Source organism: Lutibacter oricola, assembly GCF_900106565.1.
Lineage (GTDB): Bacteria > Bacteroidota > Bacteroidia > Flavobacteriales > Flavobacteriaceae > Lutibacter > Lutibacter oricola.
The window spans coordinates 288,357-346,027 of record NZ_FNNJ01000003.1; the positions used below are offsets into that span (position 1 = coordinate 288,357).

At 31.3% G+C, this 57,671-nt stretch carries 49 protein-coding genes and 5 tRNA genes (2 of these 54 cut by a window edge); 41 read left to right on the top strand and 13 right to left on the bottom strand.

Annotation, left to right across the window (positions count from 1 at the left end):
* Positions 1-464, bottom strand: the start of a protein-coding gene (gene uvrA / locus BLU40_RS09030; RefSeq protein ID WP_090122587.1) for an excinuclease ABC subunit UvrA. Its footprint begins 2,362 nt before the window's first position; only the first 464 of its 2,826 coding nucleotides appear in the window; the start codon lies at positions 462-464; the stop codon falls past the left edge of the window.
* 223 nt (positions 465-687) lie between these two features.
* On the opposite strand from uvrA, the gene BLU40_RS09035 reads away from it, so the two are divergent.
* From BLU40_RS09035 to BLU40_RS09150, 24 genes are all read left to right on the top strand, one after another.
* A complete protein-coding gene (locus BLU40_RS09035) occupies positions 688-915 on the top strand; it encodes a PspC family transcriptional regulator (protein ID WP_090122591.1) in 228 nt (75 codons plus the stop codon).
* A complete protein-coding gene (locus BLU40_RS09040; protein WP_090122593.1) occupies positions 916-1,917 on the top strand; it encodes a potassium channel family protein in 1,002 nt (333 codons plus the stop codon).
* Between the two features lie 126 nt (positions 1,918-2,043).
* Entirely contained in the window at positions 2,044-3,648 is a 1,605-nt protein-coding gene (locus BLU40_RS09045) for an alanine/glycine:cation symporter family protein (protein WP_090122597.1), read from the top strand.
* Between the two features lie 15 nt (positions 3,649-3,663).
* On the top strand, positions 3,664-4,539 hold the full coding sequence (locus BLU40_RS09050; protein ID WP_090122599.1) for a ComEA family DNA-binding protein: 876 nt from the start codon (positions 3,664-3,666) through the stop codon (positions 4,537-4,539).
* 38 nt (positions 4,540-4,577) lie between these two features.
* A complete protein-coding gene (locus BLU40_RS09055) occupies positions 4,578-5,738 on the top strand; it encodes an acyl-CoA dehydrogenase family protein (protein WP_090122601.1) in 1,161 nt (386 codons plus the stop codon).
* A gap of 91 nt (positions 5,739-5,829) precedes the next feature.
* Positions 5,830-6,027, top strand: coding sequence for a 30S ribosomal protein S21 (gene rpsU / locus BLU40_RS09060; RefSeq protein WP_090122605.1), 198 nt, complete (start codon positions 5,830-5,832; stop codon positions 6,025-6,027).
* Between the two features lie 73 nt (positions 6,028-6,100).
* Positions 6,101-6,988, top strand: coding sequence for a tyrosine-type recombinase/integrase (locus BLU40_RS09065; RefSeq protein WP_090122607.1), 888 nt, complete (start codon positions 6,101-6,103; stop codon positions 6,986-6,988).
* 7 nt (positions 6,989-6,995) lie between these two features.
* Positions 6,996-7,295, top strand: a complete 300-nt coding sequence (hpf, locus tag BLU40_RS09070) for a ribosome hibernation-promoting factor, HPF/YfiA family (RefSeq protein WP_090122609.1) — start codon at positions 6,996-6,998, stop codon at positions 7,293-7,295.
* A 96-nt stretch (positions 7,296-7,391) separates the two neighbouring features.
* Positions 7,392-7,465, top strand: a tRNA-Thr gene (locus BLU40_RS09075).
* A gap of 35 nt (positions 7,466-7,500) precedes the next feature.
* Positions 7,501-7,581 (top strand) — tRNA-Tyr (locus tag BLU40_RS09080).
* A 50-nt stretch (positions 7,582-7,631) separates the two neighbouring features.
* A tRNA-Gly gene (locus BLU40_RS09085) sits at positions 7,632-7,704 on the top strand.
* Positions 7,705-7,717: 13 nt separating this feature from the next.
* A tRNA-Thr gene (locus tag BLU40_RS09090) sits at positions 7,718-7,789 on the top strand.
* A gap of 56 nt (positions 7,790-7,845) precedes the next feature.
* Positions 7,846-9,033 (top strand): elongation factor Tu, encoded by a 1,188-nt coding sequence (gene tuf / locus BLU40_RS09095; RefSeq protein ID WP_090122611.1) that lies wholly within the window; start codon positions 7,846-7,848, stop codon positions 9,031-9,033.
* A gap of 60 nt (positions 9,034-9,093) precedes the next feature.
* Positions 9,094-9,166, top strand: a tRNA-Trp gene (locus BLU40_RS09100).
* A gap of 14 nt (positions 9,167-9,180) precedes the next feature.
* Entirely contained in the window at positions 9,181-9,369 is a 189-nt protein-coding gene (secE, locus tag BLU40_RS09105) for a preprotein translocase subunit SecE (RefSeq protein ID WP_090122613.1), read from the top strand.
* A 13-nt stretch (positions 9,370-9,382) separates the two neighbouring features.
* Positions 9,383-9,934, top strand: a complete 552-nt coding sequence (gene nusG, locus BLU40_RS09110) for a transcription termination/antitermination protein NusG (protein ID WP_090122615.1) — start codon at positions 9,383-9,385, stop codon at positions 9,932-9,934.
* A gap of 72 nt (positions 9,935-10,006) precedes the next feature.
* Complete coding sequence (rplK, locus tag BLU40_RS09115; protein ID WP_090122618.1) at positions 10,007-10,450, top strand: 50S ribosomal protein L11; 444 nt, start codon at positions 10,007-10,009, stop codon at positions 10,448-10,450.
* A 15-nt stretch (positions 10,451-10,465) separates the two neighbouring features.
* Entirely contained in the window at positions 10,466-11,155 is a 690-nt protein-coding gene (rplA, locus tag BLU40_RS09120) for a 50S ribosomal protein L1 (RefSeq protein WP_090122620.1), read from the top strand.
* Positions 11,156-11,175: 20 nt separating this feature from the next.
* A complete protein-coding gene (gene rplJ, locus BLU40_RS09125; protein ID WP_090122622.1) occupies positions 11,176-11,691 on the top strand; it encodes a 50S ribosomal protein L10 in 516 nt (171 codons plus the stop codon).
* 47 nt (positions 11,692-11,738) lie between these two features.
* Entirely contained in the window at positions 11,739-12,113 is a 375-nt protein-coding gene (gene rplL, locus BLU40_RS09130) for a 50S ribosomal protein L7/L12 (RefSeq protein WP_090122624.1), read from the top strand.
* Between the two features lie 119 nt (positions 12,114-12,232).
* Positions 12,233-16,048 carry a DNA-directed RNA polymerase subunit beta gene (rpoB, locus tag BLU40_RS09135; protein WP_090122626.1) on the top strand — a complete coding sequence of 1,272 codons (3,816 nt, stop codon included), beginning with the start codon at positions 12,233-12,235 and terminating at the stop codon, positions 16,046-16,048.
* Positions 16,049-16,126: 78 nt separating this feature from the next.
* Positions 16,127-20,401 (top strand): DNA-directed RNA polymerase subunit beta', encoded by a 4,275-nt coding sequence (gene rpoC, locus BLU40_RS09140; protein WP_090122628.1) that lies wholly within the window; start codon positions 16,127-16,129, stop codon positions 20,399-20,401.
* Between the two features lie 2 nt (positions 20,402-20,403).
* Positions 20,404-20,718: a DUF3467 domain-containing protein gene (locus BLU40_RS09145; RefSeq protein WP_090122630.1), complete on the top strand. Its 315-nt coding sequence runs from the start codon at positions 20,404-20,406 to the stop codon at positions 20,716-20,718.
* A 104-nt stretch (positions 20,719-20,822) separates the two neighbouring features.
* Positions 20,823-22,625, top strand: a complete 1,803-nt coding sequence (locus tag BLU40_RS09150; protein WP_090122632.1) for a TonB-dependent receptor plug domain-containing protein — start codon at positions 20,823-20,825, stop codon at positions 22,623-22,625.
* A gap of 55 nt (positions 22,626-22,680) precedes the next feature.
* On the opposite strand, the gene BLU40_RS09155 is transcribed toward BLU40_RS09150, so the two are convergent.
* Positions 22,681-23,163 carry a YciI family protein gene (locus BLU40_RS09155; RefSeq protein ID WP_090122634.1) on the bottom strand — a complete coding sequence of 161 codons (483 nt, stop codon included), beginning with the start codon at positions 23,161-23,163 and terminating at the stop codon, positions 22,681-22,683.
* 486 nt (positions 23,164-23,649) lie between these two features.
* Between BLU40_RS09155 and BLU40_RS09160 the strand changes: the two genes are divergently transcribed.
* Genes BLU40_RS09160 through BLU40_RS09175 form a run of 4 tightly spaced genes read left to right on the top strand, consistent with a single transcriptional unit; the run spans position 23,650 to position 28,278 of the window.
* On the top strand, positions 23,650-24,522 hold the full coding sequence (locus BLU40_RS09160; protein WP_090122636.1) for a family 16 glycosylhydrolase: 873 nt from the start codon (positions 23,650-23,652) through the stop codon (positions 24,520-24,522).
* Between the two features lie 7 nt (positions 24,523-24,529).
* Positions 24,530-25,615, top strand: a complete 1,086-nt coding sequence (locus BLU40_RS09165) for an SGNH/GDSL hydrolase family protein (RefSeq protein WP_090122638.1) — start codon at positions 24,530-24,532, stop codon at positions 25,613-25,615.
* A gap of 21 nt (positions 25,616-25,636) precedes the next feature.
* On the top strand, positions 25,637-26,425 hold the full coding sequence (locus tag BLU40_RS09170; RefSeq protein WP_090122640.1) for a hypothetical protein: 789 nt from the start codon (positions 25,637-25,639) through the stop codon (positions 26,423-26,425).
* Between the two features lie 32 nt (positions 26,426-26,457).
* Complete coding sequence (locus BLU40_RS09175; protein ID WP_090122641.1) at positions 26,458-28,278, top strand: arylsulfatase; 1,821 nt, start codon at positions 26,458-26,460, stop codon at positions 28,276-28,278.
* A gap of 56 nt (positions 28,279-28,334) precedes the next feature.
* On the opposite strand, the gene BLU40_RS09180 is transcribed toward BLU40_RS09175, so the two are convergent.
* The 5 genes from BLU40_RS09180 to BLU40_RS09200 form a co-directional block, all read right to left on the bottom strand.
* A complete protein-coding gene (locus BLU40_RS09180) occupies positions 28,335-29,648 on the bottom strand; it encodes a family 43 glycosylhydrolase (protein ID WP_090122643.1) in 1,314 nt (437 codons plus the stop codon).
* Positions 29,649-29,654: 6 nt separating this feature from the next.
* Entirely contained in the window at positions 29,655-31,658 is a 2,004-nt protein-coding gene (locus tag BLU40_RS09185; protein WP_175454763.1) for a glycoside hydrolase family 3 N-terminal domain-containing protein, read from the bottom strand.
* Between the two features lie 132 nt (positions 31,659-31,790).
* Positions 31,791-32,027: a hypothetical protein gene (locus tag BLU40_RS17895; protein ID WP_090122646.1), complete on the bottom strand. Its 237-nt coding sequence runs from the start codon at positions 32,025-32,027 to the stop codon at positions 31,791-31,793.
* Between the two features lie 70 nt (positions 32,028-32,097).
* Positions 32,098-34,149, bottom strand: coding sequence for a glycoside hydrolase family 2 TIM barrel-domain containing protein (locus BLU40_RS09195; RefSeq protein ID WP_090122648.1), 2,052 nt, complete (start codon positions 34,147-34,149; stop codon positions 32,098-32,100).
* Positions 34,150-34,264: 115 nt separating this feature from the next.
* The gene (locus BLU40_RS09200) at positions 34,265-35,593 is read right to left on the bottom strand and encodes a family 43 glycosylhydrolase (protein ID WP_090122650.1); all 1,329 of its coding nucleotides are present in this window, start codon (positions 35,591-35,593) and stop codon (positions 34,265-34,267) included.
* Between the two features lie 321 nt (positions 35,594-35,914).
* Here BLU40_RS09200 and BLU40_RS09205 point away from each other — a divergent pair, with 321 nt between their 5' ends.
* From BLU40_RS09205 to BLU40_RS09215, 3 genes are all read left to right on the top strand, one after another.
* On the top strand, positions 35,915-37,027 hold the full coding sequence (locus BLU40_RS09205; RefSeq protein ID WP_090122652.1) for a glycoside hydrolase family 88/105 protein: 1,113 nt from the start codon (positions 35,915-35,917) through the stop codon (positions 37,025-37,027).
* Positions 37,028-37,217: 190 nt separating this feature from the next.
* A complete protein-coding gene (locus BLU40_RS09210) occupies positions 37,218-39,761 on the top strand; it encodes a glycoside hydrolase family 2 TIM barrel-domain containing protein (RefSeq protein WP_090122654.1) in 2,544 nt (847 codons plus the stop codon).
* Positions 39,762-39,778: 17 nt separating this feature from the next.
* Entirely contained in the window at positions 39,779-40,951 is a 1,173-nt protein-coding gene (locus BLU40_RS09215) for a DUF6786 family protein (protein WP_090122656.1), read from the top strand.
* On the opposite strand, the gene BLU40_RS09220 is transcribed toward BLU40_RS09215, so the two are convergent.
* Positions 40,946-41,797 (bottom strand): AraC family transcriptional regulator, encoded by an 852-nt coding sequence (locus BLU40_RS09220; protein WP_090122657.1) that lies wholly within the window; start codon positions 41,795-41,797, stop codon positions 40,946-40,948. The genes BLU40_RS09215 and BLU40_RS09220 overlap by 6 nt on opposite strands.
* A gap of 164 nt (positions 41,798-41,961) precedes the next feature.
* Between BLU40_RS09220 and BLU40_RS09225 the strand changes: the two genes are divergently transcribed.
* The 10 genes from BLU40_RS09225 to BLU40_RS09270 all read left to right on the top strand — a co-directional run bounded on the left by BLU40_RS09225 (position 41,962) and on the right by BLU40_RS09270 (position 51,634).
* On the top strand, positions 41,962-42,981 hold the full coding sequence (locus BLU40_RS09225; RefSeq protein WP_090122659.1) for a uroporphyrinogen decarboxylase family protein: 1,020 nt from the start codon (positions 41,962-41,964) through the stop codon (positions 42,979-42,981).
* Entirely contained in the window at positions 42,981-43,655 is a 675-nt protein-coding gene (locus BLU40_RS09230; protein WP_090122661.1) for a cobalamin B12-binding domain-containing protein, read from the top strand. Before BLU40_RS09225 ends, BLU40_RS09230 begins: the two co-directional genes overlap by 1 nt.
* The gene (locus BLU40_RS09235) at positions 43,655-45,028 is read left to right on the top strand and encodes a uroporphyrinogen decarboxylase family protein (RefSeq protein ID WP_090122662.1); all 1,374 of its coding nucleotides are present in this window, start codon (positions 43,655-43,657) and stop codon (positions 45,026-45,028) included. The genes BLU40_RS09230 and BLU40_RS09235 overlap by 1 nt, the downstream gene beginning before the upstream one ends.
* Positions 45,029-45,162: 134 nt before the next feature.
* Complete coding sequence (locus BLU40_RS09240) at positions 45,163-46,053, top strand: GTP-binding protein (RefSeq protein WP_090122664.1); 891 nt, start codon at positions 45,163-45,165, stop codon at positions 46,051-46,053.
* A gap of 5 nt (positions 46,054-46,058) precedes the next feature.
* On the top strand, positions 46,059-46,763 hold the full coding sequence (locus BLU40_RS09245) for a vitamin B12 dependent-methionine synthase activation domain-containing protein (RefSeq protein ID WP_090122666.1): 705 nt from the start codon (positions 46,059-46,061) through the stop codon (positions 46,761-46,763).
* Positions 46,764-46,960: 197 nt separating this feature from the next.
* Entirely contained in the window at positions 46,961-48,112 is a 1,152-nt protein-coding gene (locus tag BLU40_RS09250) for a cytochrome P450 (protein ID WP_090122668.1), read from the top strand.
* A 40-nt stretch (positions 48,113-48,152) separates the two neighbouring features.
* Entirely contained in the window at positions 48,153-48,461 is a 309-nt protein-coding gene (locus tag BLU40_RS09255) for a 2Fe-2S iron-sulfur cluster-binding protein (protein ID WP_090122670.1), read from the top strand.
* Positions 48,461-49,699, top strand: coding sequence for an NAD(P)/FAD-dependent oxidoreductase (locus tag BLU40_RS09260; RefSeq protein WP_090122672.1), 1,239 nt, complete (start codon positions 48,461-48,463; stop codon positions 49,697-49,699). The genes BLU40_RS09255 and BLU40_RS09260 overlap by 1 nt, the downstream gene beginning before the upstream one ends.
* Positions 49,700-49,716: 17 nt before the next feature.
* Entirely contained in the window at positions 49,717-50,835 is a 1,119-nt protein-coding gene (locus tag BLU40_RS09265; RefSeq protein ID WP_090122674.1) for a Zn-dependent alcohol dehydrogenase, read from the top strand.
* A 1-nt stretch (position 50,836) separates the two neighbouring features.
* Complete coding sequence (locus BLU40_RS09270) at positions 50,837-51,634, top strand: alpha/beta hydrolase (RefSeq protein ID WP_090122676.1); 798 nt, start codon at positions 50,837-50,839, stop codon at positions 51,632-51,634.
* Positions 51,635-51,815: 181 nt separating this feature from the next.
* On the opposite strand, the gene BLU40_RS17565 is transcribed toward BLU40_RS09270, so the two are convergent.
* The 5 genes from BLU40_RS17565 to BLU40_RS09290 form a co-directional block, all read right to left on the bottom strand.
* Complete coding sequence (locus tag BLU40_RS17565) at positions 51,816-51,959, bottom strand: hypothetical protein (protein WP_175454764.1); 144 nt, start codon at positions 51,957-51,959, stop codon at positions 51,816-51,818.
* A 9-nt stretch (positions 51,960-51,968) separates the two neighbouring features.
* Positions 51,969-53,426, bottom strand: coding sequence for an aldehyde dehydrogenase family protein (locus BLU40_RS09275; RefSeq protein ID WP_090122677.1), 1,458 nt, complete (start codon positions 53,424-53,426; stop codon positions 51,969-51,971).
* A gap of 131 nt (positions 53,427-53,557) precedes the next feature.
* On the bottom strand, positions 53,558-54,322 hold the full coding sequence (locus tag BLU40_RS09280; RefSeq protein WP_090122679.1) for an enoyl-CoA hydratase/isomerase family protein: 765 nt from the start codon (positions 54,320-54,322) through the stop codon (positions 53,558-53,560).
* Between the two features lie 3 nt (positions 54,323-54,325).
* Entirely contained in the window at positions 54,326-56,812 is a 2,487-nt protein-coding gene (locus BLU40_RS09285) for a glycoside hydrolase family 2 protein (RefSeq protein ID WP_090122681.1), read from the bottom strand.
* Between the two features lie 21 nt (positions 56,813-56,833).
* Positions 56,834-57,671 carry the 3' portion of an Ig-like domain-containing protein gene (locus BLU40_RS09290; protein ID WP_139170937.1) on the bottom strand. The gene runs 440 nt beyond the window's last position, so only the last 838 of its 1,278 coding nucleotides appear in the window; its start codon lies off the right edge, out of view; it ends in the stop codon at positions 56,834-56,836.

Consider the following 57,671-nt stretch of genomic DNA (forward strand, 5'->3'; position numbering starts at 1 on the left):
AGAATAACTATTTTTTTTCCTTCATACTCTTTTAAAATAAGCTCTTTAATTTGCTCATCGCTATAACTTACCATTTTTTTATTGGTGTTATACGAGTAAGCATCAGCAGCTCTGGCGAAAAGTAATCTTAAAAAGTCATAAATTTCTGTAATAGTACCCACGGTAGATCTAGGACTCTTGTTAGTAGTTTTTTGTTCAATAGAAATCACTGGCGAAAGACCATCAATTTTATCAACATCAGGGCGCTCTAAACCTCCTAAAAACTGACGAGCATATGCAGAAAAGGTTTCAATATAGCGTCGTTGTCCTTCAGCATAAATAGTATCAAATGCTAAGGAAGATTTTCCACTTCCGCTTAAACCAGTTATTACAACTAGTTTCTCTCTAGGTATACGAACGTCAATATTTTTTAAATTATGAACTCTTGCGCCTAAAACCTCTATGTATTCTTGCTTATTTGACATATATTTATTTGAAAAATGCAAATATAATTAAAAGCAGCTAAAATTAATCATTAGTTCGAGTTAACCTGTTTGAAGTGTTTTTGTTAAATTGTTAGATAGAAAGGTTAAAAAGGATTGAAGTTAATTCTAATTTTTGTTATATTTTAGTGCTGAAAGATTGTTTTAAAAAACAATAAACCATAAACTTGTAAAAATTGCTATATTGCATTAAAATAGTAAGCTTGTGAAGTTAATAGACTCATTACGACATTTTTTTGAAAGACATGGTTTTGCCGTGTCATCTAGATTTGCGGATAGGTTAGGGATAAGCGCAGCAAATGTGCGATTATTTTTTATTTACATTTCTTTTGTTACGTTGGGTTTTTCTTTTGGAATATACTTAACACTTGCTTTTTTATTGCGTTTAAAAGATTTGTTATACACTAAAAGAAAATCTGTATTTGATTTATAAATGAATTTATATTTACCATCAAAATTATATAGAGCAGGAGCATTACTAGTATTGGTAATGGGTATTGGAGTTACAGGTTATATTCTTATATCTGGAGATTCATTTGTAGATGCTTTGTATATGACAATTATTACCATGACCACAGTAGGTTTTGGTGAATTACATCCACTAAATAATACAGAGAAGTTGTTTACAATTTTTCTTATATTAATAAGTATATCAACCTACGGTTATGCAGTTTCTATATTAACAGAATATTTAGCAAACGGACGTTTTTTTGAAAGATTAAAAATGAAAAAAGTGCAAGATCAAATTAAATTATTACATAATCATACAATAGTTTGTGGTTATGGTAGAAATGGAAAACAGGCAGTTAATAAATTAAAACAATTTAACCAGCCCTGTGTAGTTATTGAAAAAAGAAAAGATGAACTTGCAGATTTAGAGCGTGATGGGGTTTTGTATATTGAAGGAGATGCTACTATTGATGATGATTTAATTTTAACAGGAATAGAAAATGCGAAGAGTTTAATTACCGCATTACCATCCGACGCAGATAATTTATTTGTGGTTTTAACTGCTCGTCAGTATAATAAAGATTGTATTATTATAAGTAGAGCTTCTAATGAATCTTCATATGGTAAATTGAAATTTGCTGGGGCAAGTAATGTAATAATGCCAGATAAATTGGGAGGCGCACATATGGCTTCGTTGGTTGTTACTCCAGATATTGTTGAGTTTGTAGATAGGCTAACCATTGCAGGAGATATAGACGCTAACTTAGAAGAAATTTCTGTAAATGAACTACCTATTGATTATCTTCAAAAAACAATATTAGATTTAGATTTGCGCAGACAAACAGGTTGTACCGTTATAGGTTACAAAACAATAGAGAATGATTATATAATTAATCCTGAGGCAACTATAAAATTGGAAAAGGATACACACTTAATTGTACTAGGAAACAAAGAGCAAATTAAAAAGCTTAGAGAAATTTATTAAGTTGTTTTATTACATTGTTAAATGATTATTTAGAATAGTAATAGATTTACGTTTTATCTGTTAAAAACTTGCAGTAACTTCATTTTTTTACCATATTGCAGCAATATTTTAAATATTACAATTTCTATGAAACGTAAATTCGTATCGTTACTATTACTTATTTTCCCTTTATTAACATTTTCACAAGAACTTTCTATTGATGAAAAAATAGAAGAAAAGTTTAAGCCATTTGCTGATGCAGTGAGTTCTGTTGTTTTTTATCCTATTACAATTGTTGGTATTGATGTTCCGATAGTTATAATTATATTATTACTTGGTGCATTATTTTTTACATTGTATTTTAAATTTGCCAATATTACATTGTTAGGTGTTGCTATTAGAGCAGCAAAAGGAAAATATGACGATGTTGATCACCACTCAGTAGATGAAGTTGCGGGAGACCCAACTCCTGGAGGTGATGTTTTTGAGAGTGTACAAGCAGAAGGTGTAGTTGGTGAAGTAACACATTTTCAGGCTTTAACAGCGGCGTTATCTGCAACGGTGGGTTTAGGAAATATTGCAGGTGTAGCTGTAGCCATTGCAATTGGAGGCCCTGGAGCTACAATTTGGATGATTTTAGCTGGTTTTTTAGGAATGTCTACAAAATTAGTTGAAGCCACTTTAGGTGTAAAATATAGAGAAGTTGGTGAAGATGGAAAAATATATGGTGGTCCAATGTATTACCTTAGAAAAGGATTAAAAGAAAATAATTTAGCTGGCGTTGGTAAAGTGCTAGCAGTATTATATGCTGTTTTTGTAATTGGAGGTTCTTTTGGAGGAGGAAATATGTTTCAAGCCAACCAAGCAACTTCGCAATTTAAATTACTATTTGGATTAGAATCAGGTTTTATTTTTGGACTTTTAATGGCCGTACTAGTTGGTATAGTTATTATTGGTGGTATAAAAAGAATTGGTCAGGTAACTGAAAAAATAGTTCCTTTTATGGGAATTATGTTTGTTGGAGCCTCATTAGTAATTATAGTAATGAATTATAACATTATTCCAGATGCTTTAATGCAAGTGTGGAATGGTGCATTTAGCGAAACATCTGTTGTTGGTGGGGTAATTGGAGTGATGATTGTTGGTTTTCAAAGAGCGGCCTTTTCAAATGAGGCAGGTGTTGGTTCAGCATCTATTGCACATGCAGCAGTTAAAACAAAATTTCCGGCTAGTGAAGGTATTGTGGCTTCTATAGGTCCATTTGTAGATACGGTAATAATTTGTACTATGACGGCTTTGGTAATTGTAGTAACTAATTTAAAAAGTGGTTTATTTGAGTATTCAAATTTAGATTCAAATAATAATGTAATAATGAATGGTACAGGAAAACATTTGGGAGGTGTAGATTTAACATCTGTAGCTTTTGATTCTGCAATTCCTGGTTTTTCAATATTGCTAACTATTGCAGTTATTCTTTTTGCTTTTTCAACAATGTTATCTTGGTCTTATTACGGTATTCAAGGGTGGAAATATTTGTTTGGAAAAAGTAAAATTGCTGATATTTCATACAAAGCATTATTTTTAATATTTATTGTTATAGGAGCATCATCTAGTTTAGGTTCGGTAATTGAATTTTCTGATGCTATGATTTTTGCAATGGTATTTCCTAACGTTATTGGTTTGTTAATATTAGCTCCAAAGGTTAAAGGAGAATTATCTAGATATCTAAAAGCAATTGGTCGTAAAGATTAAGGTAAAAATACATAAATGAAAAATATTAAATCCTATTTTAGTTACAACAAACGTCAACGAAATGGGATTTTCTTTTTGCTGTTTGCAATAGTTGTATTACAGGCTTTTTTCTTTTTGTTTGAATTTCCTCAGAATGATAAGTCAGTTATCTCTAAAAATGAGTTTATTGCTTTTGAACAAGAATTCGATTCGTTAAAAGCTATTTCGTTAAAAAATAAAGCAAAACTTAAAATATTTCCTTTCAACCCTAATTTCATAACAGATTATAAAGGTTATCAGTTAGGAATGAATGTTTCAGAAATAGATAAGCTCCTAGAGTATAGAAAAACAGGTAAATATGTAAATTCTGCAAAAGAGTTTAAAAAAATTACAGGAGTTACAGACAGTTTACTTCAAACAATTTCACCTTTCTTTAAATTTCCTAAATGGGTTACTTCAAAAAAGGATAATAATGTAAAGTCTAAGAAGAAAAATGTTAATACTGTAATTTCTGTTGAAGATATTAATGAAGCTACTGCAGAAGATTTTAAACGTATTAATGGAGTAGGAGATAAATTAGCTACAAGAATTGTTAGTTATCGAAAAAAATTACAAGGTTTTAGTTTTAACAATCAATTAAATGAAGTTTGGGGATTAAAAACTGAAGTGGTTATCGAATTGCTTAAAAATTTTCAAGTTCAAACAAAACCAGAGATAATTAAATTAAATGTAAATACGGCTACATTTAAAGAAGTTTTGGCTCTTAATTATTTAGATTACGAGCTAACTAAAAAAATATTTAACTATAGAGATATGGTGGCGGAAATTCAATCAATTGAAGAGTTAAAGAAAATTGATGGGTTTCCTTTGGAAAAATTCGATAGAATAGCCTTATATTTGGCAGCTGAATAAATTTTTAAATTAACAATCGGTTAGCCTTAATTAAGAGTATGTATTTTACAGAAGAGCACGACGCATTTAGACAAAGTTTTCAAGATTTTTTACAAAAAGAAGTTGTTCCTAATATTAATGAGTGGGAAGAAAAGGGTTTTGTAGATAAAAACATTTACAAAAAATTTGGTGAAATGGGATATTTTGGATTGAATTATCCAGAAGATCAAGGCGGACTAAATTTAGATCTTTTTTACATGGTTGTTTTTCTAGAGGAACTGCAAAAAGTTAATTCAGGAGGTTTTGCTGCAGCAATGTGGGCACATACGTATTTAGCAATGACTCATTTAAATGCTGAAGGAAGTGATTTTATTAAAGAAAAATACTTAACACCAAGTATTGAAGGTGATATGGTTGGTTGTTTATGTGTAACAGAGCCTTTTGGAGGGTCAGATGTAGCAGGTATGAGAACTACTGCTGTTAAAAAAGGAGATAAGTATATTATAAATGGGTCAAAAACATTTATTACTAATGGTGTTTATTCAGATTATTTAGTGGTTGCTGCAAAAACGCAACCAGAACTTGGTAATAAAGGAATGAGTATATTTGTGGTAGATAGAGAGTCTGTTGGTTTATCATCTACAGCTTTGGTAAAATTGGGTTGGAAAGCTTCAGATACTGCTGAGATTGCATTTGATAATGTTGAAGTGCCAGCAGAAAATTTATTAGGTGAAGAAGGAAAAGGATTTGGATATATAATGCAGCATTTTGCATCTGAGAGAGTAATTATGGGAGTAAATGCACACGCAAGAGCTGAATTTGCTTTGGAATATGCTATTCAATACATGTCAGAAAGAACTGCGTTTGGAAAAACTATAGATAGCTTTCAGGCGTTGAGACATAAGGTGGCTGAAATGGCAAGTGAAATCGAAATGTGTAAAGAATTTAACTATTCTATTATAAATAGGTTAGATAAAGGAAGATATGTGGTAAAAGAGGCGAGTATGTCTAAATTAATGTCTACTAAAATTGCAGATGGTGTTATTTATGAATGTTTGCAGTTATTAGGAGGTTATGGTTATATGGAAGATTATCCTATGGCAAGGTTATTGAGAGATAGTAGGTTGGGGCCTATTGGAGGAGGAACTTCAGAAATATTAAGAGAAATTATTGCTAAAATGATTATTGATAAAAAAGAGTATAAGCCAAGTACTAAATAAATTTTTTAGTTATTTGTTGTTTGTATTTAAAAAAGTAATACATTTGCAATCCAAAAATAAAAGAGATCATTTTGAAAGGAGGTGCTAAAATATGTTAATTATACCAGTTAAAGACGGAGAAAATATCGATAGAGCGTTAAAACGTTACAAGAGAAAATTTGATAGAACGAAAACAATGAAAACTTTACGTAACAGAAAGCAATTCAACAAGCCTTCAGTAACAAAAAGAGCTCAAAACATTAAAGCTAAATACGTACAAAGAATTAGAACTGCAGAAGAGCAAGGATAAATTTTTTAAGTATTCAAATTATACAGCCGTTAGTATTGCAAAATTATTAAATTTGTAAACTAACGGTTTTTTTATGCCTATACTTTCCTTTTTAAATTATTTAGCTTTAGAAAAAAAATATTCTAAGCATACTGTTACAGCTTATAAGAATGATATAAATGTATTTCAACAGTTTTGTCTAGATAATTATAATACATCAAATTTAATTGAAGTTAATTACGCTCAAATTAGAAGTTGGATTGTTAGTTTAGTTAATAACAATATATCTAATAGAAGTATTAACAGAAAAGTCTCTTCATTAAAATCATTCTATAAATTTCTTCAAAGAACAAAACAAATAGAGCAAAGTCCATTAAATAAGCATAAACCACTAAAAGTCGCAAAAAAGGTTCAAGTGCCATTTTCAGAAAAAGAAATAAAAGAGGTTTTTAATGTAATTGATGAAGATGAAACTTTTGAAGGGCTAAGAGCCAAGTTAATTGTTGAATTATTGTATTCTACTGGAATGCGAAGAGCTGAATTAATTAATTTAGAATTGTCAAATGTTGATATTGTTAACGAAACTGTTAAAGTCCTAGGGAAAAGAAATAAGGAAAGGTATATTCCGTTATTAAAGTCAGTTCAAAAAACTATTAAAAAATATTTAGAATTTAGGAGTGATATAAATACTAATTCATCTTATTTACTTGTAACAAAAAAAGGTAAAAAAGTATACGATACACTTGTTTATAGGGTTATAAATAGTTATTTTAGTAGTGTGTCATCAAAAGTTAAAAAGAGCCCACATGTAATAAGGCATTCTTTTGCGACGCATTTGTTAGATGAAGGCGCTGATTTAAACTCAGTTAAGGAATTACTTGGGCATTCTAGTTTGGCGTCTACACAAGTTTACACCCATAGTAGTTTGGGAAAATTGAAAGAAGTTTATAATCAAGCTCACCCAAGGAGCGATAAAACCTAAAAAATATATGAAAGTATTTGTACAGTCAGTTAATTTTAATGCAGATAGTGATTTAATAACGTTTGTTGAAAAAAAAATAAATGGATTAGAAAAGTATTATGATAAAATTGTAGATTCTGAGGTGTATTTAAAAGTGCAACAAACAAGTGAAAAAGAAAATAAAATGGTTGATGTTAAATTGAATATACCAGGAAATGACTTTGTTGTAAAAAAACAATGTAAAACCTTTGAAGAAGGTATAACATTAGCTACAGATTCTTTAAAAAGACAGCTTAGAAAACGTAAAGAAAAAATAAGAGCAAAATAAATTTAAAAATTTAGTTCAAAAGTTTTGTTTACAAATAAAAACTTTAATACATTTGCAGTCCGTTAGAAATAGCGGGCTTCTTTTATGGAGTAAAAAGCCGATGTAGCTCAGCTGGCTAGAGCAGCTGATTTGTAATCAGCAGGTCGTGGGTTCGAGTCCCTCCATCGGCTCAAAAGAGAATAGATCTTTGAAAGAATAAAAAAATGGTGAGATACTCAAGTGGCCAACGAGGGCAGACTGTAAATCTGCTGCGCAAGCTTCGAAGGTTCGAATCCTTCTCTCACCACATTTTTTTATAGATTTGTATACCAATACGAATTTGAAATTAAAAATATTGCGAGAGTAGCTCAGTTGGTAGAGCTTCAGCCTTCCAAGCTGACTGTCGCCGGTTCGAGCCCGGTCTCTCGCTCTTTTTTTTAATAGCCGGTGTAGCTCAGAGGTAGAGCGTTTCCTTGGTAAGGAAGAGGTCACGGGTTCAAGTCCCGTCATTGGCTCAAGTAAAGAATTGAATTTAACACTATATATAACTAAGATTTAAAAATTAATAATTATGGCTAAAGAAACCTTTGATCGTTCGAAACCACACTTAAACATTGGTACTATTGGACACGTTGATCACGGTAAAACAACCTTAACAGCTGCTATTACTGTTGTATTAGCAGATAAAGGACTTTCTGAAGTAAAAGATTTCGATCAAATCGATAATGCTCCTGAGGAAAAAGAGAGAGGTATTACAATTAATACTGCTCACGTTGAATATCAAACTGCTAATCGTCACTATGCTCACGTTGACTGTCCAGGTCACGCGGATTACGTAAAGAACATGGTAACAGGTGCTGCTCAAATGGATGGTGCAATTATTGTTGTAGCTGCTACAGATGGACCAATGCCTCAAACTAGAGAGCACATCTTATTAGGTCGTCAGGTAGGTATTCCTAGATTAGTTGTATTCATGAATAAAGTGGATATGGTTGATGATGAAGAACTATTAGAGTTAGTAGAGATGGAAATCAGAGATTTATTATCTTTCTACGAATATGATGGTGATAACACTCCAATTATTGCAGGTTCTGCTTTAGGTGGATTGAATGGTGAGCCAAAATGGGCTGACAAAATTATGGAATTAATGGACGCTGTAGATACTTGGATTGAGTTACCTAAGCGTGATGTTGATAAAGATTTCTTAATGCCAATCGAGGATGTATTCTCAATTACAGGTCGTGGTACTGTTGCAACTGGTCGTATTGAAACTGGTGTAGCTAACACTGGAGATGCTGTTGATATTATTGGTATGGGAGCTGAAAAATTAACTTCTACTGTAACTGGAGTTGAAATGTTCCGTAAAATATTAGATAGAGGTGAAGCTGGAGATAACGTAGGTATCTTATTAAGAGGTATTAACAAAGAGGATATTAAAAGAGGTATGGTAATTTGTAAGCCAGGTTCTGTAACTCCTCACTCTAACTTTAAAGCTGAGGTTTATATCCTTAAAAAAGAAGAAGGTGGACGTCACACTCCATTCCATAACAACTACCGTCCACAGTTTTACGTACGTACAACTGATGTAACAGGTACTATTAACTTACCTGATGGAGTTGAAATGGTAATGCCAGGAGATAACTTAACTATTACAGTTGAATTACACCAACCAATCGCATTAAACGTAGGTTTACGTTTTGCAATCCGTGAAGGTGGTAGAACAGTAGGTGCAGGTCAGGTAACAGAAATGTTAGACTAATCTAATCTGAAATAATAAAATTTTAAGGTGCTTCTGTTATAATGAAGAAGCACCTTTCTTACGGGCGTAGCTCAGTTGGTAGAGCACTGGTCTCCAAAACCAGGTGTCGGGAGTTCGAGCCTCTCCGCCCGTGCAAAATAATAGAAAATGAATTTAGTAAAATATATAAAAGACTCATTTGAAGAGTTACGTAATAAAGTATCATGGATTCCTTGGGATGAGGCTCAAAAATCTACGGTAGTTGTTGCAATTTTTACTGTAGTATTTGCTTTGGCAGTATTTGTAGTAGATAAATTCTTCCAAACAGGTTTAACAGAATATTTTAAATTATTTTAATTAAGAGTTTGTTATGGCTGAATCTGTGAAGAAATGGTACGTTATTAGGGCTATTGGCGGACAAGAGAATAAAGTGAAATCTTATATTGAAAATGAAATTTCACGTTTAGGAATGAACGACTATGTTGAAACTGTTCTAGTACCTACAGAAAAAGTAATTCAAGTACGTAACGGAAAGAAAATAAACAAAGAAAGAGTTTATTTTCCTGGATATGTTATGATTGAAGCAAACTTAAGTGGTGAATTACCTCATATTATTAAAGCTATTCCAGGTGTAATTGGTTTTTTAGGTGAAGTAAAAGGTGGTGAGCCAGTACCAATGAGAAAATCTGAAATTAACCGTATGTTAGGTAAAGTTGATGAACTATCTGTTACAACAGATAATGTTGCGATACCTTATGTAATTGGCGAGACAGTTAAAGTAATTGACGGTCCTTTTAATGGTTTTGATGGTATCATTGAAAAAGTTAATGAAGAAAAACGTAAGCTTGAAGTAATGGTGAAAATATTTGGAAGAAAGACACCATTAGAATTAAGCTATATGCAAGTAGATAAAATTTCATAATTGTTACATATAATTTTGATAAGGTATTACAGCTTCCAATCTTAATACACTATCACAACTTAAAATTTAGAAATGGCAAAAGAAGTAAGTAAAGTAGTAAAATTACAAGTTCGTGGAGGTGCGGCTAATCCGTCACCACCAGTTGGACCTGCTTTGGGTGCTGCCGGAGTTAACATTATGGAGTTCTGTAAGCAATTTAATGCTAGAACTCAAGATAAACAAGGAAAAGTTTTACCAGTTGCAATTACTGTATACAAGGATAAATCTTTTGACTTTGTTATTAAAACTCCACCAGCAGCTGTTCAAATATTAGAAGCAGCCAAAGTGAAAAAAGGTTCTGGTGAACCTAACCGTAATAAAGTAGCTACAGTTACTTGGGATCAATTGAAAGTTATTGCTGAAGATAAAATGCCTGATTTAAACGCATTTACAATAGAATCTGCGATGTTAATGATGGCAGGAACAGCACGTTCAATGGGTATTAAAGTAAAAGGAGAAGCTCCTGTAAAACAATAAAACAGTTATTTAAAAATGGCAAAATTAACAAAAAAGCAAAAAGAAGCAGTAGCTAAGGTTGATGGAAATCAGACTTATTCTATAAAAGATGCTTCGGCTTTAGTAAAAGATATTACTAATGTAAATTTTGATGCATCTATTGATTTAGCTGTTAGATTAGGAGTAGATCCTCGTAAAGCAAATCAAATGGTTAGAGGGGTAGTAACATTACCTCACGGAACTGGTAAAGATGTTAAAGTATTAGCATTAGTAACTCCAGATAAAGAATCAGACGCTAAAGAAGCAGGTGCTGATTATGTTGGGTTAGATGAATACCTTCAGAAAATTAAAGGAGGTTGGACAGATGTTGACGTTATTATTACTATGCCAAGTGTAATGGGTAAATTAGGTCCTTTAGGTCGTGTTTTAGGACCAAGAGGTTTAATGCCAAACCCAAAGACTGGTACAGTAACTATGGATATAGCAAAGGCTGTTAAAGATGTGAAAGCTGGTAAAATTGACTTTAAAGTTGATAAAACTGGAATTATTCACGCTGCAATAGGTAAAGCTTCATTCGACGCTGACAAGATTGCTGAAAATGCAAATGAGTTGATTCAAACTATAATAAAGTTAAAACCAACTGCTGCAAAAGGAACTTATATTAAAAGCATTTATATGTCAAGTACTATGAGTCCAAGTGTAAGTGTTGATTCTAAATCAATATAACAGAGTTAAATCTTATAATTATGACGAGAGAAGAAAAATCACAAGTAATAGAAGCTTTAACATCACAGTTATCTGAAGGAAATATCATTTATTTAGCTGATATTTCAGGATTAAACGCTTCGCAAACATCTAATTTACGTAGAGCTTGTTTTAAAGCAAACGTTAAATTATCAGTAGTAAAAAATACATTGCTTGAAAAAGCAATGGAAAAATCTGATAAAGATTTTGGTGAATTACCATCAATGTTAAAAGGAAATACATCTATGATGTTATCTGAAACAGGTAATGCTCCAGCAAAATTAATAAAAGAATTTAGAAAAAAATCTGATAAGCCTCTTTTAAAAGGTGCTTATGTTGAAGAAGCTATTTATGTTGGTGATGACCAATTAGATGCTTTAGTTAACATTAAGTCTAAAGAAGAAGTTATTGGAGATATCATCGGATTGTTACAATCACCAGCTAAGAATGTTGTTTCAGCATTACAATCTGGAGGAAGTAAATTATCTGGAATTCTGAAAACTTTATCAGAGAAATAAATAAGTGCACTAATAAACTAGAATAAATAAAATTTAAACAAAGAGAAATGGCAGATTTAAAAGATTTCGCAGAACAACTTGTTAACTTAACAGTAAAAGAAGTAAATGAGTTAGCTGATATTTTAAAAGACGAATACGGAATTGAACCAGCAGCAGCTGCAGTAGCAGTAGCAGGTCCAGCAGCAGGTGGAGACGCAGCAGCTGAAGAAAAGACTGAGTTTGACGTAATTTTAAAAGCAGCAGGAGGATCTAAATTAGCAGTAGTAAAATTAGTTAAGGAATTAACTGGTTTAGGATTAAAAGAAGCTAAAGGTATCGTAGATAGCGCTCCAGCGCCAATTAAAGAAGGTGTTTCTAAAGATGAAGCTGAAGGATTAAAAGCGTCATTAGAAGAAGCAGGTGCTGAGGTTGAGCTTAAGTAAGCTCTCTAAAGCAAAAACAATTTAAGGTTTAGGTCTGGGGTTGCCCTTGGACCTAAACCATTTTGCGTATATATTTGTTCTTATATTTAATAGTTTTTTTAACTTAAAGTTTTTGTCCATTGGCAACCAAAAAATTCACCGAAAGAATAAACTTTGCATCAGCAAAATTAGTTTTAGAATATCCAGATTTTTTAGATATTCAGGTTAAATCCTTCCAGGATTTTTTCCAACTTAAAACTAAAGCTGACGAGCGAAGTACTGAAGGTTTGTATAAAACTTTCTTGGATAACTTCCCTATTACCGATACTCGTAATAACTTTGTATTAGAGTTCTTGGATTATTTTGTTGATCCACCTCGTTACAGCATTCAAGAGTGTATCGAAAGAGGTTTAACTTATAGCGTCCCTCTAAAAGCACGCTTAAAATTGTACTGTACAGATCCAGAACACGAAGATTTCGAAACAATCGTGCAAGATGTGTATTTAGGTACAATTCCATATATGACTCATAGTGGAACCTTCGTAATTAACGGAGCGGAAAGAGTTGTAGTTTCTCAATTACACCGTTCTCCTGGTGTATTCTTTGGGCAATCATTCCACGCAAATGGTACTAAATTATATTCTGCAAGAGTAATTCCTTTCAAAGGTTCTTGGATAGAGTTTGCTACCGATATCAATAGTGTTATGTATGCATATATTGATAGAAAGAAAAAATTACCTGTAACTACATTGTTTAGAGCAATTGGTTATGAAAGAGATAAGGATATTCTTGAAATATTTAACTTAGCTGAAGAAATTAAAGTTTCTAAAAGTGGAGTTAAAAAAGTTTTAGGAAGAAAGCTTGCAGCTCGTGTGTTAAAAACTTGGTTTGAAGATTTTGTAGATGAAGACACTGGAGAGGTTGTATCTATTGAAAGAAATGAAATTGTATTAGATAGAGATACAATTTTAGAGAAAGAACATATTGAAGAAATTGTTGAATCTGGTTCAAAAACTATTCTTTTACATAAAGAAGATAATGAATCTGCAGATTATGCAATAATTCATAATACATTACAAAAAGATCCAACAAACTCTGAAAAAGAGGCTGTTGAACATATTTATAGACAATTACGTAATGCAGAACCGCCAGATTTTGAAACTGCGAAAGGTATTATTGATAAATTGTTTTTCTCTGAACAACGTTACAATTTAGGTGAAGTTGGACGTTACAGAATGAATAAAAAATTAGGTCTAAATGAAGATATGGACCAAAAAGTTTTAACTAAGTTAGATATTATTACAATTATCAAAAACTTAATAAAACTTGTTAATTCAAAAGCTGAAGTAGATGATATTGACCACTTATCTAACCGTCGTGTAAGAACTGTTGGTGAACAATTAGCTAGTCAGTTTGGTGTAGGTTTATCTCGTATGGCTCGTACAATTCGTGAAAGAATGAATGTACGTGATAATGAGGTGTTTACTCCAATTGATTTAATTAATGCTAAAACATTATCTTCTGTAATTAACTCATTCTTTGGAACTAACCAGTTATCTCAATTTATGGATCAAACCAATCCGTTAGCTGAGATTACACACAAACGTAGATTATCTGCATTAGGACCTGGTGGTTTATCAAGAGAAAGAGCAGGTTTTGAAGTTCGAGATGTACACTATACTCACTATGGTCGTTTATGTCCTATTGAAACTCCTGAGGGACCAAATATTGGTTTGATTTCATCTTTAGCAGTTTTTGCTAAAGTGAACAACTTAGGATTTATTGAAACTCCTTATAGAGAAATTACTGAAGGTAAAGTTAATATTACTGATGAACCTAGGTACTTAAGTGCTGAAGAGGAAGAAGGAATGAAGTTTGCACAATCTAACCTACCTTTAGAAGAGGATGGTAAATTTGTAAATGATAAAGTAATTGCTCGTGAAGAGGCAGATTATCCAGTAGTTGAACCAACAGCGGTTAACTTTATGGATGTTGCACCTAATCAAATTGCATCAATTTCTGCATCGTTAATTCCATTTTTAGAACATGATGATGCCAACCGTGCATTAATGGGATCAAATATGATGCGTCAGGCAGTACCTTTATTACGCCCAGAATCTCCTATTGTAGGGACAGGTTTAGAGCGTAGAGTTGCAAAAGATTCACGTATTTTAATTAATGCAGAAGGATCTGGAGTTGTTGAATATGTTGATGCTAACCATATTGAAATTAAATACGATAGAACAGATGAAGATCGTATGGTAAGTTTCGATGGTGATTCAAAATCATATAACTTAATTAAATTTAGAAAAACCAATCAGGGTACTTCAATTAACTTAAAACCAATTGTAGAAAAAGGTGATAGAGTTGAAGAAGGACAAGTACTTTGTGAAGGATATGCAACTCAACAAGGAGAACTTGGTTTAGGTAGAAATATGAAAGTAGCCTTTATGCCTTGGAAAGGGTATAACTTTGAGGATGCGATTGTAATTTCTGAAAAAGTAGTACGAGAAGATATATTTACATCTATTCATATTGATGAATATTCTATGGATGTAAGAGATACTAAATTAGGTGCTGAAGAGTTAACTAATGATATTCCTAACGTTTCTGAAGAGGCTACAAAAGACCTTGATGAAAATGGTATGATTAGAATTGGTGCAGAAGTAAAACCTGGAGATATTCTTATTGGAAAAATTACTCCAAAAGGTGAATCTGACCCAACACCTGAAGAAAAATTATTACGTGCTATTTTTGGTGATAAAGCAGGTGACGTAAAAGATGCATCATTAAAAGCTTCTCCATCATTAAGAGGTGTGGTGATTAATAAAAAATTATTTGAACGTGCAGTAAAAGATAAATCTAAAAGAGCTAAGGATAAAGTTGATATAGCTAATTTAGAAAGTAAATACACTGCTAAATTAGAAGAGTTAAGATCTTTATTAATTGAAAAGTTATTCCACTTAATTAGCGGAAAAACATCTCAAGGAGTTCAAAATGATTTAGAAGAAGAAGTACTTCAAAAAGGTAAAAAGTTCACATTAAAAATGTTAAACGCTGTAACTGATTATACGCATTTAACAAAAGGAGTTTGGACTACAGATTCACATATTAATGAGTTAGTTGCTGAATTAGTTCACAACTATAAAATTAAAGTGAATGATTTACAAGGTGCTTTAAGAAGAGAGAAGTTTACTATTTCTGTTGGGGATGAATTACCAGCTGGAATATTAAAATTAGCTAAAATTTACATTGCTAAAAAGCGTAAATTAAAAGTTGGAGATAAAATGGCGGGTCGTCACGGTAACAAAGGTATTGTTGCGCGTATTGTTCGTCAAGAAGATATGCCATTCTTAGAAGATGGAACTCCAGTTGATATTGTATTAAATCCGTTAGGTGTACCATCTCGTATGAACATTGGTCAGATTTATGAAACAGTATTAGGTTGGGCTGGTCAAAAAATTGATAGAAAATTTGCAACACCAATTTTTGATGGTGCAACAATAGATCAAATTAATGAGTTGACTGACGGAGCAGGTATTCCAAGATATGGACATACTTATCTTTATGATGGTGGAACAGGTCAGCGTTTTGATCAACCAGCAACTGTTGGGGTTATTTATATGATTAAGTTAGGTCATATGATTGATGATAAAATGCACGCACGTTCTATTGGACCATACTCGTTAATTACACAACAGCCATTAGGTGGTAAAGCACAATTTGGAGGTCAACGTTTTGGAGAGATGGAGGTATGGGCACTTGAAGCATATGGTGCATCAAGTACTCTACGTGAAATTTTAACTGTAAAATCGGATGATGTTTTAGGAAGAGCTAAAACTTACGAGGCTATTGTTAAAGGTGATCCAATGCCAGAGCCAGGTTTACCAGAATCATTTAACGTATTAATGCACGAGCTTAGAGGTCTTGGGTTAGACGTTAGATTAGAGGAATAATAATTTTTATAGTAGTTAGAAGTTAATGCTTCTAACTACTTAATATTTTTACATATAAAATTCGATACCATCAGTATTATGGCAAGAAAAAACGATAAATACACTGTAAAAAAGTTTAACAAAATTTCTATAGGTTTATCTTCTCCAGAAGCGATTTTAGAAAAATCGAAAGGTGAAGTTTTAAAACCAGAAACAATAAATTACCGTACGCACAAACCAGAAAGAGATGGGTTGTTTTGTGAGCGAATTTTTGGTCCTATTAAGGATTATGAATGTGCCTGCGGAAAATACAAAAGAATACGTTACAAAGGAATTGTTTGTGACAGATGTGGTGTTGAAGTTACTGAGAAAAAAGTTCGTAGAGATAGAGTAGGACACATTAATTTAGTGGTTCCTGTTGCTCATATCTGGTATTTTAAATCATTACCTAACAAAATGGGTTACCTTTTAGGTTTACCTTCAAAAAAGTTAGATATGATTATTTACTATGAGCGTTATGTAGTAATTCAACCTGCTGGAGCAAAAAATGCAGAAGGAGAACCATTGCAAAAAATGGATTTCTTAACTGAAGAAGAATATTTAGATATTCTTGAAACGTTCCCAATTGAGAATCAATATTTAGACGATAGTGACCCTGAAAAGTTTATAGCTAAAATGGGTGCTGATTGTTTAATTGAATTATTTAAACGATTAGATTTAGATGATTTATCTTACTCATTACGTCACAAAGCAAATACTGAAACTTCAAAACAACGTAAAACAGAGGCGTTAAAACGTTTAAATGTTGTTGAATCTTTTAGAGATGCTGCAAAAAATAGAGAAAACAAACCAGAATGGATGATAATGAAAGTAATTCCGGTGACACCACCAGAATTACGTCCATTAGTACCATTAGATGGAGGTCGTTTCGCAACTTCAGATTTAAATGATTTATACCGAAGAGTAATTATTCGTAACAATCGTTTAAAAAGATTAATGGAGATTAAAGCTCCTGAAGTTATTTTACGTAATGAAAAACGTATGTTACAAGAATCAGTAGATTCATTATTTGATAACACTCGTAAATCTTCAGCAGTAAAAACTGAATCTAACAGACCATTAAAATCATTATCTGATTCGTTAAAAGGTAAACAAGGTCGTTTCCGTCAAAACTTATTAGGTAAGCGTGTTGATTATTCAGCTCGTTCGGTTATTGTTGTTGGACCAGAATTAAAATTATACGAATGTGGATTGCCAAAAGATATGGCAGCAGAATTATACAAACCTTTTGTAATTAGAAAACTAATTGAAAGAGGTATTGTTAAAACTGTAAAATCTGCAAAGAAAATTATAGATAAGAGAGAACCAGTTGTATGGGATATTTTAGAGAATGTTTTAAAAGGACATCCTGTAATGTTAAACCGTGCACCTACATTACACCGTTTAGGTATTCAAGCATTCCAACCAAAATTAATTGAAGGTAAAGCAATTCAATTACATCCATTAGTATGTACGGCATTCAACGCCGATTTTGATGGGGATCAAATGGCGGTTCACTTACCATTAGGACCTGAGGCTATTTTAGAGTGTCAGTTATTAATGTTAGCATCACATAGTATTTTAAATCCAGCAAATGGAGCTCCAATTACTGTACCTTCACAGGATATGGTACTTGGTTTATACTATATGACTAAAGAAAGAAAATCTACACCAGATTATAAAATTAAAGGTGAAGGTTTAACTTTTTATTCTCCAGAAGAAGTAAATATTGCTTTTAATGAACAAGCAGTTGACTTAAATGCAAGTATTAAAGTTAGAACAAAAGACTTTAATGAAGAAGGGGAGTTAGTTTACCAAATTATTCCAACAACAGTTGGTAGAGTTTTATTTAACGAGGTTGTTCCAGAAGCAGCAGGTTATGTAAATGAGGTATTGAATAAGAAATCATTAAGAGATATTATTGGTCACATTTTAAAAGTGACTGATGTACCTACTACGGGTAAATTCTTAGATGATATGAAAGGAATGGGATATAACTTCGCATTCAAAGGTGGATTATCATTTAGTTTAGGAGATATTATTATACCACCAGAAAAAGATACAATGATTGCTGAGGCAAACTCTCAAGTAGATGTTATTATGGCCAATTATAATATGGGTATGTTAACAAACAAAGAGCGTTACAATCAAGTAATTGATATTTGGGGATCTACAAATAACCGTTTGACTGAGTTATCAATGAAACGTTTAAGAGAAGATCAACAAGGGTTTAACTCTGTATTTATGATGCTAGATTCTGGTGCAAGGGGTTCTAAAGAACAAATTCGTCAGTTAACTGGTATGCGTGGATTAATGGCGAAACCTAAAAAATCAACTTCAGGTGGTGGAGAAATTATTGAGAATCCAATTCTTTCTAACTTTAAAGAAGGTTTATCAATTTTAGAATACTTTATTTCTACTCACGGTGCTCGTAAAGGTTTAGCAGATACGGCATTAAAAACAGCCGATGCAGGTTATTTAACTCGTCGTTTAGTAGATGTATCTCAAGATGTTATTGTAAATGAGTTTGATTGTGGTACTTTAAGAGGATTAAATGTACAAGCTTTAAAGAAGAACGACGAAGTTGTAGAATCTTTAAGTGAAAGAATTGAAGGTAGAACTTCTTTACACGATGTAATTGATCCAATTACAGAAGAGTTATTAGTTCATGCTGGAGAAGAAATTTCAGATGTAATAGCATCAAAAATTGAAAGTTCTGCAGTAGAAAGCGTAGAAGTACGTTCAGCATTAACTTGCGAAGCTAAGAAAGGTATTTGTGCTAAATGTTACGGTCAAAGTTTATCAACTCGTAACCCTGTTCAAATAGGTGAAGCTGTTGGTGTAATTGCGGCGCAATCAATTGGAGAACCTGGTACACAGTTAACATTAAGAACATTCCACGTTGGTGGGGTTGCAGGAAATATTTCAGAAGATAATAGTTTAACTACTAAATTTGCTGGTAAGGCAGTAATTGAAGAGTTACGTACTGTTAAAGGTGAAGATAATGATGGTAATGAAATAGATATCGTATTATCAAGAACATCTGAACTTAAAGTTATTGATGAAAAATCTGGATTAACGTTAAGTACTAGTAATATTCCTTATGGAGCTACAATATATGTTAAAGATGGTCAAAAACTTAAAGCAGGAGATGTAGTTTGTAAGTGGGATCCATTTAACGGTGTAATTGTTTCTGAATTTGGAGGTACTATTGAGTTCGAAAATATTGAATTAGGTATTAACTACTTAGTTGAAATTGATGAGCAAACTGGTTTCCAAGAAAAAGTAATTATAGAATCTAAAAACAAGAAGTTAATTCCAACTTTATTATTGAAAGATAATAATGGAGAAGTAATTAGATCTTATAACTTACCATTAGGAGCACACTTAATTGTAGATAATGGAGAGAAAATTTCTTCAGGTAAAATTATAGTGAAAATTCCACGTAAATCTGGTAAAGCAGGTGATATTACGGGAGGTTTACCAAGGGTAACTGAGTTGTTTGAAGCTCGTAACCCATCGAATCCAGCAGTTGTTTCTGCTATTGATGGTGTTGTTTCTTTTGGGAAAATTAAACGTGGTAATCGTGAAATTATAGTTGAGTCTAAATTAGGAGATATTAAAAAGTATTTAATTAAACTTTCTAATCAAATCTTAGTACAAGAGAACGACTTTATAAAAGCAGGTATGCCATTATCTGAAGGAGCAGTTACTCCTAACGATATATTAAATATTCAAGGTCCGGCTGCGGTTCAAGAGTATTTAGTTAATGAAATTCAAGAGGTATATAGATTACAAGGTGTAAAAATTAACGATAAGCATTTTGAAGTAGTTGTACGTCAAATGATGCGTAAAGTTAGAATTATTGATTCTGGAGATACATTATTCTTAGAAAACCAATTAGTTCATAAAAACGACTTTATTCAACACAATGATGACATTTACGGAATGAAAGTTGTAGAAAATGCTGGTGATTCTGAAGTATTGAAAGAAGGTCAAATGGTTTCTCCTCGTGAGTTAAGAGATGAAAACTCGGTATTACGTAGAGAAGATAAGGAGCTTGTTGTAGCTAGAGAAGCTGAACCAGCAACTGCAGAGCAAATATTACAAGGTATTACAAGAGCATCATTACAAACTAAATCGTTTATTTCTGCGGCTTCGTTCCAGGAAACAACGAAAGTATTAAATGAAGCTGCTGTAAGCGGTAAAGTAGATCATTTAGAAGGATTGAAAGAGAATGTAATTGTAGGTAAACGTATTCCTGCAGGTACAGGTATGAGACAGTACGACAATATTATTGTTGGAAGTCAGGATGAAATGGATGCTAGCTTGTAATTATGAGTGATCAAAAGACAAATAAAGAGGGGCAAATTAATATTGAATTAGATGAAAAGGTTGCCGAGGGAACTTACTCGAACTTAGCAATTATTAATCATTCAGTGTCTGAGTTTATTGTAGATTTTATAAATATTATGCCAGGGCAACCTAAGGCAAAAGTAAAGTCTAGAATAATATTAACTCCTCAACACGCCAAAAGGTTGGCAAAGGCTTTAGCAGAGAATGTTAAAAAATTTGAACAACATCATGGTGAGATAAAAGATTATGATCAACCACCAATTCCAATGAATTTTGGACCAACTGGTGAAGCATAAAATAAAAAAACGTCGAATAAAGTTCGACGTTTTTTTTTGCTTTTTAGTTAAGTCAATTATTTAGTTATTTATAGTTTTGAACCAGTATTAAACAAACATAAATAATGAATAATAAATTTAAATTATTGGCGGTACTTATTACTTTTAGTACTTCCGTTTTTAGTCAAAAAGATACAGTTAAGTTAAAAGAAGTTGTTGTTAAATCCAACCGAATTTCTTTACCAATTTCTGAAAACTCAAGAACAGTAACAATTATAACCGCAAAAGATATTGCAGCAAACCCAGCAAACAATGTAACAGATTTGCTTCAGAATGTTGCAGGTGTTGATATTAGAAGACGTGGTGTAGAAGGTATGCAATCAGACCTTTATATTAGAGGTGGAAATTTTGAGCAAACTTTGTTATTAATTGATGGTGTTAAAATGGATGATCCACAAACAGGACACCATACAATGAATGCAATTATTGATTTAGATAATATTGAAACAATAGAAATAGTTAAAGGACCTGCAGCACGTGTTTATGGACAAAATGCAATGGTAGGAGCAATAAATATTGTTACTAAAAAGATAAATAAAGATGCGTTAAAAGTTAAAGTAGGTTATGGGTCTTACGAAAATCAAAAAATATCAATTGGTTTTCAAGAAAAATTTAATGATAACAATGGCGTTTTAGCTCAAATAACTAAACAAAAGTCGGATGGTTATAGATCAAATTCCGATTTTGATAATTTATCAGCTTTTATTAAAGCAAACATTTCTAATTATAATTTAATAGCATCTTTTAGTAATAGAGAGTTTGGTGCAGAAAATTTTTATACTTCAAACCCTGCATTTACAGAATATGAAGAAACACAAACAAGTTTGTTGGCATTGGCTACTACATACAATGTAGGTTCTTTTAAAATTAAACCTCGTGTTTATTGGAGAAGAAATCAGGATATGTTTTTATTAAAAAGAGATGATCCTAGTTTTTATAGAAATTTTCATATTTCTAATAAAGCAGGTTTCGAAACAAACGCAGTTTTAAACTCTAGTTTAGGTAAAACAGGAATTGGTGTAGATGTTTCTAAAACATATTTATCTAGCAATAATTTAGGTGATAGAGATAGATTTACGTTTAATTCATTTTTAGAACATAGATTTGATAATCTTGAAAAGTTCGATGTTACTTTAGGAGTTGCAATTAGTTCTTATTCAGATTTTGACACACAATTTTTACCAGGGTTAGATATTGGTTATGATATTTCAGACAATTTAAAGATTTTTGGTAATATTGGTTATACGTATCGTGTACCAACTTATACAGATTTGTACTACTCAGACCCAGGAAATGAAGGAAACCCTGAATTAGAGCCTGAATCAGCTGTTTCTGAAGAGATTGGTGTTAAGTATTACTCAGATAGATTTAACTTTACAGTAGCTTTATTTAATAGAGATTCCGAAAACTTAATAGATTGGACTAAACAAAATGCTTCAGATAAGTGGAAAACACAAAATTTTAGTTCAGTTTCTACCAAAGGTTTTGAAACCTCTTTTGCTTACAATTTTAAGTTGAAAGATTTCAAACAAAATATTGAATTAAATTATAACTTTATTGATGATGTTATTAATGACACAGAAGCGTCTTTTACACGATATTCATTAAATAGTATGAAACATCAATTAAACTCGAGCATTACAACACAGTTTTTTAAAAACTTAAAACAAACTATTTCGTATAGATTTGTAGAGCGTACAAGTGGTAATACTTACAACTTAGTAGATGCTAAAATTGCTGCTCAAATTAACAAGTTTGAACTTTCATTTAGTGCAAATAATATTTTTAATACAGACTATGTTGAAGTTGGTTTAGTGCCAATGCCTAAAGGAAATGTAATGTTTGGTTTAAGTTATAAAGTGTATTAATCTAATTCTATAAATTAGATAAAAAAGTCTCAAAACTTTAGTTTTGAGGCTTTTTTTATATTTCGGTTTTAGAAATACTTTTATGTAAGTCATTAATTAGCATTAATGAAGCTGATCCGTACCATTCTTTTAATTCCATTTGTAAAGAGCCAGCTTTAATTGCAGGGTCTGTTTCAGTTAGTTTCTTGGCTTCATTTAAAGTTTTAACGTTAAAAATATAAATTCCGCGTAAGTCATCATTTCCAAAAAACGGACCAGCCAAAACTAGCTTTCCTTCATTAGCTAGTTTATTTATGTTTTCCATATGTCCTTTTTGTAGTTCAATTTTGGTAATTGAATCCTGATTTCTATTTGGTCCTCTTTTTAAAAAGGCAATAACATACTTTTTCATACCATAATCATCAGCACCAATTTTTTTAGCTAATTCAGCATTAAATTTTATTTCTGAAGTTTTTACCTCTTTAGGAAGTTGATTAACTGGTTGCTTACAACAAGATAATAAAATGGCAATAGCAATAAAAGTTATTGTAGTTTTCATAATAAAAAAGAGTTTTTACGAATATATAAAATATTAAAATCAAGATTTTGTAAAAATTACATTATATAAACGTTTGAAAAGTAATTATTTTATTGATATGGCAAAAAACAAAAGACTAAAACGTTTAAGAATTGTTAATAAATGATTATTTAGGTGTTATTTATGATAAAAGTGTAAAATATTTGTGTTTTATATTTTTTTTATTTGTATCTTTACTATGTAAAATTAAGAAGCTATAACAGTTATTATTTTTACGTAAACCAAAAAAACTTAGTATCAATTAAAGACATATTATCTATAAGAGTAAAAGAAATAAATTATAAATTGTTTGAATAATCAAAAAAGGCGATAGTTAGACTATCGCTTTTTTAGTATATGAAAATTATATTTCTCCTTTTAATCATTTGTAGTAGTATTCTAATCAAATGTTGTTAGTTAGATTATGTATAACTACTAATTTTAATCTTTACTAGAACTCTTCAATAAATGACTTTAAAATTTAAAACGCTATTTGTATTTGTTGTATTAATAAATACGGTAATAATTGCCCAAAATTTAACAATACCACCCAAAAATTATGTCGATTCTGTAAATGTAGAAAAATCGATAAAAAGAACTAACAATAAGTTTCCACTCTCTGATCAGTCAAATTCAAAAAAATGGAAATTATTAAAAAAACTTTCAGATGAGTTTTCAGGTAACAAATTAAATGAAACTCGTTGGTACCCTAACAATCCGAAATGGAAAGGAAGACCACCAACATATTTTCATGGCTCTAATGTTAGTATAGAAAATGATGAATTAGTTATAAGAGTTAATAAACATGATAATGAAGCTTTACCAAAAGATTTTACACATTCTACTGGTTTTATAAAAAGTAAGAACAAATTTTTATATGGATATTTTGAAGCTGAAGTAAAACTTATGGACGCACCTTGGGTTTCAGGTTTTTGGATGACAAATGTAAGTAAAGATTGGTGGACCGAGATTGATATTTGTGAAAACGCTCCAGGTTTGTATTATAACCGTCACGATTTAAATTCGAACATTCACGTTTTTAGAGCACCAAAGGATAAAGGCAACATAAAAAAGCATTTTTCAAGAACTAAAAAATATTATTTCCCAAAAGAATTACAAGCCGATTACCATGTATGGGGATTAGAATGGACTCCAGAGTTTATTCGTTTTTATATAGATGGTATATTATTTAGAGAAGCAAAAAATACACATTGGCATCAACCATTGGAAGTTAATTTTAATTGCGAGTCTAATAAATGGTTTGGCGCTCTTCCAGATGATAATCGATTAGATGGAGAATACCACGTAAAATATTTTAGAGCTTGGAAATTGAAGAAATAAAAATCAAATGCAAAATTTTATAAAATATATAGTATTACTTTTCTTAGTTGTTGGGTGTAAATCAATAACAGTTAATTCAACTACAACTTTTGTTGGTTCAACTAATAAAAATATAAATTATGAAGGCCGTTTAGCACATAACAAAAAAGCTTCAGAAATATATTGGTCTGGAACTTCAATAAAAATTAATTTTGAAGGAACTTCAGTTAAAGCAATTTTAGATGATGAAAACGGAAATAACTATTTTAATATTATAATTGACGGAACAAAATTTGAAACTTTAAAGCTAAATAAAGGTAAGCATACATATATTTTAGTTTCAAATTTACCAATAGGTAAGCACTCAATAGAACTTACAAAACGAAATGAATGGACATATGGAAAAACCTTGTTTTATGGTTTTGAAATTGAAGGGAAACTTCTAGATAAAGATCCTGAAAAAGAGTTGTTTTTTGAGTTTTATGGAGATTCTATAACTGCAGGGCACGGAAATGAAGATTATAGTGGTAATGATAAGCCAGATGGTAATGTAACTAATAATTACAATACATACGCTGCTAAAACTGCACGTGCATTTAATGCTGAATATAGTTGTATTGCTCGCGGTGGAATTGGAATTATGGTAAGTTGGTTTAATATGATTATGCCAGAGATGTATTACAGGTTAAATCCTAATAATGAAAATAGTAAATGGGATTTTACACAGAAAACACCTGATGTTGTAGTTGTAAACCTATTTCAAAATGATTCTTGGATAGTTAACAGACCTAAACATGAAGAATTTAAAAGAAGATTTGGAACAGAAAAGCCTTCAGAAGAAAAAATAATTAATGCATATGCTAACTTTTTAAAAAGCATTAGATCTAAATATCCTAAAACTCCAATTGTTTGTGTATTGGGTAATATGGATATCACTAAAGCAGGTTCAAAATGGCCTAGTTATGTGGAAAGTGCAGTAAAAAGTTTAAATGATAATGAAATTTATACTTGTTTTTCGGCCTATAAAAATTCAAAAGGGCACCCAAAGGTTGAAGAACATCAATTGATAGCCAATAAATTAATCGCTACAATAAAAAATAACATAATAAATTAATCAGCTAATTATATTTTAAATATGAAGTTAACTAGAAAGGTATTTATTGTTTTAAATCTATCATTACTAATGTTATTAATAGTTTCTTGTGGAGGCAATTCAGACTCTATAGATGATGAAATTGTTGTAATTATAGAAGAAGATGAAGAAGTTGTTGTGGTTGAAGAAGAGGAACAAGAACCAGAAGAAGCACCATGTACTTCAGGAAAAGCGTATGCAGAAAAAGAAGGTTTGGTAAATGTTGAGTTTGAGAGTTTAGAAGGTATCTCTGGTTGGAATATAAATTCTGATATTGAAGGGTATTTAGGAAGCGGATATATTGTATGGACAGGAGCGCAACATTTTGGAGATCCAGGTACGGCAATATTAGTATATCCAATAAAAATTACAACTCCAGGAACTTATAGGTTTATGTGGAGGTCAAGAATTACGAAAGGAAATAACGGTACGGAACATAACGATACTTGGTTGCGATTTGCTGACGCAAGTGATTTTTATGGAAAAAAAGGAGATCATATTGTATACCCAAAAGGAACTGGTAAAACACCAAACCCTAATGGATCTAGTAAAGATGGCTGGTTTAAAGTATATATGAATGGAGCAAATTCTTGGAAATGGGCATCGAACACAAGTGATAATGATGGACATGGAATTTATGTGAAATTTGATGAAGCTGGTGTTTATAATATGGAAATTTCAGTAAGATCATCACATCACGCCATAGATAGATTTGTTTTATATAAAAACGGTTATGGTATAGATAATGCTACAGATGAAAACGCAGTATTAAGTGAGTTAATTTGTAAATAAAGAACTAAAATTAAACTAATAAATAAATTAAAATGAGATTAATTAAATTGTTTGTTTTACTAGCGGTTATTTCTGTTAGTTGTAATAAAAAAGTAGAAGAAAAAAACAATAAAAAACCAAATGTTGTTCTAGTAATTACTGATGACCAAGGTTATGGAGACCTAGGTATTCACGGAAACAAAATTATTAAAACACCTAACATTGATGCTTTTCACGGGGAGAGTTATCATTTAACAGATTTTCACGTTGGTCCAACTTGCGCACCAACTCGTTCAGGATTAATGACAGGTAGATATGCAAATAGCGTAGGAGTTTGGCATACTGTTGGAGGATGGAGCTTACTTCGTGAGCAGGAGAAAACAATGGCAGATATGTTTACACAAGCAGGTTATAAAACCGGAGCTTTTGGTAAATGGCATTTAGGAGACAATTATCCGTTTAGAGCTCACGATAGAGGGTTTCAAGAAGCTGTTATGCATTACGGAGGTGGTGCTTATCAAACACCAGATTATTGGGGAAATACTTATTTTAATGATACATATTTCAAAAATGGAGAACCTACTAAATACGAAGGTTTTTGTACTGATGTTTTCTTTGATGAAGCAAAAAGCTTTATTAAAAAGAATAAAGACGAACCATTCTTCTGCTATATTTCAACAAATGCTCCTCACGGACCATACAATGTTCCGTTAGAGTATTACAATATGTACAAAGATATTGATGAAAACTTATTATCTGACACACAAAAACGTTTTTATGGTATGATTACCAATGTTGATGATAACTTTGGAGAATTACGTAAAACATTAAAAGAATTAAATATTGCTGATAATACAATTTTAATTTTTATGACTGATAATGGTACCGCTGCTGGTTATAGATATAATAAGCAAAAGAAAATTACTACAGGGTTTAATGCTGGAATGAGAGGTGCAAAAGGAAGTGCTTATGAAGGAGGACATAGAGTACCATTTTTTATCCATTGGAAAGATGGAGATATTACTGTTTCAAAAGATATTACTCAGTTAACTGCTAATTTAGATATTATGCCAACTTTGGCTGAATTATGTGGTATTGAGTTACCAAAAGATGGTATGCCAATTGCAGGAAAAAGTTTAGTGCCAATGTTTAAAAATCCTGAACTTAAAGATGATCGTATGTTGGTTACAGATTCTCAACGTTTACAAAAATTAGTGAAGTGGAGAAATTCTTCTGTTATGCAAAACAAATGGCGATTAATAAACGGTAAAGAATTGTACAATATTGAAAATGATAAAGGGCAAAAGAAAAATTTAGCAGAATCTAATCCTGAAAAGGTTAAGGAAATGCGCGATTTTTACGAAAAATGGTTTGAAGAAGTTTCAGTACAAGGAGACGAGGAAGTTTATATTCCTATTGGAACCAAATTTGAAAACCCTACAACATTAACTTCTCACGATTTACACTCAATGAAAGAGAAAGAATTTTATGCTTGGAATCAGATATATATTAGAAATGGAGCAGTTGCCGAAGGTTATTGGAGTATTAATGTTACTGAGCCAGGTGAATACGAATTTTCTTTGAGAAGATACCCAATTGAATCTGGATTAAAAATTAATGCAACTACACCAAAAATAACTCCAGAAGATGTTCCTGGTTTAGAAAAAACAATTCCTGAAGGAAAGAATCTAGATTTTGCTAAAGCAGCAATAAGTATTCAAGGAATTGATAAAGATGTAAAGTTTGAAGAAAATGCTAAATCTGTTGAGTTTACTTTAAATTTACAAAAAGGAAATACGAAGCTTGAAGCAAGTTTTTTCAATAAAAAAGGAGAAAAAAATACAGCTTATTATGTGTATGTAACTAAGAAGTAATAATTAAATTAATATAAAAAAAAGCGAGTGTACTTTAATTACACTCGCTTTTTTATTTAATAAAATTTAAACCAATCTATAGTAAGTTCAGATTTAGACTTCTTTTTAAAGGTTAAATATAAGGCATGTTTACCTTTTTTAATATTCTTTAACTTACGTTTCGAAATGTTATAAGCTACATTTTTTGAAGAAGAAATTTCAACTTTACCAATTAGTTTACCTTTTGCATTATCTAATCTAATTTCTATAATCCCTTCGGAATTTGGACTTGTTTTAACTTCAATTCCAGTTGTTTTATTATCAAAAGAAAGGTATTTGTAAATAGCAGTATCGTTATTATTAATTTTCGTTAAACCTTCTGAAATTAAATCTTTGTTATCAATAGTCGCAATTCTAATATTTCCAGATAAACCACAAGCCCACTCAGCTTCAATTCTTTCTTTTGAATTTAAAGGATCTCCTGCACCTTGTGAAGTCATTTCTACTTCATCAATTGTTCCATCTTCATTAAAATAAATAGGTTCGATGCAAGCTTTTCTAAATTTTTGAGAATTGTTTGTTGAACGATGATAAAAAACATACCACTGATCTTTAAATTTTTCAATAGAACCATGATTGTTCCAGCTTGAAGGGTCACAATCAACATTGTCAATAATTACTCCCTTATATTCAAAAGGTCCCATTGGGTTATTTCCAATAGCATAACCTAAACAAGTTGGTCTGTTTTCTCTACTATCATCAGCAAAAACTAAATAATATAATTCTCCAATTTTTCTAATAGACGAGCCTTCATGGAAAGCAATATTTCCCTCTTTGTCTAAAGGATAAGTTATAGTTGATTTGTCAATTTCAACCATATTCGATTTTAGTTTTGCAACCATAGGTTTTCCTTGTCCCCAATAATAATATGCTTGTCCATCATCATCAATTAAAACGGCAGGGTCAATACTATAAGCTCCTTTTATTTGTTTACCATTTGTAAAAGGTCCATTTGGGTTTTTACTCGTAGCAACACCTTCAGTTTTTGGTTTGCCAGGAGAGCAGAAATACAAATAATAGGTTCCGTTTTTATAAGCGGCATCTGGAGCAAATAATAAATTATCGTGAAAATTTACTTGGTCATTTTTACCTTTTGAAGAAAAAGCATTTTCGGTAATATCCCAATTTTTTAAATCTGATGAACTTAATACGTGATGTGTATATGAACACCAATAATCATCACTTTCATCACGCGAGCCATAAATATATAACTTGCCATCTTCCCAAACATGAGCCTCAGGATCTGCAATATACATTCCGGGAGGAGTAATTGGGTTTTGTGCTGTTACTGAGAGCGATACAATAAACAGTATAAGTGCTATTTTTTTCATTTTCTATTATTTTATTTTAAAAGATTCTTTTAAACCTTTATTAGAATTTGGAGCAATCCAAACATTAAATTGTCCACTTTCAACAACAGGATTCAATTCTTGGTTTAGTACCAATAAATCTTTAGTATTAATGGTAAATTTAACCGTTTTAGACTCTTTAGCTTTAAGTTTTAATTTTTTAAACCCTTTTAATTCTTTTACCGGTCTTGTGGTTGAGCCTACAACATCTTGAATGTATAATTGAACAATTTCAGTTCCATTAACATTACTTGTATTGGTAATAGTTGCTGAAACTGTAATCGATTCATTTTTTGAAATTTCTTTATTTGAAATTTTAATATTTTGGTATTCAAAAGTTGAGTAATTTAAGCCATACCCAAAAGGGTATAAAGGTTCACAAGACTCTTTAGTATAAAAATCATATTTTGGTCTTCCGCTATTTCTATCATTATAAAAAACAGGAATATGACCTATTGCAGCAGGAAAACTTGTGGTTAATTTTGCTGAAGGATTTACGTTTCCGTAGATAATATCGGCTAGGGCATTTCCTGTTTCAGTTCCCGGATGCCAAGCAATTAATATAGCATCAGAACTTTCTTTTTCAGAAGTTAAATTTAAAGGTCTTCCATTAAAAATAACCGTAATAATTGGTTTTTTGTGCTTTTTTAATGCTGAAATAAATTTACTTTGATTGTTAGGTAATTCAATATTTGATCTGCTATGATTTTCACCAAAAGTGTTGTGTTTTTCACCTACACAGGCAATAATAATATCAGTTTTGTTATTTATTTTATCTAAAACCTGAATGTTATCAGGAGCATTTTTTAAAAGACCTATGTAAGGGTTTATAACATCATTTGGAGAACTATTAGATTTCCACCAACCATTTAAATTTTGTTCTTTTGAAAACAATCCAACTACTGAAATAGTCAACGGTTTATTTTTTATAGGTAAAATATTGTTTTTGTTTTCAAGTAAAACCATAGTTTCACTTGCTAATTTTCTTGCAAATAATTTATGTTCTTTGGTTAAAACATCTTTTTTGCTTCTATTTTCATTAACATAAGGAGTTTTAAATAAACCTTTTTTTAGCTTTACATATAAAACTCTTTTTACGGCATCATTTAAAATATTGATATCAATTTTTTCTTCAGAAAGCTTTTTAAATGTGTTACTCTTCATTTCAATATCAATTCCAGCATTGATAGCTTTGTAAGCAGCTTCAGTAGAATCAGTAGCGTAACCGTGATAAATTAATTGTTCAACGGCATCCCAATCACTAATTACAAAACCAGAAAATTGCCACTTGTTTTTTAGAATATGCTTTAGTGTTTCTTTGTTTGCACTTGCCGGAATTCCATTAATATCGTTAAACGAACTCATTACGGTTAAAGCACCAGCATCAACACAAGCTTTAAATGGAGGTAAATAGGTTTCATGCAATGTTCTTTTTGAAATTTCGGTATATTGATAATCTCTTCCGCCAATTGAAGCTCCATAACCGACATAATGTTTTAAACAAGAAACAAGTTTATTTGGTTGGGAAACATCTTTACCTTGAAAACCTTTTACGGCAGCTACTCCAAATTGTGAGTTTAAAAAAGTGTCTTCACCATAAGATTCAGCAATTCTTCCCCATCTTGCATCCCTTGAAACATCAATCATTGGAGCAAAAGTCCAATCGATTCCTAAAGTTGTAGCCTCTTTAGCAGCAATTGAAGCAGCTTTTTTTACGGCTAATGTATCCCAAGAACAAGATTGTGCTAGGTTAATAGGGAACATTGTTTTATAACCGTGAATTACATCTTGACCAAAGATAATTGGAATTCCAGATTTTGAGTCTTCTACTGCTATTTTTTGAAGTTCATTTCTTATCGAAGCATTTGTAATTACTTTTAAATTTACCAAAATAGAACCTACTTCACCATTTTTAATTTCAGTTTTTAAATCATCATCAATTTTTGTGATAATTCTTTGTTGAAGCTGACCAATTTTTTGTTTAAAAGTCAAAGTTTTGAGTATACTATCGGCTTGTGAATGGATAATATCATCTGAAGAGTTTATCTTTTTAGTTTTATTGCAAGCATTGAAAGTAACAATCGAAATTAGGATTATAAAAATATTTTTGAAATTCATTCTTAATTATTTTGAGATTTTTAAACGTACTTTTTTATCTAAAATACGTGGAGCTTCGTAGTGTTCAAAACTATGTTTTATAGCTGAGCTTAATTTTCTGTTATGTTCTATATCTTTTAAATAAAGCGGAAAAGCTTTTTGGTTTATTGCTTCACTTTTTTCTTTTTTTGTTGGCAGGAAGTTAGTGCTAGAAGAGCAATAAAAATAATTAAAATATGTTTCATTGTTTGTTGTGATTTTCACTTTGACTAAATTGGAATATTTTTTAGGTTTATTTTTTCAAAAGCTTAGATTTAAATGAAAATTTAAAATTTTATTTTAACTCCCAAATAACTTTGTGGGCTACTATTTCTTTTTGGATTTTACCTTTAACCTCAATAATGTTTTTACCTTTAGTTAAGTTGATATTCTCAAAAATAATAGTATTTAAATCTGCTGTTTGTTTTAAAGAGCGCACCTTTTTACCATTTAGATAAAGTGTTACTTTATTAATATTGGTAAAAATTTTCACATTGGTTTTTGAAGAGGTTCTTATGTTGTTTCGTTGTTCAGCAATGTAAAGCATCGGTTCTTTATTCCAATTAGCTTTGTAGAAATAGAAAGCATCTTTTTTAATTGCTCTATCAAACGTAACTAAACCTTTATGATTTAAATTTTGAATTCCACCACGGTTCCATCCTGCAACCGAAAAGTCGAACATATTCCAAATGTAGGAGCTCCAAACAAAAGGTCTATCTTTTATAATTTTCCATGTTACTTCGTGGTAGTTGGTTTGAACACTTTCAGGAAAATAATTTCCAATTGGTTTTTCCAATTTAGCTACATCTTGCTGGTAAATATTTCCACCAACACCATATTCGCTAATTCCTAATTCAATTTCAGGATATTCTTTTCGAGCATTATCTAACCATTTGCCCATATCTTCATATTCTCCGTAGTACCAACCAAAATATTTATTCCAAGCTTGTAGATCAGAAATGTTTCCCATATTAGAAATCATTCCACGATCACTTGCAGAAGCCGTTAATCTAGTTTTGTCTAAACTATGCGCTAATTTATTTAAATCTTGAGTAAGTAAAACTGGAGGTGCATTTTTACCTTTCCAAGCTCTAACTTCATTCCACAATCCCCAAACATAGATACTAGGGTGATTGTAATTTTGAAGGATTAATTCTCTTAATTGTTGTTTAGCATTTCCTTGTTCTCTACCGCTATAATCGTGAACAAAAGGAATTTCAGCCCAAACCAATAACCCTTTTTTATCAGCTAATTGATATTGTAAATCTGAATGTTGATAATGAGACATTCTAATACTAGTTGCTCCCATTTCATCAATTAAATCTATATCTTTTTGATGTTGTTCATTAGATAATGCTGGCCCGTTGTCTTTCCATTCTTGATGAATTGCTACACCATTAAGTCTATAGGGTTTATCATTTAAAAAGAATCCTTTTTCTGGATCTACTTTGAAGGTTCTTAAGCCAAAAGCTTGAATAACTTTATCAATTTTTCCGTAGTGGTTTAATTCAACTTCAAGTTTATATAAATATGGATTCATTTTACCATTCCATAAAATTGGGTTTTCAATTTCAAGTTTTTGAGAAACAATTTGTTCCTTTTCTGAAAATGAAACTAGTTGATTTTTTGAGATGATTAAGTTGTTTTCTCTATCAAATACCTTATACGATAAAGTTGAAGGTTTATTTTTAGTTGAAGATGAAACATGAATTTTTATTTCTAAGGTTGCTAATTGACTAGATAGCTCTTGTTGTTCAATAAAAATACCAGGAGAAGCATAATAATTTGGTGAAATGTTTTGCTTTGGTGTTGAAAATATTTGAACTGGACGATAAATTCCTCCATAATGATTAAACAATTTATCATCTACAGGAATTCTTTTAAAGTTAGGTTCATTGGTAACTTTTACAGCAATTAAATTTTTTTTATTAAATTCTACTACATCTGTGATTTCATAAATAAAGGCAGAATATCCACCAATGTGTTTTCCTAAGCTTTTTTCATTTAAATAAACTTGAGCTTCTTGACCAACACCTTCAAAACGAATAAAAATTCGTTCATTTTTCATTGATTGAGGAACGTCAATAGATGTTCTGTACCAAGCTTCACCTTTGTAATATCCAGTTTTTTCTATGGCATCCATAGAGTAGGTATGAGGAACTTTTACATTACCCCAAGAATTAGTATTGTAATCCTTTTTTTGAGCATTGTACCAAATTCCTTTTTTAAATTTCCAATCGGTTAAATTTATATTAGTTCTTGTTGTTATGTGGTTTACTTGAGAATAAATGGTTGCTTTTAATTGAATAAAGACAAAACAAACAACCAATATAATTTTTTGATACATACACCATATTTATTTTGTATCAAAAATACTTCTTAATCTAGATATAAATGTTATAGAAGTTTATTTTATTGCAACAAATGTTTTTCTTTTGTTATACGGTTGTATTTTTAATTTATTATTCAAATTTAATCCAATCTACATTCATTAAATAATTATCACCACCTTCAAAAACCAGTTTAATGTTTTTAATACCTGAAATTTCACCACTTATAGTTCCTTCAAATTCTTTCCAGTTGTTCCAATTTCCTGTATTTGTAACTTTTACTGTTGAAACTAAATAATTTCCAACATACACTTTAATATTTCCACCTTGTAATCCAGAAGATGCCCTAATGCTTAACTTTTTAGGGCTGTTTTTACCAAAGTCTACAGAATTGTATGTTACAAAAGATCCGTTTTTAATATAATCTAATTGCCAACCAACTACGTTGTTATCTTTTAATCTACTTACTTTTAAATTGTGTGAAGTTGAAAATCTATCAATTTGAACTAGTTTATCTGCTTTGGTAATTCCAATACCTCTTAAAGTTGCTTTCTTTTTAAGAATTTTTCCATTGTTGTCAAAAAATAAGCTGTCTGCTCTCATAGAACGTAAATGTTGGTTTTTTGAAATATCGTGGTGATGATAAAAAATGAACCATTGATTTTTATATTCAACTATTGAATGATGGTTAGTCCAAATACCATCTTTGAAACGATCCATAATTATTCCTTGATATTCAAAAGGACCCATTGGGTTTTTTCCGGTTGCGTATCCTATTTCTTCTGAACCAGATTGGTCGTGTGGAAAAGTAAAATAGTAAACACCATCTTTTTTAAACATAAAAGAACCTTCTTTATAACCATCAGGTAATGTTTCTATAACTTTTGGTTTACCTTTAATAGATTTCATATCTGCATTTAATTCTGCAACTCTAAGAGTTTTTCCACCTCCGTAATATAAATAAGCTCTTCCATCATCATCAATTAATACGTTAGGGTCAATACCATCTACACCTTTTATATAATCATTTTCTAATAAATAAGGACCTTCTGGATCATTTGCAGTTGCAACACCAACTCTTCTAAAAGCAGATTTATCTGTTGGTGGAGCAGGGTAGTAATAGTAATAAACTCCATCTTTTTCAACACAATCCGGAGCCCACATTCCAAAACCATCTTTTTTCCCCCAAGGCACTTCAGTTTGGTCAATAATTTTTCCATGGTCTTCCCAAGTTGTTAAATCTTCCGTAGAAAAAGCGTGGTAATAGGGCATACAAAAACCATTTTCACCTTTACCATCTTCACAAACAATATCTGATGAAGGAAATACATACAGTTTTCCGTTAAATACTCTTGCCGTTGGATCGGCAGTGTACATATGTGTAACCAAAGGGTTTTGTGCAGTTAATTGTAAGCCAGAAAATAATAGACTTACAGTAAAAAGGAATAATTGTTTTTTCATTATTAAAAAATTTTGAATTGAATAGTATTGTTGATTGTTTAATATCTTTTAAATGTATTTGCTTATGTAAAACTTAATGTTTGATAAAGTTAATTGAAAACCTATGCTAGTGTTTGAACTATTGAATGATTATAAGTAACAAATGAATTAAACTATAATTTTAATCATAATTTACAAGTTAAGCGTTAATATTGATTTGCTTTAACGGAATAAATCATATGTTACCTAAAATAAAATAATACTTATAATATTAGAGTTCTTTAAAGAAATACAATCGATTGTATTTTTTAATATATTTGCTATAAACTAATTTCAATCATTATGAAAATTTACAAGTATACTTTAATAATATTATTAATAGTTGTTTCAATACCTTCTGAAGCACAAACCATAAAACCGAAACAAGTTAAAAAAGAAATGAAGAGTGTTGCCAATTGGCAAATTGAACATTTTAGAGAAACTTATAGTGGAAGAAAAAAACCGCACCATATTGCCGCTTGGACAAACGGAGCGTTATATGTAGGTATGGTTAAACTTGCTCAAATGAAAGGAGGAAAGAAGTATTATAAATGGTTGAAATCAATAGGTGAAGAACAAAAGTGGAAATTGCACCATAGAAAATATCATGCAGATGACCATACCATTGGTCAGATGTATTTCGAATTGTATAGAAAGTATGGGGAGAAATATATGATTAAACCAACAATAGAAAGCTTTGATTATATTTTAGAGAATCCAAGTAAAGAACCTATTACACTGGATAAATATAAACATTTGGAAAGGTGGACTTGGTGCGATGCATTATTTATGGCACCACCAGTTTTAGCTAAACTAACTAAAGAAACTGGAGATAAAAAGTATACCAAATTTATGATGAAAGAGTTCGAAGCAACTCGTAATCATTTATATGATGCTGATGAAGATCTATTTTATAGAGATAATAGTTATATAGGTAAATTAGATAACAAAAAAAAGATATTTTGGTCTCGTGGAAATGGTTGGGTGTTTGGAGGCTTAACTTTAATTATGGATGAGTATGAGCCAGGTTCTAAAGAGTATGAATATTTTAAAAATATTTACTTGAAAATGGCAAAAAAGCTAATTGAAATTCAAACTCCAAAAGGGCATTGGGCAATGAGTTTGTTGAATCAAGATAAATATCCTACTCCAGAAACTAGCGGTACATCGTTTTTTACATTTGGTTTGGCTTGGGGCATAAATAAAGGATTGTTAGATAAAGAAGTTTATCAACCTCACGTAGAAAAAGCTTGGAATGCATTAGTAAGTTATGTTACCAAAGATGGAATGTTAGGTTACGTGCAACCAATAGGAGCTGCACCTGGAAAAGCTTGGGCAGACAAAACTGAAGTTTATGGTACGGGTGCATTTTTAGCTGCTGGTTCTGAGGTTTATAAAATGGTAAAGAAGAAATAAAATAGCATATAATTAACAATTTTTTAAAAGCTGAATATATAATCATATTCAGCTTTTTTTATGTAAATAAATCAATAGTTCTAACATAAAAGATAAATGTTGCCATACTATAATTATTGCTTTTATATTTTTGAATACCTAAAGTAGGTTGCTATTTAGCTTCTTACAAAATAATATTAAAAATTAGATTATGAGATTTATAGCTTTTTTAGTTAGTGTATTGTTTTTAACTTCTTGTTCAAATTCTAAGAATGAGATTCCACGTATTGTTGAAGATTTTAATGATAACTGGAAATTTAATTTAGGGGTTGAAAAAGATGCTTTTCAAACCAAATTTGACGATAGTTCTTGGAGAGAATTAAATGTTCCACATGATTGGAGTATAGAAACTGGTTATACCCAAGAAAATTCAGCTGCAAGTACTGGTTTTGTTGAAGGTGGAATTGGTTGGTACAGAAAAAGTTTTGAACTTTCTGCTGATGATAAAAGTAAAGAAATATGCATAATGTTTGATGGAGTTTATAATAATTCAAAAGTTTGGATTAATGGTCATTTATTAGGTGATAGACCGAGCGGTTATAGTTCGTTTTCTTACAATTTAACCAAACACCTAAATTTTGGAGGTAATAATGTAATTGCTGTAAAAGTAGATAGAAATGCATATGCAGATTCTCGTTGGTATACGGGTTCAGGAATTTATAGAAAAGTTCAATTAATAAAAACTTCGCCATTACATATTAAACAATGGGGTACACAAATTACTACCCCAAAAGTTTCTATAGAAGCTGCTGAGATTTCAATTTCAACAAAATTAGAAAACAGCAATTCTAGTTCACTTGAAAACATTGCTATTAAATATTCTGTTCTAGATACAAATGGAGTAATAGTTGCTGAAGCTACTTCAGAAATAAATAATACATTAGAAAGCAAATTAGTTTTAAATGTTGAAATACCTCAATTATGGAGTCTTAAAAATCCAAATCAGTATACTTTAAAAACACAGGTATTTCAAAATGAAAAATTAGTTGATGTTACCACAGAAAAGTTTGGGATTAGATCTTTTAAATTCGATGCGAATAAAGGTTTCTTCTTAAATGGGAAAAATGTAAAAATTAAAGGTGTAAATCTACATCACGATGCTGGACTTGTTGGTGCAGCAGTGCCAAAAGGACTTTGGGAATACCGAATTGACAAGTTAAAATCTATTGGTGTTAATGCAATTAGAATGGCTCACAATCCACATTCTGTAGAATTAATGGATGTTTGTGATGAAAAAGGGATTCTAGTAATGGCTGAAGCTTTTGACGAGTGGTATAATGCAAAAGGAAAAAACAAAGTTTATATTGGCGATAATGCTGCAAAAGGTGAGATTGCTAAATCTTACCCTGTTCATTTTAATAAGTGGGCTGAACGTGATTTAAAAGATTTAATTCTTCGTGATTTTAACCATCCTTCTGTAATAATGTGGAGTATTGGTAACGAAATTGAATGGACATTTGGTCATTATTCAAAAGCATTTAAAAAGGTTAATGAAAAGTCGAGTGAGCAAGGTTACGAATTAGTTCCAGACTATAATGCAGAAACAATTACTAAAGTTTTAAATGAATTTATTGAAGGTGAAGAGCCTTTAGCTAAAATGGCTGAGCAATTGGTAAAATGGACAAAAGAGGTTGATACAACTAGAGCTGTTACTTGTGGTAGCGTATTACCATCTGTGGGAATGGCAACTGGCTATGGAAAAGTTGTAGATGTATATGGATTGAATTATAGGGCTACTGAATATGATATTGCACATAAAACGTATCCAAATTTAAAAATATTAGGGTCTGAAAATTGGGGAGCTTATAGTGAGTGGAAAGCCGTAAAGGATCGAGAATTTGTACCTGGAATTTTTGTTTGGACAGGTTTTGCTTACCTTGGAGAAGCTGGTCCTTGGCCAAGAAAAGGATTGAATATTTCCTTCTTTGATTATGCTGGATTTAAAACGCCTAGAGGTCACTTTTTTGAATGTTTATGGGTAGAAAAACCAAAAGTTTATATGGTTACAACTCCAGCTGATGAATCTGAATTTTCTTATACAAAAAAAGATGGTTGGAAGTTCGATATGCAATATACACCAGCTCCAGTATGGAAAATGTTACGTAAATGGGAATGGTATAAAACGTACCCAAAATGGAAATATGATAAAAACGAATCAATTGTAGTTCAAACATATACCAATTGCGAAGAAGCTGAGTTATTTTTAAATGGCGAATCTTTAGGGAAACAAAAGTTAGCTGATGTTACTGAAACAGATAACATATTAAAATGGTTAGTTCCTTTTAAAGCAGGAGAACTAAAGGTTGTTGGTTATAACAAAGGTGAAAAAGTAGATGAGTATGTTTTAAATACTACGAAAGAGGTGTCAAAAATCGAAATTGAATCTACTAAAACTGTTTTAAATGCTGACGGCTATGATGTTGCCATTATTACCGCCAAGTTAGTAGATGATAAAGGAAATTTAATAGTAGATAAAGATCAAGAAATTGAATTTAATATTGAAGGCGAAGTTAAAAACTTAGGAGTTGATAATGGTTGGGAAATGAATATACAGCCACATAAAACAAATAAAGTTGTTAGTCATAATGGTAAAGCTATACTAATTCTTCAATCTACAAAAAAGGGTAGTAAAGTTGAGGTAACAGCAAAAACTAAAGACATTAAATCAATAGTTTTACAGTTAAAATCTAAATAGTTTGTTATTTTAATTAAATGAAAAATGGTTTAATAATTGTTTTTTTATTATTGCTAATCTCTTGTAATTCTTCAAAAAGAAATTATAAAAGTGATGTTGATTTATTAAAATCTCATACAGAAATTATTGAATTAACGGTTAATAATAAAAACTCTAGATTGGTAATTACTCCACAATTTCAAGGTAAAGTAATTACCAGTTCTTTTAATGGAATAAAAGGAAGTAGTAATGGTTGGTTTAATACAAAAGCATTACTAGAAAACAATATTGGAGGTATAGGAGGTGAAGATAGAGTTTGGGTTGGACCACTTGGTGGACAATATTCATTTTATTACCAGCAAATTAAACCTTTTAGTGAAGATAATTGGGCTGTACCTGCAAGTTTAAGTAATGAGCCGTATTCGGTAGTTTCTTCTTCAAAAGAGAAAGTGCAAATGGAGAAGGAAATGAGTCTCACTAATTTTATTGGTACTAAGTTTAACTTTAAAATTAATAGAACCATAAAACTGCTTAAAAAGAGTTTAATTGATAAAAACCTTAATATTGAACTGTCAAATAAATTAAAGTATATAGCTTATGAGAGTTCTCATAAACTAACAAATTTAGATACTATTACTTGGGTTAAAAATAAAGGGTTAGTTTCTATTTGGAGTGCAGGTATGTTTAAAGGTACTGATCAAAGTATTGTTATAATTCCATTGCATAAAACAGCCAAGTTTACAGATGTTTATAAATATATGGGAGATTTGGATCAACATAGATTTCAAATAAAGAATAATACTGTATTATTTAAAGTAGATGGAAAATATAGAAGTAAAATTGGAATACCCAATTTTATAGCTCCAGAAATTTATGGTTGTTATTCAAAAGAAAATAAGCGTTTAACAATAATTCAATATAAAAAAACAGCAGATAGTTTGTTTTTTAATTCTAATGCAGCAATTCAAAAAGAGCCATATAAAGGTGAAGTAATACCTATATATAACAATGGTGCAATGGATTATTCTAAAACCGATATTGCTAGTTTTTATGAATTAGAGTCAACCTCACCATTTAAGGAGTTAAAACCAAACGAAATTTTATCACATTTTCATAGAGTTTATCATTTTTCTGGAACAGAAAAAGAGTTAAACAAAATTGCGATACAATTATTAGGTATTCGTTTAGAAAACTGCAATTTTAACTTATAGTTTATGATACATTTTTTTGAAAACTAATGGAGAACAATCCATAAATTTTTGAAATTGTCTATAAAAAAACGGTAGGCTTTCATAACCACATTCATACGCAATTTGGCTTACCTGTTTATTCGATTCTATAAGTAGTTTACAAGCTAAATTAATTCGGTATTCATTTACAAAGGTAAAAAACGACTTGCTTAACGATTTTTTAAAAAACCTGCAAAAAGCTTCATCTCCCATTGAAACAAGGGAGGATACATCATTTAATTTAATTTTTTTATCGTAATTAGCTTGAACATAATCATAAACAATATCAATTCGTTTATTTGCCTTTAAGTTTAAGCTAGGTGTAAAACCATCAGATGTAAGTGTATTAAAATCATTAACGCTACTTAAATATTCCAATAGTTTAATAAAATTAAGTAATTTATCTAATGGGTTTTGGTTAATAATAGTTTTTAGTCTTGATTCAATGTTTTTTGAAAAAGAAGGGTTAAACAAAATTCCTTTGTTTGCTTTATTTAATAGGTGCTTTATGTTTTTAAATTCATTGTTTTTTAGCCAATTGTCTCCAAGAATATTATCACTCCATTGAAATACGATAGATTTTACATCCGTGACAGAATTAGAATCTTTCCAGCAATGTGGTAAGTTAGAGCCAATTAAAACAAAATCTCCTGCTTCAAACTTTTGAACATTATTACCAACATATCGAATACCTTCACCTTTTACAATATACGTTAATTCGTATTCTGGGTGAAAATGCCAAGGTGCATCAAAATTTTTATCTTCATAAATAAATGCGTTAAACGAACTTAGTGAAGATGCAGCTATTTTTTCAAATTGTGCTTTCAAAATATTTTTTTTAAAAGTTTAAAGGTAGTCTATAATGATTTAAAAACCTAAAATATGATTTTAATCATATCAAAATAAGGTATTATAATGTTAAAATCAAAGTAGATTGATTAGAAATACAGAAGTAAATTTGTGTTAAACAAAATCTAAATTCACAAAACATAATGACTAAAAGAGAAATAATAAAAATGGTGTTAAACCATGAGAAACCACCTTATGTGCCTTGGTCTTTTAAATTTACTAAAGAACCAAAGGAAATGCTGCAAGAGTATTATAAAACTGATGACTTAGATGTTATTTTGGGAAACCACATATTAAATTTAGGTAGTGATATTGGTTTTTTTGATGAAGTAAAAAAAGATCATTTTCAAGATGTTTTTGGTGTGGTGTGGGACAGAAGTGTTGATAAAGATATTGGAATGCCAGTAGAGGATATTATTAAAGAACCAACTATTGAAGGTCTTGAATTTCCAGATCCACACGACCCAAGATTTTTTGCTAATATAGAATCTGAAATTGAGAAAAAACCAGATTTATTTAGAGTGTTTCAAATAGGATTCTCTTTATACGAAAGAGCTTGGTCAATGAGAGGTATGGAAAACTTATTGATGGACTTTTATATGTATCCAGACTTTGTACACGCTTTATTCGAAAAAATTGCAGACTACAACATTGCTCAAATTGACAAAGCATTAGAGTACGATGTTGATGCCGTATATTTTGGTGATGATTGGGGACAACAACACGGTTTAATTATGGGAGCCGATTTATGGCACGAGTTTATGTACCCACAAATTAAACGTATGTATAAACGTGTTAAAGATGCAGGTAAAAAGGTAATGATTCACTCTTGTGGAGATGTTGATGAATTATTTCCATCATTAATAGAAGCAGGTTTAAATTGTTTCAACCCATTCCAACCAGAGGTAATGGATGTTCACGAAATTCATAACGATTATTTAGGGAAACTATGTTTCCACGGAGGTTTATCTATGCAAAAAACATTGCCTTTTGGAACTCCTGAAGAAGTTAGAGAAGAATCATTAAAGCTTATTGAAATGGGTAAAAAAGGAGGATACATTTTCTCTCCTTCTCATTCCGTAGAAAGCGATACTACATTAGAAAACATATTAACATTTATTGAAGTTGCACAATCGCAACTAAAAGAAAAAGAACTAGCGTAATGGAAGAATTATTTAACAAAATATCGGATTGTGTAGAGTTTGGTAAAATTAATAAAGCAGCTCCTTATCCGCCAAATATGAAAGATCAAGATGGTGCTGATGAATTAACTGTACAAGCTCTTGAAAAAGGTGCTTCAGCTGGAGATGTTTTATCAAAAGGTTTAATTGTTGGTATGGAAAAAGTTGGTGTTAAATTTAGAGAAAACAAGGTGTTTGTTCCTCAAGTTTTAATGTCTGCAAAAGCAATGAACACAGCAATGGAACATTTAAAACCATTATTTGCTGAAGGAAATACAGATAAAAAAGGAGTGTTTATTATTGGTACAGTTGCTGGTGATTTACACGATATTGGTAAAAACCTAGTGTCTATGATTGTTGAAGGAAATGGATATGAAGTTATTGATTTAGGAACTGACGTTCCTGCAAAAAAATTCATAGATACAATTGCTGAATTTCCAGATGCTATTATCGGTCTTTCTTCATTGTTAACTACAACAATGGCTAGTATGGAAAACATTGTAAAAGAAATTAAAGCAGTGCATCCAAACCAAAAAGTAACTATTGGCGGAGCTCCTATAACACAAGAATTCTGCGACCAAATTGGTGCAGATAATTTTTCAGCAGACCCACAAGGTGTTGTTGAATTTATGAACAAACTTAAAATGTCAGCATAATGAAAGGTTTAGAATTAGTAAAAGCAGCTATGAAACGTCAAGAAGTGGAACGTGTGCCTTGGGTACCATTTGTTGGTGCGCACGCAGGACATTTGTTAGACTTAAATGCTACCACTTATTTTAAATCTGAACAACACATAATTGATGGTGCTGAAGAAGCAATAAAAAAATACAATCCAGATGGTATTCCTGTAACGTTTGACCTTCAAATTGAAGCTGAAGTGTTGGGTTGTGAATTAAAATGGTCTGAAGATAATCCGCCAGCTGTAGTTTCTCATCCATTAGCAGATGGAAGTTTAAAATTAGAAGATTTAAAAGTTCCGTGTCGTTGTAAAGGCAGAATTGCAACGGTAATGAATGCTACTTCAAAAATAAAAGAAGCGCATCCAGATATTGCTTTATACGGATTAATTACTGGGCCGTTTACATTGGCATTGCACTTAATGGGTACAGATATTTTTATGAAATTATTTGAAGACCCAGAATACGTAGGTAAAGTAATGGATTATTGCACCAAAGTTGGTAAAGCAATGTCTGATTATTATATTGAAGCTGGTTGTGATGTTGTTGCGGTTGTAGATCCTATGGTTAGTCAAATAGATCCAATGTCTTTTGAAATGTTTGTTTCTCCGTATTGTAAAGAAGTTTTCAGTCATATTAGAGAGTGTGGAGCTTTGAGTTCTTTCTTTGTCTGCGGAAATGCTACACAAAACATTGAAGAAATGTGTAAATGTGAGCCAGACAATATTTCAATTGATGAAAATATTCCTTTAGATTTCTTAAAAGAACAATGCGATAAATACGAAATCAGTTTTGGTGGGAATATGAAGCTGACTTCTGTTTTACTAATTGGTACTCCAGAAGATTGTAAGTTCGAAGCAATGGAATGTATGGATATTGGTGGTAAAAAAGGATTTATTTTAGCTCCTGGTTGCGATTTACCTATGGCAACTCCTCCAGAAAATTTAGAAGCCATTGCAGAAATTGTTCACGATGAATATCAACAAGATGTGTTGAGAACAAAAGGACAAACAGCAAAAGATGTAGAGTTGTTAGATTTAGAAAATTACTTTACAAACGATAAAGTAAAAATAGATGTAATTACTTTAGATTCTGAAGGTTGTGCACCTTGTCAATATATGATGCAAGCGGTTGAATTGGCTGTTGAAGAAATTGGAGCTGATAATATTGAATATGTAGAGCATAAAATTAAAAACCAAGAAGGTATTCAAATGATGATGAGTTTAGGTGTTAGAAACCTACCAACCATTTGTATTGATGGAGAAATTGAATTTATTTCAATTATTCCTCCAAAAACTGAATTGGTAAAATGTATTCAAAAGCATTTAGATACTAAAGTTGTTGTTAATTAATATAGCATACAAATTCAATTTATTGTCATTCTGAACTTGTTTCAGAATCCCATCATACAAGGAGTTAAATAGTGTGAGACCCTGAAACAAGTTCAGGGTGACGAAAACTTTAAATGAAAGAAATATAAATATTAATGACAGACTTAATTCTTATTAGTGGATTTTTAGGCAGTGGAAAAACAACGCTGCTTAAAAATCTACTTTCTTTACATAAAGATAAAAGAATTGCAGTTATACAAAACGAGTTTGCGCCAAGTGGTGTAGATGGTAAAGAATTAAAACTTACTGAAGACAATTTTAAACTAGTTGAAATAAACAACGGCTCGGTTTTTTGTGTGTGTTTGTTAAGTAATTTTATTGAAAACATAACAACATTACTTGAGCAATACAATCCAGAAATAATTTATTTAGAAGCATCTGGAATTTCAGATCCAATTTCAATATGTGAATTATTAAATAAAGACGAGATAAGCAATAAAGTCCGTTATGCTGGGGCTTGGTGTGTAGTTGATGCTTTAAACTTTAATAAAAGTGCTGCTTTTGTACAAAGAGCAAAACATCAAGTTAGAGTTGCTGATAAAATTATTTTGAATAAAACAGATTTGGTTGATAAAAACCAAATTGAAAAGGTTATTGAAAAAGTAAAAGAAATAAATCCGTTTGCAGTAATTGAACAACATCAATTTTGCAATGTAAAATCAACGGAGTTAAATCAGGTAAACGAAATACCAAACATTACTTCTGAAGATACACGACCTGAAGCTATAAAAACTGCTGTATATAGAACAACTGATATTATTTCAGAAGAAAATTTAAACGTATTTTTAAAAGAATTAAGTAGCATAAGTATTCGAGCAAAAGGATTTGTTAGGGTAGGAGCTAACGAGTTTAAGTTATTTCATTTAACCTATAATAATTACGAAATAATTCCATTAGAAAATTATACAGGAAGTTGTGAAATAATAGCCTTTGGTGAGCAAATGAGTTTAAGAACGTTACGAGGGTTATTTCAAAAAACAAAATAAATATAGTGAAAGGCACATATACATATAAAATAGATTTTTCAGAAATTGAACTTGAAAAAGAAGAAATTTCATCGTTTATGGGTTTAGGACCAGTTCCTGAAGAACCATTTAATAGTATGATTGATACTGCTATAGAATTACTTTCAAATAATAAAAATATAGAAGGTGGATTTACCATAAAACCTGTAACAGATTTTTCTGCTAAAGATGGGTTTATTAAAGTTGAAGATAAAACTTTTGAAACAGGAAGAATGATTACTTCATTTTTAAGAAATGCCGAATTTGCTGCTTTGTTTACGTGTACTGCTGGTTACGAAATTGAAAAATTGAGTCATAAATATAATGAAGACGGCGATATTGTAATGAGTTATGTGGTAGATTCAACGGGCTCTTTATTGGTTGAAGGAGCGATGGATCTTATTTATGAAAAATTAAAAACAATGGTAAGTTTAAATAATTTATCACTAACAAATAGATACAGTCCTGGTTATTGCGATTGGTTGGTAAAAGATCAACAAAACCTATTTTCATTCTTTCCAAAAGGTTTTTGCAATATTAGTTTAAGTGAAACTTCATTAATGAGTCCAGTAAAATCTGTTAGTGGAATTGTGGGGATTGGGAAAGAGGTAAAATACCTTGGTTACATTTGCGATACTTGTAAAAATAATACGTGCGTTTACAGAGCAAAAAAAATGTACGTAAAGCATTAAATAAAGGTTATTTGGTCTTATTTGTTTTCGTTCTAAATAAAAAACTCAAATCTCTAATATTAGCCAAAATTTGACGATTCTTATTGTTTTAAGTCAAAATAAGCACTTTTTAAGCTAAAAAAGTTTATAATTTTCCCATTTAGTTTCTTCATTTTTGATTTAACTAAATAAAAATTAGAAACTTAAACAAAAAAGTAATGGCAAAATGTACATTTTCTGACCCATTTGAAAAGGCAAGAAAAGAAGTTGGAATTGGTGAAATGGATGACCAAAACGATCCTGTTAAAATGGTGTTAGGACATAAAGATGTTCGTAGATGTGCACATAACCATAAAACATTTCAATCTGGTGCTGAACCGGGTAGAATTGTGGTTCCTTCCGAAGTAAATATTAGAGACATTCGTCAAATTCCTTTTGAAGTAGATCCGCCACAACACGGAAGTTACAGAGCTGTGGTTGAAGATTGGTTTAAAAGACCTTTAGAAGAAGAATATACTGCACAATTAGAAAAACAAATTGGTGTATTAATTGATGAAGCTTTAACTAAGGATAGTGTTGAGGTAATTAATGAGTTTTCATTGGTATTACAATCTCGCGCGTTAACCTTATTATTTAATGTTCCTTTTTCTGAATCTGAGACATGGATTTCTTGGGGAACTCACGTGTTTAGAAGTGAAGAAACGGCTTTAGATGCTGGTAAAGCACAAGTTTTATACGATTATATTGATAAGAAACTTGAAGAAAGTAAACAAAACCCTGGTGATGATTTCTATTCAAAATTATTAGCTGCTGAGGTTGATGGTAAAAAATTAACCGATGAAGAAATAAAAGGAGTTGTAGTATTAACTTTCTCTGGAGGAAGAGATACTGTTATTAATGCTGTAACAAACTCTTTGGCTTATTTTGCTGAAAATCCTGCTTCTTTAGAACGTATTAAAAACGAACCAGAAATTTTAAACTTCGCTATTGAAGAATTGGTACGTTATTTTTCACCGTTAACGCATATGGGACGTGTTGCAACTGAAGATACTCAAGTATGTGAACACGCTATACAGGCCGACACAAGAATATCGTTAAACTGGGCTTCAGCAAATAGAGATGCTACTGTTTTTGAAAAAGCTAATGAAGTTGTAATTGACAGAAAAATAAATCCACACGTTGCTTTCGGCTTTGGAACACATAACTGTTTAGGAGCTACGCACGCTCGTCAAATTTTAAAAGTTTTAATTAAAACACTCATTAAAAAAGTGGATTCAATTGAAATTTTAGAAGCTGATGAAAATATTGAAACACTTGGAGAATTTAAACGAAAAGTAGGGTTCAATAGCATTCAAATGAAATTTAACTAGAACTAAAAAAATATACTTAACTAAAAAAATCAAAAATATTATGGCAAAAATAACATTTGTAACACAAGCTAATGAAACAATAACTGTTGAAGGAAATTCAGGGAACGTAATGGAATTGGCAGTTCAAAATAAAATTAAAGGAATTGATGGAAACTGCGGTGGAGTATGCTCTTGCGCAACTTGTCACGTTCACGTAGAACCTGAGCATTGGAACAAAACAGGAGCTCCAAGTGCAATGGAAAGCGATATGCTAGAATTTGATGAAAAAGTAAGTGACCACAGCCGTTTATCTTGTCAAATGAAAGTAACTGAAGAATTAGATGGAGTTGTTTTAAAAGTAGCTAATTAATGTCTAATAAAATTTGCGTTGTAATTGGTGCTAGTCACGCTGGTGTAAACTTTGCTTTTTCATTAAGAAGAGAAGGCTGGGAAGGTAAAATTATTTTGTTTGATAGTGATCCAGAAATGCCCTATCATAGGCCACCATTATCAAAAGCATATTTATCTGCTGAAGATAATTCAGAATTAGATTTATTGTTTCCTGAACAAAATTATAAATCCGAAAATATTTCACTACAATTAGGAAAAACTGTTTCAGAAATAAATAAAGAAGAAAAAACAATTACATTATCTAATGGTGAAACACAATCCTATGATAAATTAGTATTGGCAATAGGAGCAAGACCTTTTGTTCCTCCAATTAATGGAATAAAAACAGCGAGTAATTTGTTTCCAATGAGAACATTTGCTGATACGGTAAATATTCAAAATGCTATTAAAAATTCAGTAGAAAAAAGAGTAGTTATTATTGGTGGTGGATATATAGGTTTGGAAACTGCGGCTTCATTAAAAAAAACAGGTGCTAAAGTAGTGGTTTTGGAACGAGAAGAACGTGTTTTAGAACGCGTAACAGCTCCAGAAATGTCAGAATTTTTTAATAAATTACATCAAGAAAACGGAGTAGATTTATTAACCAATAAAAATGTTGTATCAATAAAAACTTCCGAAGGAAAAAATGAAGTTGTTTGCGATGATAATACTTCATATAAAGCAGATTTAATTGTTGTTGGCGTTGGAATTAAAGTAAATACTGAATTGGCTGAAAAAGCTGGTGTAGAAATTGAAAACGGAATTAAAGTAGATTCTTCAGCTAAAACAAGTGATGCTAATATTTATGCTATTGGAGATTGTACGTATCATTTCAACCCACATTACAATCGTTTTATTAGGTTGGAATCTGTACAAAATGCAGTAGATCAGGCAAAAGTGGCAGCATCGGCTATCTGTGGAAATGAAGTTGTTTATTATGCTATACCTTGGTTTTGGTCAGATCAATATGATGTAAAATTACAAATGGTTGGACTTTCACAAGGTTATAATGATGTTATTCAGCGTTTAGAATTAGACAATGATAAATGCCAATCTGTTTGGTATTTTAAGGATGATGAATTATTAGCTGTAGATGCAGTTAACAACGGGAAAGCCTATGTGTTAGGTGGCCGATTTATAAAAGGAAAACAAGAAATTGATAAAGAAAAATTAAAAGATACTAGTATCCCAATAAAACCAGCTAGTTTCTTAAAATAACTACTAAAAAATAAATTATGAGTTTAAAATGTAAAGCAGCAATTGCGAAAGGTGACGGAAGTTATTCAATTGAAACCATAGAAGTACAAAACCCCAAAGAAGACGAAGTACTTGTTGCTGTAAAAGCTGCAAGTTTATGTCATACAGACCACGATTCTTTAAATTGGGGAAAACCAATTGTTATGGGACACGAAGGGTCCGGAATTGTTGAAAAAGTTGGAGCAAAGGTAACAAGTATAAAAGTTGGAGATGCTGTAATTTTAAACTGGGCAACACCGTGTGGTGAATGTTTTCAATGTGAAAACGAAAATGAACATATTTGTGAAAATAACTCGCCGGTAGTAGCTGGAGCAAACGGTTACACGCCAGGTCACGCTCATAAAGAAGGTACAACTTGGAATGGTAATACAATTGAGCGTTCTTTTAATATTGGAACTATTTCAGAATATACATTAGTTAAGGAATCGGCAGTTGTTAAAAATCCTATTCAAGATATGAATCATAGTTCAGCTAGTATAATTAGTTGTGGAGTTATGACAGGTTTTGGATCGGCAGTAAATACTGCCAAAGTTGAAGAAAATTCATCTGCAGTTGTTTTAGGAACAGGTGGAGTTGGGTTAAATGTTATTCAAGGAATTAAAGTTTCTAAAGCTTCAAAAATTATAGCAATTGATGTTAATCAACAACGATTAGATATGGCTGTAGAATTTGGAGCAACGCATACTATTTTAGCAGATAGAAATGATAAAGGTTTGTTGAACGCTGCTAATAAAGTGAAAGAAATGACAAATGGTAGAGGCGCCGATTATGCTTTTGAATGTACTGCCATTCCTGAATTGGGAGCTGCTCCTTTGGCAATGGTAAGAAATGCTGGTACAGCTGTTCAAGTTAGTGGTATTGAACAAGAAGTTTTAATTGATATGGCTTTGTTTGAATGGGATAAAAAATACATCAATCCTTTATATGGAAAATGTAATCCACAAACCGATTTTCCAAAAATTGTAAATCATTACAAAAAAGGAGAAATTAAGCTAGATGAAATGATTACAAGAACCTATCCAATTGAAGAATTAGAACAAGCTTTTGAAGATATGCTTTCAGGTAAAAATGCCAAAGGTGTAATTGTATTTGAATAATATGAAATCTAAATTTAGAACAACAGAAATATCTAATCCCGAATTTGAGAGTAATAACTTGCGTTTTATTACCGTAAAAACTCCAAACCTAAAAGGAAGAGGAGATATTTGTGTGTTTGTTCCACCAGGAAAAGAGCTAAAAAACTTACCAATTGTAACCTTGTTACATGGAGTTTATGGAAGCGCTTGGATTTGGGCCCACAAAGCAGGTGTTCATTTTACAGCATTAAAAATGATGGAAGCTGGCTCGATAAAACCTATGGTGTTGGCAATGCCTTCTGATGGTTTATGGGGAGATGGTTCGGCTTATTTGCCACACAATGAAAAAAACTTTGAAAACTGGATTGTAAACGATGTTATAGACGCTGTAATTGAAAATATAGATTGTGTTAGTGAACAATCCGATTTATTTATTTCTGGTTTGTCAATGGGTGGTTATGGAGCTTTGCGTTTAGGTGCAAAATACCCTGAGAAGTATAAAGCCTTTTCAGGTCTATCTTCAATAACAAATAAAGATCAAATGCACTTATTTGTTGAGGAAAACCAAGCTAATTATAAGCAGAAAAATGCTATAAATGAAGATGTTTTTGAATTAATGCTTCAAAATAAAAGCAATTTACCACCTATAAGATTTGATTGTGGAAAAGACGATTTACTAATTGAATATAACCGTGAACTTCATCAAAAATTAACTTCAGAAAACATTACACATATTTATCAAGAATTTGAAGGTAAGCACGAGTGGAGTTATTGGGAAGAACATATTAAAGATACATTGTTGTTTTTTAACAATATTTAATATCTTAAAAAGGCTAATTCATTTAAATGAATTAGCCTTTTTTATAATTTCTAATTGAAGCTATACAATTGAATTTCCATAAGTAACAATATTAATTCGAAGTGTCATAATGGATAATCTACTAAATAGCAATCATAGTATAATTTAGTTAGAAAATCATATACTCCAAATCCACAAATAATTAATGAAGTTCAATAAACATGGCTAATAACCAAAAGCCGCTCCATAAATTTTCTACCGCATAATTTTTAATAAATTTACTAGGGTAGGCATAAAAACCTAGCATTATTGCCGCTAGCAATACCCAAAATATTCCTATTCCCATAATGTTATTTTATTCGTAGTTAAGGTAAATAGTTCTTTTTTGTAAATAATGATCTACACCATAAACACCATCTTCACCAGCAGTTCCAGAAGTTTTATGTCCTGAATGATAGCCTTGAATATTACCAATTATTTGTTGGTTAATAAAAATAGTTCCAACTTCTAAAGAATCGATTGCTTTTTGATGCAATCTATAATCATTTGTGTATAGATAAGCGGATAATCCTTCTTCTCTGTTATTAGCCAAAGCAACAGCTTCATCAAAACAGTTTACTTTTACAATTGGCATAACAGGAGCAAACAACTCTTCGCTAATAGTTGGATCATCACCTTTTACGTTACCTAAAATAGTAGGAGCGTACCAGTTTCCTTTTTCAAAATATTCACCATCAGGAATATCTCCACCTAATAATAATTCAGCACCTTTATTTACGTTTTCTTTAACCAAATTATTTACTCGGTCTAAACCAAATTTACTAACATTTGGTCCCATATGTATACCTTCAGCAAAAGGATCTCCAACTTTAATTTCCTGTGTTCTTTTTACCACTTTTTCTGTGAATTCATCTGCAATCTTTTCATCAACAAAAACCATTTCATTGCAAATACAAACTTGTCCGCAGTTTGCGTAGCGCGAAATTACTGCAGCTTCAACAGCTTTATCAATATCTGCATCTTCGCAAACTATAAATGGTGCTTTTCCACCTAATTCTAAAATTAATCCGGTAATATTTTCGGCAGCAGCGCGGTACATTGCTCTACCAGCTCTTGTACTTCCTGTTAACGAAATTAATTTGGTGATTGGACTTTCAACTAATAACGATGCAGCTTCTGCATTTTTGGTTGAAACCATATTTATTACACCTTTTGGTAAACTAGATTCGTCTACTAAACGACAAAATTCTGAAGCTGTTGTAGGTGTTAATTCGTGTGGTTTAATAATCATTGTATTTCCAGTTGCTAAAGCCGGACCAATTTTTCGACCAATCAAAGCCAATGGATAATTGAAGGCGCATAAACCAACAGTTACTCCGTAAGGAACTTTGTAAATAGACAATCGTTTATTTGGTTGTTCCGCAGGAAAAATAGCTCCTTGAATTCTTCGAGCTGCTTCTGCAGAATAAGTCATATACGTAATTGTATCATCAACTTCACCCAAAGCTTCAGGATACGTTTTACCTTGCTCGAGTACTAAAAGCTTTGCAAAATGTTCGCGTTCGGCTTTTAATTTATTTGCAATTTCAATAATGTGTTGCGCTCTTGTATTTGCAGGTGTTAATGCCCAACTAGTTTGAGCCTTTTCTGAAGACTCCAAAGCGTATTGAACATCGTCTTTAGTACAAGCCGTAACGGTTGCATAAACTTCGTTATTCGCAGGATTTTCTACCTCAATTACATCTCTTGTGTTATCGTCTAACCATTCTCCGTTAATATAACAAGAATAGTGTTTTATGTCTGTTAAATTCATATTTGGTTAAGTTTTATAATCAATTTAAAGGTTGAAATTTTAATGTTTTTTAACTTGTCATACCTGCGAAGGCAGGTATCTTTTTTCATCTTTTTTTAGATTCCTGCCTACGCAGGAATGACAAACCCTTTTTATTCAAATTTTGGTTCTCGTTTTTCTATAAATGATTGAAATCCTTCTTTAGCATCAAAGGTATCGTACAAAGTATCAACCATTTTAGTTTCTAATTTAAGAAAATCTTGTGTGCTTTTTCCAACTCCTTCAGCAAAAGTTTGTTTTATAGTAGCCATTGCTGTTTTTGGGCCTTTGGAAAGGTTTTGAGCATAATCCAAAGCTTCTTGTTCAGCAGTTTCTTCGTTGTATAATTTATGAGCTAATCCAATTCTAAAAGCTTCTTCAGAATTAATAGGATTTCCAGAAACTACCATTTCAAAAGCGTAGGAATGTCCGACTGCATTTACCAATCTTGGAATTCCGCCATTTCCTGGCATTAATCCTAATTTAACTTCAGGTAATCCAATTAAGAATTTTTTATTTGAAGCTAAACGAATGTCACAAGCAACTGCTAATTCTAATCCGCCACCTAATGTATGGCCGTTTAAAAAAGCAATAAATATTTTAGCACTAGTACTAATTAATTTGGCAACTTTATTTGCCATTGCAACCATTTCGTTGTTCTGTTCAACGGTGTTACTTGCAAAAACCTTGATATCTGCACCAGCACAGAAAAATTTAGGAATGCCGCTTTTCAGCAAAACAACTCCAATATCAGTATCATTTTCAATAGAGTTTAAAACTTTTTCAAACTCGTTGAAGAAGTGAATATCGTAACTATTAGCTGGGGATTTATCTAAAGTGATAATCCCCAATCTATCTATTTTTTTATATTGAAACATAATTTATTCTTTATCAAATCCTCTTGCAATTGGCATTTTAGAATCAGCTTCTAAATGACCTTCTTCAGCACCTAAACCAGGAAAATATCTAAAGTAATTTGCCCAACCATATTTTTGCTTAATTTCAAAAGCTTCTAAACCAATGGCTCTTAATTCTGCTCTGTCTTTTGTTTTATCTGCAACAAGCATCATATAATCGTTTTCAGATAATACATTTCCTTCAGCATCAGTCAAAGTCATTTCAGCATAAAATTTATCTCCAATTTTACCTGGTACTTTACAAGTTACATCAATATATTTAGAAGAGCTATCACCATTAATTTCAGCAAAATCAAATTCTTCTTCTTTAATTGCATTTTTGTTATTATCAAGGAATTTTATAGTTGCTTTACAATTATTGTAAGTTTCATAATAATCATTTACTACCCATAATTCACCTTTGAAATCTTCGCCAGGTAACCAACGTCTATCATAATGTTTCATTGTTAATAGAACAGGCTGATAGGCTTTTTTTACATAATCAAAAGATAATTTTTTCTCTTGATAATAATCTACAATTCCCCATTTCATATCTGGAGCAAATGTGATGTAATGACAAATGCAAATTGCGCTAGTTCTTGGTTTTCTTGTTCTGAAATGCTCTAAAGCATATTGAAAAATGGCACCTTGAGCAATTTGCGTAGCGGTTACAAAACTTTCTAAACTATCTGTACTTTGATCTCCAACAACTTCAAAATTTAAGGTTCTTAAAGCGTCAAAATCTGCCCAATGATGTCCCCAACTTGGTCCCGGAGGCCAAACTTCATCAGCAGGAATAAACTTTTTAATACTTTCAATATTTGGACAAGAAGAAATTGCCAATTCAGGAATTACGGCGTAATCTAAACTAGGAAAATAATCTTCCATTACAAATTCTCCTTCACCATAAAATAAATCGTTAGCGTGGAAACTTTCTTTTGGTTTAAAACCTAAATTCAATCCAACTTCGTCACTTAAAGGAGAAGAAGGAATAAAGTTTAATGATGTATATGGCTTGATTGCTTCACCTAATTCATTTACAAATTGTAAGTTGTGTTGTGGATCTGAAGCTGTCATAAATAACTCTTCTGAACCTTCTAATAAGACAATACTTGGATGATTTCTTTGTGCTTTTACAGAAGAAATGGCTTCAGCAAAAACAGCATCTTTAAATTCTTGATCTTTAGGTAATGATAAACTTGCTAATGGCAATACATCTTGCCAAACTGTAATTCCAGCTTCATTACATAATTGATAAAATAACGGAATTTCTTCTGGATGCCAACCGAAAATACGTAAGTTATTAAAGTTAGCTTCTTTAGCCAATCTAATTAACTCAATATATTTACTTGGATGTGCACGACCCATAAAAATATCTGGTGGTCCACCCCAAGTTCCTGAACGCATAAAGTGACGTTTACCATTAATCATAACCGTCCAAGGGTTTTCAACTTCATCTAAAGTAAAGCCAGGATTATGAACCATTTCAACTTCTCTAATTCCAAATGAAGTTGAGGTTGTATCTAAAACACTTTCATTATTTTCTGAAACAGTAACTTTAGCAGTATATAAATTTTGATCTCCTAAATCCCAAGGCCACCATAATTTTGCATCATCAATGTCTATGCTTACTTCTAATTTATTAGTTCCCGGAGCAACATTTGTTTCTTTATTTACAGTATAGATTTTTGATTCGAAATTTTCACCTTCAATTTCAACATTAACTTGTACATTATTGTTAGATGAATTGTGATTGTTAAGTTCAACTTCAATATCTAGTTTTGCTGAATTTTCAGATAATACACTTGGTTTAACATACGTATCTTCAATAGTAACTTGACCCATTGCTTCCAAATAAACAGGTTTCCAAATGCCAGTAGGAGGTAAGGCTACCCAATAATCTCCGTGCCAAGCTGGTTTTCTACCAGCAACCTGACTGTAACGTCTTGGTGCAGGATGTAAGCGAACCATTAAAACATTGGTTCCAAAACGTAAACGTTCAAAACGAATAGTGTTTGAAACATCAAATTTAAATTGAGAAAACATTCCTTCGTGAGTTCCCAATAATTCTCCATTTAGCCAAACATCACAGCCAAAATCGACACCATCAAAAACTAATTGAATTCGTTTTCCTTCCATTTCCTTAGGAACATCGAATTGGCGTTTGTACCACCATTCATTTTCTGGAACCCATTTTGCTTTTAAGCTATTTCTTCCAAAGTGAGGATCTTCAATTCTTCCTTGTCTCCAAAGATCGGTGTAAACATCTCCAGGTACTTTTGCAAAACCCCAGTTAAATGAATCTCCAGTAATGTCAAAATTTAATTCATGGAAGCCAATTTTAACGCCTTCATCAGGTCTAATACCTTCCATTTGCCAATTGTTTCCAGATAAGTCTAAAACAATTTTATCGTTAGAAGCTTCACCTTCACCTTGAAGATACTCCTTCTCGTCTTGACTAATATTTTTCATTAATTTATGTTTTAATATATTTTAATCGTTTTCTAATTTCCAAGTTCTTACCCAATCAATTTTCATGGTATTAATGGTGTTGTCAGATAAATCTTCTTTTTTAGCTAAGCCACCAATCCAATTTTCGTGATAGGTCCATAAATCGAAAATAATTTCTAAATCTCTAGTGAATTCTCTGTCGGAATAAGTTACACCAGATCTGTCGTGACCAACTGTTACACTTCCTGCAGGTTCACCATCCAAGTAAAATTGAATATTTTTAGAATCTTTCCACCAAACACCAAAGGTGTGGTAGGCTTCGTTCCATTTTACACCTTTTCCAGGGTTTGCATCAGATAAATTTGTGTTCATAAAATTATCTTCATCTCTAATTGTTCCAGGTGTTTTGTTTGAATCTGCTTGAAAATATTGAGAATTCATTCTTAAAGGAAATTCCGGTTGGCAGTCGCAAGATGGTTTTGGATTGTTTTCTATAATATCAATTTCATCTCTATTATTAATGTCTCCATTATTAAGCCAATAAGTATTATATGCTGAAATATTTGCCGCTTTTATACGAGCTTCAGTATACATAGGGTATTTAGTTTCTGCTTTTGAATGAATTCTTGCCGTTTGAAACCATCTATCATCAGGATTGCTTTCATTTAAAGTGGCTTTAATCCATAAATTTCCGTCGGTTACACCAGAGTTGTCTGATGACGTTGTCATAAACACTGGTACACCATAATTCCAAGTAGATTTAAACCATTTAGAGCTGTCCCAAGTGTCAAATTCATCCGACATAGATTCTAATTTCACCCATTTTTTTCCTTCTGGAGTTGTGTCTTCTAAAGAAGTAAATGAAGGGAAGTTTGGGTCT

Coding starts and splice junctions, on each gene's coding strand:
- BLU40_RS09275 (WP_090122677.1), bottom strand. CDS start 53,426: ATGAATTTAACAGACATAAAACACTATTCTTGTTATATTAACGGAGAA.
- BLU40_RS09160 (WP_090122636.1), top strand. CDS start 23,650: ATGACTTTAAAATTTAAAACGCTATTTGTATTTGTTGTATTAATAAAT.
- BLU40_RS09150 (WP_090122632.1), top strand. CDS start 20,823: ATGAATAATAAATTTAAATTATTGGCGGTACTTATTACTTTTAGTACT.
- BLU40_RS09235 (WP_090122662.1), top strand. CDS start 43,655: ATGAAAGGTTTAGAATTAGTAAAAGCAGCTATGAAACGTCAAGAAGTG.
- BLU40_RS09195 (WP_090122648.1), bottom strand. CDS start 34,149: ATGTATCAAAAAATTATATTGGTTGTTTGTTTTGTCTTTATTCAATTA.
- BLU40_RS09230 (WP_090122661.1), top strand. CDS start 42,981: ATGGAAGAATTATTTAACAAAATATCGGATTGTGTAGAGTTTGGTAAA.
- nusG (WP_090122615.1), top strand. CDS start 9,383: ATGGCTGAATCTGTGAAGAAATGGTACGTTATTAGGGCTATTGGCGGA.
- secE (WP_090122613.1), top strand. CDS start 9,181: ATGAATTTAGTAAAATATATAAAAGACTCATTTGAAGAGTTACGTAAT.
- rplJ (WP_090122622.1), top strand. CDS start 11,176: ATGACGAGAGAAGAAAAATCACAAGTAATAGAAGCTTTAACATCACAG.
- BLU40_RS17565 (WP_175454764.1), bottom strand. CDS start 51,959: ATGGGAATAGGAATATTTTGGGTATTGCTAGCGGCAATAATGCTAGGT.
- BLU40_RS09155 (WP_090122634.1), bottom strand. CDS start 23,163: ATGAAAACTACAATAACTTTTATTGCTATTGCCATTTTATTATCTTGT.
- rplA (WP_090122620.1), top strand. CDS start 10,466: ATGGCAAAATTAACAAAAAAGCAAAAAGAAGCAGTAGCTAAGGTTGAT.
- BLU40_RS09210 (WP_090122654.1), top strand. CDS start 37,218: ATGAGATTTATAGCTTTTTTAGTTAGTGTATTGTTTTTAACTTCTTGT.
- rpoC (WP_090122628.1), top strand. CDS start 16,127: ATGGCAAGAAAAAACGATAAATACACTGTAAAAAAGTTTAACAAAATT.
- BLU40_RS09265 (WP_090122674.1), top strand. CDS start 49,717: ATGAGTTTAAAATGTAAAGCAGCAATTGCGAAAGGTGACGGAAGTTAT.
- BLU40_RS09215 (WP_090122656.1), top strand. CDS start 39,779: ATGAAAAATGGTTTAATAATTGTTTTTTTATTATTGCTAATCTCTTGT.
- BLU40_RS09270 (WP_090122676.1), top strand. CDS start 50,837: ATGAAATCTAAATTTAGAACAACAGAAATATCTAATCCCGAATTTGAG.
- BLU40_RS09055 (WP_090122601.1), top strand. CDS start 4,578: ATGTATTTTACAGAAGAGCACGACGCATTTAGACAAAGTTTTCAAGAT.
- rplL (WP_090122624.1), top strand. CDS start 11,739: ATGGCAGATTTAAAAGATTTCGCAGAACAACTTGTTAACTTAACAGTA.
- BLU40_RS09045 (WP_090122597.1), top strand. CDS start 2,044: ATGAAACGTAAATTCGTATCGTTACTATTACTTATTTTCCCTTTATTA.
- BLU40_RS09170 (WP_090122640.1), top strand. CDS start 25,637: ATGAAGTTAACTAGAAAGGTATTTATTGTTTTAAATCTATCATTACTA.
- BLU40_RS09145 (WP_090122630.1), top strand. CDS start 20,404: ATGAGTGATCAAAAGACAAATAAAGAGGGGCAAATTAATATTGAATTA.
- BLU40_RS09225 (WP_090122659.1), top strand. CDS start 41,962: ATGACTAAAAGAGAAATAATAAAAATGGTGTTAAACCATGAGAAACCA.
- BLU40_RS09050 (WP_090122599.1), top strand. CDS start 3,664: ATGAAAAATATTAAATCCTATTTTAGTTACAACAAACGTCAACGAAAT.
- tuf (WP_090122611.1), top strand. CDS start 7,846: ATGGCTAAAGAAACCTTTGATCGTTCGAAACCACACTTAAACATTGGT.
- BLU40_RS09260 (WP_090122672.1), top strand. CDS start 48,461: ATGTCTAATAAAATTTGCGTTGTAATTGGTGCTAGTCACGCTGGTGTA.
- BLU40_RS09205 (WP_090122652.1), top strand. CDS start 35,915: ATGAAAATTTACAAGTATACTTTAATAATATTATTAATAGTTGTTTCA.
- BLU40_RS09200 (WP_090122650.1), bottom strand. CDS start 35,593: ATGAAAAAACAATTATTCCTTTTTACTGTAAGTCTATTATTTTCTGGC.
- rpsU (WP_090122605.1), top strand. CDS start 5,830: ATGTTAATTATACCAGTTAAAGACGGAGAAAATATCGATAGAGCGTTA.
- BLU40_RS09165 (WP_090122638.1), top strand. CDS start 24,530: ATGCAAAATTTTATAAAATATATAGTATTACTTTTCTTAGTTGTTGGG.
- BLU40_RS09175 (WP_090122641.1), top strand. CDS start 26,458: ATGAGATTAATTAAATTGTTTGTTTTACTAGCGGTTATTTCTGTTAGT.
- BLU40_RS09065 (WP_090122607.1), top strand. CDS start 6,101: ATGCCTATACTTTCCTTTTTAAATTATTTAGCTTTAGAAAAAAAATAT.
- BLU40_RS09285 (WP_090122681.1), bottom strand. CDS start 56,812: ATGAAAAATATTAGTCAAGACGAGAAGGAGTATCTTCAAGGTGAAGGT.
- BLU40_RS09240 (WP_090122664.1), top strand. CDS start 45,163: ATGACAGACTTAATTCTTATTAGTGGATTTTTAGGCAGTGGAAAAACA.
- BLU40_RS09255 (WP_090122670.1), top strand. CDS start 48,153: ATGGCAAAAATAACATTTGTAACACAAGCTAATGAAACAATAACTGTT.
- BLU40_RS09280 (WP_090122679.1), bottom strand. CDS start 54,322: ATGTTTCAATATAAAAAAATAGATAGATTGGGGATTATCACTTTAGAT.
- rplK (WP_090122618.1), top strand. CDS start 10,007: ATGGCAAAAGAAGTAAGTAAAGTAGTAAAATTACAAGTTCGTGGAGGT.
- BLU40_RS09040 (WP_090122593.1), top strand. CDS start 916: ATGAATTTATATTTACCATCAAAATTATATAGAGCAGGAGCATTACTA.
- hpf (WP_090122609.1), top strand. CDS start 6,996: ATGAAAGTATTTGTACAGTCAGTTAATTTTAATGCAGATAGTGATTTA.
- BLU40_RS09250 (WP_090122668.1), top strand. CDS start 46,961: ATGGCAAAATGTACATTTTCTGACCCATTTGAAAAGGCAAGAAAAGAA.
- BLU40_RS09180 (WP_090122643.1), bottom strand. CDS start 29,648: ATGAAAAAAATAGCACTTATACTGTTTATTGTATCGCTCTCAGTAACA.